This window comes from Zunongwangia sp. HRR-M8 (genome assembly GCF_027594405.1).
Classification (GTDB): Bacteria; Bacteroidota; Bacteroidia; order Flavobacteriales; family Flavobacteriaceae; genus Zunongwangia.
In genome coordinates this window covers 3097501-3154502 of the sequence record NZ_CP115161.1, presented here as the reverse complement: position 1 = coordinate 3154502, position 57002 = coordinate 3097501, and the positions used below count along the sequence as shown (strand labels likewise).

59 protein-coding genes, 2 tRNA genes and 2 rRNA genes (2 of these 63 only partly in view) are annotated in these 57002 nt (G+C 35.3%); 22 read left to right on the top strand and 41 right to left on the bottom strand.

Going from position 1 to position 57002, the window contains the following annotated elements:
- From PBT89_RS13645 to PBT89_RS13625, 5 genes are all read right to left on the bottom strand, one after another.
- Positions 1-309, bottom strand: partial view of a potassium/proton antiporter gene (locus tag PBT89_RS13645; RefSeq protein WP_270062371.1) — the 5' end (the start) only. The gene continues 1176 nt to the left of window position 1, outside the view; the window shows 309 of its 1485 coding nt (coding positions 1-309); its start codon is at positions 307-309; the stop codon falls past the left edge of the window.
- A 178-nt stretch (positions 310-487) separates the two neighbouring features.
- Positions 488-1150, bottom strand: a complete 663-nt coding sequence (gene msrA / locus PBT89_RS13640) for a peptide-methionine (S)-S-oxide reductase MsrA (RefSeq protein WP_270062370.1) — start codon at positions 1148-1150, stop codon at positions 488-490.
- A 7-nt stretch (positions 1151-1157) separates the two neighbouring features.
- A complete protein-coding gene (locus PBT89_RS13635) occupies positions 1158-1724 on the bottom strand; it encodes a hypothetical protein (protein WP_270062369.1) in 567 nt (188 codons plus the stop codon).
- 178 nt (positions 1725-1902) lie between these two features.
- The gene (locus tag PBT89_RS13630; RefSeq protein ID WP_270060353.1) at positions 1903-2682 is read right to left on the bottom strand and encodes a zinc ribbon domain-containing protein; all 780 of its coding nucleotides are present in this window, start codon (positions 2680-2682) and stop codon (positions 1903-1905) included.
- 2 nt (positions 2683-2684) lie between these two features.
- Positions 2685-3779 carry a Nif3-like dinuclear metal center hexameric protein gene (locus PBT89_RS13625; protein ID WP_270062368.1) on the bottom strand — a complete coding sequence of 365 codons (1095 nt, stop codon included), beginning with the start codon at positions 3777-3779 and terminating at the stop codon, positions 2685-2687.
- Between the two features lie 184 nt (positions 3780-3963).
- Between PBT89_RS13625 and lpxK the strand changes: the two genes are divergently transcribed.
- Positions 3964-4959, top strand: coding sequence for a tetraacyldisaccharide 4'-kinase (gene lpxK / locus PBT89_RS13620; RefSeq protein WP_270062367.1), 996 nt, complete (start codon positions 3964-3966; stop codon positions 4957-4959).
- A gap of 60 nt (positions 4960-5019) precedes the next feature.
- Here the strand turns inward: lpxK and PBT89_RS13615 are convergent, their stop codons facing one another.
- The 6 genes from PBT89_RS13615 to PBT89_RS13590 all read right to left on the bottom strand — a co-directional run bounded on the left by PBT89_RS13615 (position 5020) and on the right by PBT89_RS13590 (position 11124).
- Complete coding sequence (locus tag PBT89_RS13615; RefSeq protein WP_333474135.1) at positions 5020-7134, bottom strand: tetratricopeptide repeat-containing hybrid sensor histidine kinase/response regulator; 2115 nt, start codon at positions 7132-7134, stop codon at positions 5020-5022.
- A 156-nt stretch (positions 7135-7290) separates the two neighbouring features.
- Positions 7291-8292 (bottom strand): type I glyceraldehyde-3-phosphate dehydrogenase, encoded by a 1002-nt coding sequence (gap, locus tag PBT89_RS13610; RefSeq protein WP_270062365.1) that lies wholly within the window; start codon positions 8290-8292, stop codon positions 7291-7293.
- A gap of 4 nt (positions 8293-8296) precedes the next feature.
- Positions 8297-9175, bottom strand: a complete 879-nt coding sequence (gene lipA, locus PBT89_RS13605) for a lipoyl synthase (protein WP_270060358.1) — start codon at positions 9173-9175, stop codon at positions 8297-8299.
- A 75-nt stretch (positions 9176-9250) separates the two neighbouring features.
- Positions 9251-9820, bottom strand: a complete 570-nt coding sequence (locus tag PBT89_RS13600) for an RNA polymerase sigma factor (protein WP_270062364.1) — start codon at positions 9818-9820, stop codon at positions 9251-9253.
- Complete coding sequence (locus PBT89_RS13595) at positions 9811-10914, bottom strand: glycosyltransferase (RefSeq protein ID WP_270062363.1); 1104 nt, start codon at positions 10912-10914, stop codon at positions 9811-9813. The genes PBT89_RS13600 and PBT89_RS13595 overlap by 10 nt, the downstream gene beginning before the upstream one ends.
- Positions 10915-10920: 6 nt before the next feature.
- Positions 10921-11124 (bottom strand): membrane or secreted protein, encoded by a 204-nt coding sequence (locus tag PBT89_RS13590; protein WP_270060361.1) that lies wholly within the window; start codon positions 11122-11124, stop codon positions 10921-10923.
- Between the two features lie 132 nt (positions 11125-11256).
- On the opposite strand from PBT89_RS13590, the gene PBT89_RS13585 reads away from it, so the two are divergent.
- Positions 11257-11847 carry a fasciclin domain-containing protein gene (locus tag PBT89_RS13585; RefSeq protein ID WP_270062362.1) on the top strand — a complete coding sequence of 197 codons (591 nt, stop codon included), beginning with the start codon at positions 11257-11259 and terminating at the stop codon, positions 11845-11847.
- Here the strand turns inward: PBT89_RS13585 and murB are convergent.
- The 3 genes from murB to PBT89_RS13570 all read right to left on the bottom strand — a co-directional run bounded on the left by murB (position 11844) and on the right by PBT89_RS13570 (position 14600).
- Entirely contained in the window at positions 11844-12851 is a 1008-nt protein-coding gene (gene murB, locus PBT89_RS13580) for a UDP-N-acetylmuramate dehydrogenase (RefSeq protein ID WP_270062361.1), read from the bottom strand. The two genes, PBT89_RS13585 and murB, sit on opposite strands and share 4 nt — an antisense overlap.
- 5 nt (positions 12852-12856) lie before the next feature.
- Positions 12857-14050 (bottom strand): pyridoxal phosphate-dependent aminotransferase, encoded by a 1194-nt coding sequence (locus tag PBT89_RS13575; RefSeq protein WP_270062360.1) that lies wholly within the window; start codon positions 14048-14050, stop codon positions 12857-12859.
- A 148-nt stretch (positions 14051-14198) separates the two neighbouring features.
- Positions 14199-14600 carry a DUF1573 domain-containing protein gene (locus PBT89_RS13570; protein WP_270062359.1) on the bottom strand — a complete coding sequence of 134 codons (402 nt, stop codon included), beginning with the start codon at positions 14598-14600 and terminating at the stop codon, positions 14199-14201.
- 132 nt (positions 14601-14732) lie between these two features.
- On the opposite strand from PBT89_RS13570, the gene PBT89_RS13565 reads away from it, so the two are divergent.
- The gene (locus PBT89_RS13565) at positions 14733-17363 is read left to right on the top strand and encodes a valine--tRNA ligase (protein ID WP_270062358.1); all 2631 of its coding nucleotides are present in this window, start codon (positions 14733-14735) and stop codon (positions 17361-17363) included.
- Between the two features lie 184 nt (positions 17364-17547).
- Here PBT89_RS13565 and PBT89_RS13560 read toward each other — a convergent pair whose 3' ends face one another.
- From PBT89_RS13560 to rsfS, 6 genes are all read right to left on the bottom strand, one after another.
- Positions 17548-17823, bottom strand: coding sequence for an acyl-CoA-binding protein (locus PBT89_RS13560; protein ID WP_270060367.1), 276 nt, complete (start codon positions 17821-17823; stop codon positions 17548-17550).
- Positions 17824-17838: 15 nt separating this feature from the next.
- Complete coding sequence (locus tag PBT89_RS13555) at positions 17839-18489, bottom strand: phosphatidylserine decarboxylase family protein (RefSeq protein ID WP_270062357.1); 651 nt, start codon at positions 18487-18489, stop codon at positions 17839-17841.
- On the bottom strand, positions 18479-19282 hold the full coding sequence (locus tag PBT89_RS13550; RefSeq protein WP_270060369.1) for a phosphatidate cytidylyltransferase: 804 nt from the start codon (positions 19280-19282) through the stop codon (positions 18479-18481). The genes PBT89_RS13555 and PBT89_RS13550 overlap by 11 nt, the downstream gene beginning before the upstream one ends.
- 5 nt (positions 19283-19287) lie before the next feature.
- A complete protein-coding gene (locus PBT89_RS13545) occupies positions 19288-19902 on the bottom strand; it encodes an LUD domain-containing protein (protein ID WP_270060370.1) in 615 nt (204 codons plus the stop codon).
- A gap of 100 nt (positions 19903-20002) precedes the next feature.
- Positions 20003-22045 carry an ATP-dependent zinc metalloprotease FtsH gene (ftsH, locus tag PBT89_RS13540; protein ID WP_270062356.1) on the bottom strand — a complete coding sequence of 681 codons (2043 nt, stop codon included), beginning with the start codon at positions 22043-22045 and terminating at the stop codon, positions 20003-20005.
- A gap of 21 nt (positions 22046-22066) precedes the next feature.
- Entirely contained in the window at positions 22067-22438 is a 372-nt protein-coding gene (gene rsfS / locus PBT89_RS13535) for a ribosome silencing factor (RefSeq protein WP_270060372.1), read from the bottom strand.
- A gap of 93 nt (positions 22439-22531) precedes the next feature.
- On the opposite strand from rsfS, the gene PBT89_RS13530 reads away from it, so the two are divergent.
- Positions 22532-23263 (top strand): biotin--[acetyl-CoA-carboxylase] ligase, encoded by a 732-nt coding sequence (locus PBT89_RS13530; RefSeq protein WP_270062355.1) that lies wholly within the window; start codon positions 22532-22534, stop codon positions 23261-23263.
- Positions 23264-23323: 60 nt separating this feature from the next.
- Here PBT89_RS13530 and PBT89_RS13525 read toward each other — a convergent pair whose 3' ends face one another.
- Complete coding sequence (locus tag PBT89_RS13525) at positions 23324-23713, bottom strand: SRPBCC family protein (RefSeq protein WP_270062354.1); 390 nt, start codon at positions 23711-23713, stop codon at positions 23324-23326.
- A gap of 1 nt (position 23714) precedes the next feature.
- Positions 23715-24359 carry an orotate phosphoribosyltransferase gene (pyrE, locus tag PBT89_RS13520; protein WP_270062353.1) on the bottom strand — a complete coding sequence of 215 codons (645 nt, stop codon included), beginning with the start codon at positions 24357-24359 and terminating at the stop codon, positions 23715-23717.
- A 7-nt stretch (positions 24360-24366) separates the two neighbouring features.
- Between pyrE and PBT89_RS13515 the strand changes: the two genes are divergently transcribed.
- Entirely contained in the window at positions 24367-24990 is a 624-nt protein-coding gene (locus PBT89_RS13515) for an NUDIX hydrolase (RefSeq protein ID WP_270062352.1), read from the top strand.
- Here the strand turns inward: PBT89_RS13515 and PBT89_RS13510 are convergent.
- Positions 24974-26725 (bottom strand): M14 family metallopeptidase, encoded by a 1752-nt coding sequence (locus PBT89_RS13510; RefSeq protein ID WP_270062351.1) that lies wholly within the window; start codon positions 26723-26725, stop codon positions 24974-24976. The two genes, PBT89_RS13515 and PBT89_RS13510, sit on opposite strands and share 17 nt — an antisense overlap.
- A 241-nt stretch (positions 26726-26966) precedes the next feature.
- Between PBT89_RS13510 and PBT89_RS13505 the strand changes: the two genes are divergently transcribed.
- Genes PBT89_RS13505 through PBT89_RS13495 form a run of 3 tightly spaced genes read left to right on the top strand, consistent with a single transcriptional unit; the run spans position 26967 to position 31148 of the window.
- Positions 26967-28256 (top strand): PQQ-dependent sugar dehydrogenase, encoded by a 1290-nt coding sequence (locus tag PBT89_RS13505; RefSeq protein ID WP_270064268.1) that lies wholly within the window; start codon positions 26967-26969, stop codon positions 28254-28256.
- Between the two features lie 27 nt (positions 28257-28283).
- The gene (locus PBT89_RS13500; RefSeq protein ID WP_270062350.1) at positions 28284-30572 is read left to right on the top strand and encodes a TonB-dependent receptor; all 2289 of its coding nucleotides are present in this window, start codon (positions 28284-28286) and stop codon (positions 30570-30572) included.
- A gap of 21 nt (positions 30573-30593) precedes the next feature.
- Entirely contained in the window at positions 30594-31148 is a 555-nt protein-coding gene (locus PBT89_RS13495; protein ID WP_270062349.1) for an HNH endonuclease, read from the top strand.
- A 150-nt stretch (positions 31149-31298) separates the two neighbouring features.
- On the opposite strand, the gene coaD is transcribed toward PBT89_RS13495, so the two are convergent.
- A complete protein-coding gene (gene coaD / locus PBT89_RS13490) occupies positions 31299-31754 on the bottom strand; it encodes a pantetheine-phosphate adenylyltransferase (protein ID WP_270062348.1) in 456 nt (151 codons plus the stop codon).
- A 123-nt stretch (positions 31755-31877) separates the two neighbouring features.
- Here coaD and PBT89_RS13485 point away from each other — a divergent pair, with 123 nt between their 5' ends.
- Complete coding sequence (locus PBT89_RS13485; RefSeq protein ID WP_270062347.1) at positions 31878-32435, top strand: hypothetical protein; 558 nt, start codon at positions 31878-31880, stop codon at positions 32433-32435.
- A gap of 5 nt (positions 32436-32440) precedes the next feature.
- Here PBT89_RS13485 and PBT89_RS13480 read toward each other — a convergent pair whose 3' ends face one another.
- Positions 32441-33415, bottom strand: a complete 975-nt coding sequence (locus tag PBT89_RS13480) for a D-alanine--D-alanine ligase (protein WP_270062346.1) — start codon at positions 33413-33415, stop codon at positions 32441-32443.
- Positions 33416-33520: 105 nt separating this feature from the next.
- On the opposite strand from PBT89_RS13480, the gene PBT89_RS13475 reads away from it, so the two are divergent.
- The 6 genes from PBT89_RS13475 (at position 33521) to PBT89_RS13450 (ending at position 38276) form a co-directional block, all read left to right on the top strand.
- The gene (locus PBT89_RS13475) at positions 33521-34141 is read left to right on the top strand and encodes a PASTA domain-containing protein (protein WP_270060384.1); all 621 of its coding nucleotides are present in this window, start codon (positions 33521-33523) and stop codon (positions 34139-34141) included.
- A complete protein-coding gene (locus tag PBT89_RS13470; protein WP_270062345.1) occupies positions 34141-35196 on the top strand; it encodes an RluA family pseudouridine synthase in 1056 nt (351 codons plus the stop codon). Before PBT89_RS13475 ends, PBT89_RS13470 begins: the two co-directional genes overlap by 1 nt.
- A 263-nt stretch (positions 35197-35459) precedes the next feature.
- Positions 35460-36221: a peroxide stress protein YaaA gene (gene yaaA, locus PBT89_RS13465; RefSeq protein WP_270062344.1), complete on the top strand. Its 762-nt coding sequence runs from the start codon at positions 35460-35462 to the stop codon at positions 36219-36221.
- Between the two features lie 84 nt (positions 36222-36305).
- Positions 36306-36971: an HAD family hydrolase gene (locus tag PBT89_RS13460; protein WP_270062343.1), complete on the top strand. Its 666-nt coding sequence runs from the start codon at positions 36306-36308 to the stop codon at positions 36969-36971.
- A 22-nt stretch (positions 36972-36993) separates the two neighbouring features.
- Complete coding sequence (locus tag PBT89_RS13455; RefSeq protein WP_270062342.1) at positions 36994-37602, top strand: hypothetical protein; 609 nt, start codon at positions 36994-36996, stop codon at positions 37600-37602.
- A gap of 11 nt (positions 37603-37613) precedes the next feature.
- Positions 37614-38276 (top strand): uracil-DNA glycosylase family protein, encoded by a 663-nt coding sequence (locus tag PBT89_RS13450; protein WP_270064267.1) that lies wholly within the window; start codon positions 37614-37616, stop codon positions 38274-38276.
- Positions 38277-38435: 159 nt separating this feature from the next.
- On the opposite strand, the gene PBT89_RS13445 is transcribed toward PBT89_RS13450, so the two are convergent.
- The 12 genes from PBT89_RS13445 to PBT89_RS13390 all read right to left on the bottom strand — a co-directional run bounded on the left by PBT89_RS13445 (position 38436) and on the right by PBT89_RS13390 (position 47971).
- The gene (locus PBT89_RS13445) at positions 38436-38570 is read right to left on the bottom strand and encodes a 30S ribosomal protein THX (protein ID WP_270062341.1); all 135 of its coding nucleotides are present in this window, start codon (positions 38568-38570) and stop codon (positions 38436-38438) included.
- 5 nt (positions 38571-38575) lie between these two features.
- A complete protein-coding gene (locus PBT89_RS13440; protein WP_270060389.1) occupies positions 38576-38719 on the bottom strand; it encodes a hypothetical protein in 144 nt (47 codons plus the stop codon).
- Positions 38720-38796: 77 nt separating this feature from the next.
- Positions 38797-39564 (bottom strand): tryptophan synthase subunit alpha, encoded by a 768-nt coding sequence (gene trpA / locus PBT89_RS13435; RefSeq protein WP_270062340.1) that lies wholly within the window; start codon positions 39562-39564, stop codon positions 38797-38799.
- A 161-nt stretch (positions 39565-39725) separates the two neighbouring features.
- Positions 39726-40907 carry a tryptophan synthase subunit beta gene (trpB, locus tag PBT89_RS13430; RefSeq protein ID WP_270062339.1) on the bottom strand — a complete coding sequence of 394 codons (1182 nt, stop codon included), beginning with the start codon at positions 40905-40907 and terminating at the stop codon, positions 39726-39728.
- A 314-nt stretch (positions 40908-41221) separates the two neighbouring features.
- Positions 41222-41869, bottom strand: coding sequence for a phosphoribosylanthranilate isomerase (locus PBT89_RS13425; protein ID WP_270062338.1), 648 nt, complete (start codon positions 41867-41869; stop codon positions 41222-41224).
- Positions 41870-42079: 210 nt separating this feature from the next.
- The gene (gene trpC, locus PBT89_RS13420; RefSeq protein WP_270062337.1) at positions 42080-42871 is read right to left on the bottom strand and encodes an indole-3-glycerol phosphate synthase TrpC; all 792 of its coding nucleotides are present in this window, start codon (positions 42869-42871) and stop codon (positions 42080-42082) included.
- A gap of 9 nt (positions 42872-42880) precedes the next feature.
- A complete protein-coding gene (gene trpD / locus PBT89_RS13415) occupies positions 42881-43870 on the bottom strand; it encodes an anthranilate phosphoribosyltransferase (protein WP_270062336.1) in 990 nt (329 codons plus the stop codon).
- A 77-nt stretch (positions 43871-43947) separates the two neighbouring features.
- Positions 43948-44520: an anthranilate synthase component II gene (locus PBT89_RS13410; RefSeq protein WP_270062335.1), complete on the bottom strand. Its 573-nt coding sequence runs from the start codon at positions 44518-44520 to the stop codon at positions 43948-43950.
- Positions 44521-44637: 117 nt separating this feature from the next.
- Positions 44638-46035: an anthranilate synthase component I family protein gene (locus tag PBT89_RS13405; protein WP_270062334.1), complete on the bottom strand. Its 1398-nt coding sequence runs from the start codon at positions 46033-46035 to the stop codon at positions 44638-44640.
- 250 nt (positions 46036-46285) lie between these two features.
- Positions 46286-46855, bottom strand: a complete 570-nt coding sequence (locus PBT89_RS13400; protein WP_270062333.1) for a YceI family protein — start codon at positions 46853-46855, stop codon at positions 46286-46288.
- A gap of 23 nt (positions 46856-46878) precedes the next feature.
- Positions 46879-47511 (bottom strand): NAD(P)H-dependent oxidoreductase, encoded by a 633-nt coding sequence (locus tag PBT89_RS13395; RefSeq protein ID WP_270062332.1) that lies wholly within the window; start codon positions 47509-47511, stop codon positions 46879-46881.
- 10 nt (positions 47512-47521) lie between these two features.
- Positions 47522-47971 (bottom strand): MarR family winged helix-turn-helix transcriptional regulator, encoded by a 450-nt coding sequence (locus PBT89_RS13390; RefSeq protein ID WP_270062331.1) that lies wholly within the window; start codon positions 47969-47971, stop codon positions 47522-47524.
- 151 nt (positions 47972-48122) lie between these two features.
- Here PBT89_RS13390 and PBT89_RS13385 point away from each other — a divergent pair, with 151 nt between their 5' ends.
- From PBT89_RS13385 to PBT89_RS13375, 3 genes are all read left to right on the top strand, one after another.
- The gene (locus tag PBT89_RS13385; protein ID WP_270062330.1) at positions 48123-48437 is read left to right on the top strand and encodes a rhodanese-like domain-containing protein; all 315 of its coding nucleotides are present in this window, start codon (positions 48123-48125) and stop codon (positions 48435-48437) included.
- Positions 48437-48826 carry a rhodanese-like domain-containing protein gene (locus tag PBT89_RS13380; protein WP_270062329.1) on the top strand — a complete coding sequence of 130 codons (390 nt, stop codon included), beginning with the start codon at positions 48437-48439 and terminating at the stop codon, positions 48824-48826. The genes PBT89_RS13385 and PBT89_RS13380 overlap by 1 nt, the downstream gene beginning before the upstream one ends.
- Positions 48827-48940: 114 nt before the next feature.
- Positions 48941-49642 carry a hypothetical protein gene (locus PBT89_RS13375; RefSeq protein ID WP_270062328.1) on the top strand — a complete coding sequence of 234 codons (702 nt, stop codon included), beginning with the start codon at positions 48941-48943 and terminating at the stop codon, positions 49640-49642.
- 385 nt (positions 49643-50027) lie between these two features.
- Here PBT89_RS13375 and rplT read toward each other — a convergent pair whose 3' ends face one another.
- The 4 genes from rplT to thrS form a co-directional block, all read right to left on the bottom strand.
- Positions 50028-50372, bottom strand: coding sequence for a 50S ribosomal protein L20 (gene rplT / locus PBT89_RS13370; RefSeq protein ID WP_270060403.1), 345 nt, complete (start codon positions 50370-50372; stop codon positions 50028-50030).
- Between the two features lie 113 nt (positions 50373-50485).
- The gene (rpmI, locus tag PBT89_RS13365) at positions 50486-50683 is read right to left on the bottom strand and encodes a 50S ribosomal protein L35 (RefSeq protein ID WP_270060404.1); all 198 of its coding nucleotides are present in this window, start codon (positions 50681-50683) and stop codon (positions 50486-50488) included.
- Positions 50684-50717: 34 nt separating this feature from the next.
- Complete coding sequence (infC, locus tag PBT89_RS13360; RefSeq protein ID WP_270061421.1) at positions 50718-51218, bottom strand: translation initiation factor IF-3; 501 nt, start codon at positions 51216-51218, stop codon at positions 50718-50720.
- A gap of 79 nt (positions 51219-51297) precedes the next feature.
- Positions 51298-53244, bottom strand: a complete 1947-nt coding sequence (gene thrS / locus PBT89_RS13355; protein ID WP_270062327.1) for a threonine--tRNA ligase — start codon at positions 53242-53244, stop codon at positions 51298-51300.
- 878 nt (positions 53245-54122) lie between these two features.
- Between thrS and PBT89_RS13350 the strand changes: the two genes are divergently transcribed.
- The 4 genes from PBT89_RS13350 to PBT89_RS13335 all read left to right on the top strand — a co-directional run.
- A 16S ribosomal RNA gene (locus PBT89_RS13350) occupies positions 54123-55650 on the top strand.
- A gap of 110 nt (positions 55651-55760) precedes the next feature.
- Positions 55761-55834, top strand: a tRNA-Ile gene (locus PBT89_RS13345).
- Between the two features lie 134 nt (positions 55835-55968).
- Positions 55969-56042 (top strand) — tRNA-Ala (locus PBT89_RS13340).
- A gap of 244 nt (positions 56043-56286) precedes the next feature.
- Positions 56287-57002 (top strand): 23S ribosomal RNA (locus PBT89_RS13335); it runs 2117 nt beyond the window's last position.
- The 16S and 23S rRNA genes sit together here with 2 tRNA genes alongside, the layout of an rRNA operon.

The window sequence follows — 57002 nt, the reverse complement described above, 5'->3', positions numbered from 1 at the left end:
TGCTGTAAATAATACGCCAAAAGTAGATAATGATATTCCCTGCCAGACAACAGGTTTGATACTTTTCCAATTAGTGTCTAATCCTCCCGAAAATAAGATGAAATTTAAAGAAGCAATACCAATAAATTGAGCAATTTCTGGATCGTTAAAATAAATACCTCCCAAACCTTCACTTCCCGCTAAAATACCTACAGAAAGGAATAGAACCAATGTGGGAACACCAAATCGATAAGAAGTTTTACCAGCAAGTATACTAATAAAAAGTAGGAGGGAACCTACTAAAAGAATGTTCTCGATGGTAATGCTCATGGAATAATATAATTTTTCAGCAAAAATACACTTTTACGTGATAGTCGGGATCAAATATTGGTATGCTTGTAATGAAGATTTAATTTAAATAGTTAGTCATAGAACTATTATTAGAAAAAGAAAAAGCTACCTAAAATAAATAATTTCGGGTAGCTTGAATTTTAAATCTCTCTAAATTCTAATGCGCATCTTCTTTTAAAAGCTCGGGAAATTTTTGTTTGAATTTATTGATTCTTGGTATAGAAACGTTGCGTATGTAAGGATTTTCTGGATGATTTTTTTCGTAATCCTGATGGTAATCCTCTGCCACCCAAAATTTCTGAAAAGGTAAAATTTCAGCTGCAATCGGTTTGTCATAATTCTTGGCAACTTCAGCTTTTACTTTTTCTATTGTTTTCCTTTGCTCTTCATTTTGATAAAATATAATAGAGCGATATTGCGAACCGTGATCTGGTCCCTGTCCATTAACCTGTGTAGGATTTTGCGATCCAAAATATACACGAACTAATGTCTCGAAACTCACAACTTCTGGGTTATAAATAATCTCTACACTTTCCGCATGGCCCGTCCTACCGGTATTACTTTGCTCGTAGGTTGGATTTTTAGTATGTCCTCCTGAATAGCCAGAAATCGATTCTTTTACACCTTTTACGCTTTCGTAAACTGCCTCCACACACCAAAAACAACCACTGGCAAAATAGGCTTTCTCTAGTCCATTTTCTGAAGGAACCTCAACGGGATCTGCATTCGCTATTTCAGGTTTGGTAACTGTTTTGTTTTGCGCATTATTTCCGCAGGCAAAAAGAACCAAACTTATAGTTGTTAAAAAAAATCGTTTCATGTTTTACTTAGTTTTTTGTAAAATTACCTTCTAATGTTTTCTTTCCAAAGATGGCATAATCTGTAGCGATTTTTCCATCAATTTTAAAGCCTATCCAATCAAGTTCCAATCCATCTTTTTTAGGATTTAGTGTTGCTATAGGATCGTCTTTAGAAAAATCTTCCCAAGGTAAATTTTTGTCTTTATTTTTAGAAGAGGGGCTTACATAATAAGCGTAGTAAACATTATCCTCTTTTTCAAATCTTACATTAATATAAATTTGATTTGGCTGAAGGCAGAATTCAGAATTTCCGGTAAGGCTTACTTCAATGCAATAACAGTTGCACGCTTCATCTAACTTATCTTCTTTAGTATATCTCCCTGAAATTTCTCCGGCAGCGCTATTAGTTTTAGAAGTGTCTATTGAATCTGAAAGATTATCAATATTATCATAGCGATTAATATCATTTTCTTTATCTACTTCTCGCTCGTTACTTTCAACCTTAACGTCAGGATTTGTAGAATTTTCTTTATTTTCATTTTTACAGGCAAAAGCCAGTAAAGCGAAAAAGATTATAAAAGATTTCTTTATCATAAATTTTTGCGTTAGTTACCAAGTAAAGTTAAGTTTTTAAGCTTGCTTTATTGTGAAATACTTGTTAATCAATATTGTTGCTGTTTTCAATATTGAAATTTGGTCATAAAAAAACTGCTTAGAAATATCGAATATCTCTAAGCAGTTTTTGATAAGAATGAATCAAATTTCTAAGCGATTAGATGCTTTGGAAAAGTTTGTCCATTTTTTCTTTTTCTTCTTTCGCAAGATCTTCATCTACAAGAATACGACCACTGTGCTCGTCTGTAATGATTTTCTTTCTTCCGGCAATTTCCATAATAACCTGTGGCGGAATAGTAAAATAAGATCCTCCAGATGCACCACGTTCTACCGGTACAATGGCTAATCCATTTTTAACATTCGTACGAATGCGCTTGTAAGCTTTTACTAAACGGGTGTCAATTTCTGTTTCGTATTGCTCAGATCTATCGATTAGTGCTTGTTCTTCTTTCTCAGTTTCGGCCAAGATAGCATCAAGTTCTCCTTTTTTATGCTCTAAGTGAGCCTCACGATCTTTAAGTCTTTCTTGAGTTTGCTCAATAATCTGCTTTTTTTGCTCGATTTGAACTTTGTACTCTTTGATGTGTTTCTCTGCAAGTTCGATTTCTAACTCCTGAAATTCAACTTCTTTACTTAATGCGTTGAATTCTCTGTTGTTACGAACATTTTTTTGCTGCTCAGAATATTTTTTGATGGTCGTTTTAGACTCGTCAATAAGATTCTTCTTGCTTTTAATATCGGTGTTTATCACATCGATATCATCATCTAATTTTTGTAAACGTTTATTCAGTCCGGCTACTTCATCTTCTAAATCCTCTACCTCTAAAGGAAGTTCGCCTCGCACGTTTCGAATTTCATCAATTCTGGAATCTACCAACTGAAGATCGTATAAAGCTCTTAACTTCTCTTCTACAGTAAGATCATTTTTCTTTGCCATACTTAAATATACTTGATAGGATTGCTATTTGTCTCTGCTAAAATAAGTGCAAAATTACTAAATTTTTTCGTTAAAAAAGAATATACTAAATTTTTTGTAAATTGTTCACTTTCATAGTGTCCAATATCGGCTAAGATGATGTTTTTCTCGGCTTTATAAAAGTCGTGGTATTTTAAATCTGCCGTGATGTAGATATCTGCACCGGCTCTTTTTGCATTTTCGATCGCAAAAGCGCCACTTCCACCTAAAACAGCAACTTTTTTAATAGGTCTTCCTAAGAATGCCGAATGTCTTACGCAACCCGTATTAAATGTTGATTTTATAGAATTTAGAAAGGATTCTTCATCTTGTGGTTCTTCCAATTCTCCAATCATTCCCATACCTAAGTGCTGATTTGTGTTTTCCAGCGTATAGATTTCGTAAGCAACTTCTTCATAGGGATGAGATTTGAACAACGCGTTTAGAACTTTGCTTTCTAAATGCGCTGCGAATGTAATTCCTATTTGTGTTTCTTCTTCGTAATGAATAGTGCCTCGTTCGCCAATTACGGGATCAGCGTCTTTATTTCCTTTAAAACTTCCCTGCCCATTTACATTAAAACTGCAATTATCATAATTTCCTATGCTACCGGCGCCAACTTCAAATAGTGCTTTTCTAACATTTTCGGCATCATTTTTAGGAACAAAAGTGAGTAGTTTTTTGATGCTGTTTTTCTTCGGAATTAAAATTTGTCGATTTACGAGCCCGATTTTCTCACAAATCATGTCGTTTACACCTTTATATTGATTGTCTAAAGCTGTATGGATTGCATAGATTGCGATATCATTTTTTATGGCTTTTAATACCACTCGTTCAACATAGTTCTTTCCAGTAATTTTTTTAAGTCCAGAAAATATAATTGGATGAAAACTCACAATAAGGTTGCAATTCTTAGCAATAGCTTCATCTACGGTTGCCTCAAGAGTATCTAAGGTTACTAAAGCTCCGGTGGCTTCAGCATTCTTATCACCTACTAAGAGCCCAACATTATCAAAATCCTCAGCATAATTTAATGGAGCAAATTCCTCAATTTCTTTTATGATATCCTGAATAATCATATTTTTAAATTTTGAAAACCTTATTTAGGTGTTTTTATCAATTTTTAAAGATTGGTAAGCTTAAAATATAATGTATTAATTTTTAAGATTTATATCTTCTGAAGTTAACAATAACATCTATTTTTTTTCAAAAGCTAAATCGATAAAATTAGATTTCAAAGATAAATATTATAGCCTGCATAATATGAATTTACTACGAAAATTACTTTTCCCATTTGCTCTTATCTACGGCATAATTGTTTGGTTTAGGAATAAATTTTTTGATGCTCGAATTTTAAAAAGCACCTCATACGATTTTCCGGTGATTTGTGTCGGGAATCTAAGTGCAGGAGGAACCGGTAAATCCCCGATGATTGAGTTTTTACTTCGGAAGTTGAATTATAAAAATATATCGGTTTTAAGTCGAGGTTACAAAAGATCTACTGAAGGTTTTTTACTATTAAATGGAAATGAAAAAGCCATTGAAACAGGCGACGAACCTTTGCAATTCAAAGTTAAATTTCCAGAAGCCATGGTGGCTGTAGATGCCGATCGTAGAAATGGAATTGAGGAATTACGAAAACGAAATGCTGAAATTGTGCTTCTAGATGACGCATACCAGCATCGAAAAGTAAAAGCCGGTTTTAATATTTTACTTACAGCTTACGGCGATTTATATGCAAACGACTTTTTGTTGCCTACAGGTAATCTTAGAGAAACTTACTCGGGTGCAGATCGTGCGCAGGTAATTGTCGTCACTAAATGCCCAAAATCGATTACACTGAAGGAGCGAGAACATATAAGATTTAAACTTCAGATCAAGCAATATCAGGAATTATATTTTTCAACTATAAAATATGCTGAAAAAATATCTGACGGTAGGAACCAGTTTTTATTCGATAAATTAATCGCCAATTATACTGTAGTGACCGGTATAGCCAAGCCAGAACCTTTTATTTCTTTTCTGAAAACCAAAAATGCGAATTTTGAACATCTTAAATTTGCAGATCATCATAATTTCACAAACGCTGAAATAGCTACCCTAAACACCAAAGAATTTATTCTGACGACCGAAAAAGATTTTATGCGCTTAAAAGGAAAAATTAACGCGCCTTTATTTTATGTCGCTATTGAAACCGATTTTGTTGAAAATGAAGAACACTTTTTGAAGCGCATAAATAAATTCATCGCAGAATTTTAGTTTGAAAACTATAGCGTATAAATGTGTAGATTTCTGAAAGGATAATAAGAAAATTAGATTCTAAGCATTTTTGATGCTAAGATGTTTGTTTATTTTGCGATAAAACTCGTCTGTTTTATAAGGTTTTGGGATGATGTCATTAAAACCATTTAGATAAAACTCATCCAGATTGTCATCTAGAGTTACCGCGGTTAATGCGATAATCGGTATTTTAGAATTAAATTTTCTAATTTGTTTTGTGGCCTCAATCCCGCTAATACCAGGCATGTGAATATCCATCAGCACTAAGTTGAAATTAGCATTTTTCACCATTTCTATTGCTTTAGTACCGTTATCTGCCACTTCACATACCGCATTTCTTTTCTCTAAGATTTTTTTGGTAATCATTTGATTGATTTTATTATCCTCTACTACAAGGATTTCTTTACCAACTAAAGAATCACCACCATTTTCTACAAGATTAGGGTCGTTCCCTTCAGCAGGAGCTGCAGATTCGGTTACCAAAAATTTTAGATCAAACCAAAATTTGGATCCAAGTCCAAGCTCACTTTCTAAATTTATTTTACTTCCCATCAAACTAAGGAGGTTCTTTACAATAGATAAGCCTAAACCGGTACCGCCAAATTTTCGATTAATTTGAGTAGATCCCTGAATAAAGTTTTCAAAAATAGTTTCTTGCTTTTCTTTCGAAATCCCTTCACCATTATCCTTAATTTCGAAGCGTAGATGCACATCATTTATACTTTCTCTAATTTGAGTAACCGTTATCCAAATATCTCCGTTTTCAGTAAATTTAATAGAATTACCAATTAGATTAATTAAAATTTGTGAGAGCTTAAGCGGGTCACTCTTTAATTTCTGCGGAATGGATTTATCAAAATCAAAATGAATATTAATATTCTTATCATCAGCAGAATTTTTAAGGGCTACTAATACATCTGAAATTCTTTTCTCAAGATCAAAATCAGAATATAAAACTTCAACTTTATTTGCTTCTAATTTATTAAGATCAAGTATGTTATTAATAAGACTTAGCAAATATTCTCCTGAAAATTTTAGGGAGTTTAAATGTTCCTTTTGATTAGCTGTAGGGTTTTCTTCTAACAAAAGATGTGTGAGCCCCGTAACTGCATAAAGTGGAGTTCTAAGCTCGTGGGTAATTGTGCTTAAAAACTGAGCTTTGGCTTTAGTGGCACGCTCTGCATTTTCCTTAGCGATGGTAAGCTCTCTATTTTTCTTTTGAAGTAAGCCATTTGCTCTTGCTCTTAGATTGTTATTTTTATAAAGAGATAAGGTAAGTAGAGATAATATAGTAATTAAGGCTACACTTAAAATGGTGGTTAGTTTGTTTACTTTAAGAGATCTTTCGTTTTCTTTTCTTTTTTCAGATAATTCTTTGATTTCGCTTCTAAGCGCATCATTGCCGTAAGCTTTATAAGATTCATTGCCTAGGGATCTTTTATTAACTTCAAAAAGTCGATATCTTTCCTTATTGGCTAATTTTAGATAGCTAAGTGCTTTAGCATCGTTTTGTTGCGCTTCATAAATATTGCTAAGAATATTAAAGTTGCTCATAACCATGCCGTGAAACTCATTCTTTTTCGCAGCATTTAAGCTTGATTTGGCATATTTTTCAGCTTCGCTCGTGTTGTTACGAGCTAATTCTGTTTTTGCTAGATAGTAATATAGTCGGCTATATTCATAAGGAGAACCAATAACATCTATACTTTTGCCAGCTTTTTTAAAGTATGTAAAAGCTTTGTTAGCAGCATTTTCTAAGTTTAATGCAATTATCCCTCGCTGAAGGTTTAGTAAGGAGAGATATTTCTCTAAATTTTGATCGTTTGATTTATTATAATGTTTTTCAGAAAGATTTAAATAATCTAAGGCAGCCTTTTTGTTGTTCTGAAGTGTGAAAATTTTAGAAAGGCTAAGATAGCTGTAAGCAAGACCAGTTTCGTCTATAATTTCTCTTTGTATAGCGATAGCTCTATTAATTGAAACTATGGCATCATCATAATCATGAAGTATATATTCAAGCTTAGAGGTAATGCTGCTAGCTAAAGCAGTATACCTTTTGTGATTGATATCCTGAGCTAATTTTAATGATCGGTTAAGTTCATCAGTGGCTTTATCAAATTGGTATTTGTTAACAGAAACTTCTGCTTGTTTCAATAAACTATCAATTTGATGGGTGATTTCTTCTCTATCTTGTTTCTTTTGGGCATTGGAAGAAAAAACTAAAAAGCACGAAAATAGCAGGAAATACCTAAGATTAAAATTATTCATTTTACAGCTAACTGCTAAAGATTGCTGCTAAATATACAGAAATTAATATAAAGACGAAATTAAATCTATTAACCTGCTAGAATATCCAATTTCATTATCATACCAGCCAATGAGTTTGATTAGTTTCCCATCGATTACAGAAGTCATCTCGGCATCAAAAATACATGAATGTGTATTGCCTGAAATATCTTTAGAAACGATAGGATCTTCGGTATAACTTAAAATTCCGCGCAAAGAATTTTCTGAAGCATTCTTGAAAATATGATTCACTTCTTTAATAGAAGTTGCTTTGGTGACATTGATTGTCATATCGGTTAACGAGCCATTGGGTACAGGAACTCTTATTCCGCAGCCACCAATTACGTTACTTAGATCTGGAAAAATAGAGGTTAGCGCTTTTGCAGCTCCCGTGGTTGTTGGGATAATCGATTGTGTTGCAGCTCTACTTCGTCGTAAATCTCGATGGGGTTGATCGTGTAAGCTTTGATCTGACGTAAACGAATGTACGGTGGTTATATAGGCCTGTTCTACTTTGAAATTCTCGTGAATCAACTTTAGCATAGGTGCAGCATTATTTGTAGTACAGGAAGCATTAGAGATAATGTCTTCGCTTCCGTCTAAAATATGCTCATTAACACCTAGAACTACCATTTTAATGGTTTCGTCTTGTGGAGGTACCGATAAAATTACTTTTTTTACACTCCCGTTAAGATGATTTTTAAGTTCTGGCCGGGTTTTAAATTTTCCGCTCGCTTCAACGACCACATCTACTTCCGTGGTACTCCAATCGATTTTTGAAGGATGATCTTGATTAAAAACCGCAGTTTTTTTTCCGTTTACTATTAAAATATTTTCTTCCGTAGAAATTTCGGCATTAAAAATACCATGTACACTATCGTATTTTAGAAGATGAGCTAGTGTTTTTGCATCGGCTAAATCATTTATCGCAACCACATTTATTTGAGGATGGTCAATAAGTAGCCTAAACAAATTTCGACCTATTCGGCCAAAACCGTTAATTCCCAGATTAATGTTTTTAGGCATTGTCTTAGTTGATGTGCTTTTGGGCTTTGTAAGAAGATCTTACCAGTGCGCTACTTTCTACATGTCTAAATCCAAGATCTAAACCAATAGCTTCATATTTTTTAAATTGATCTGGAGTGATAAATTGCTTTACTGGCAAGTGACGTTTACTTGGCTGTAAATATTGGCCGATGGTAACTACATCTACGTTTGCATCTTTAAGATCGTGTAGTGTTTGGATAACTTCTTCTTCAGTTTCGCCAAGACCAAGCATAATACCCGATTTTGTACGATTAATGCCCTGATCTTTTAAATAACGCAACACTTCTAAAGAGCGATCGTATTTAGCCTGGATTCTAACTTCGCGAGTTAAACGGCGTACGGTTTCCATATTATGAGAAACAACCTCTGGAGCTACTTCTACAATACGATCTATATTTCTGGTATTTCCCTGGAAATCTGGGATAAGTGTTTCTAGCGTGGTTTCAGGATTCATTCGGCGAATTGCTTTTACGGTTTCCGCCCAAATGATCGATCCCATATCTTTTAAATCATCACGGTCTACACTTGTAACCACCGCGTGCTTAATCTTCATTAGTTTAATAGAACGTGCTACTTTTTCTGGCTCATCCCAATCTACCGTTTCTGGTCTACCGGTTTTTACACCACAAAATCCACAAGATCGAGTACAAATATTACCCAAAATCATAAAAGTGGCTGTTCCTTCACTCCAACATTCTCCCATGTTAGGGCAACTTCCCGATGTGCAAATAGTATGTAGATCGTATTTATCTACAAGACTACGTAATTCGGTATATTTTTTACCTGTAGGAAGTTTAACACGAAGCCATTTCGGTTTTCCTTTAGGAGCTGTTTTAGAAGGTGTAAGTGTTTCTGTACTCATAGCAAAAATCTCTTATTCAAAGATACAATATTCTATCTAACTGCATAATTAGACGTTAATAGTTTAAAACCTTAATTAGCCTTTACGATCTTCGATTATTTCTGAGAGCAATTTCTTGGCTCTTAATAGTTTAACTTTTACATTATTCATGGGTTCGCCCAGCGATTCTGAAATCTCTTTATATGATTTTTCCTGAAAAAACCGAAGATTTAAAACTTCCTGATAATGCGGCTTTAATTTTTTTATATCCCGAAGCAATTGCGCTAAATTCTGTTCAGTAATTAGCTTATCTTCAATAGAAGGTGTTTCGTCTACGATGGTGTTCACTTTTTCGGTATCTTCAGAAATAGTGTTGATGCGTAACTGACTATTTTTCTTCCGAAGAATATCTACATGAATATTTTTCGAAATCGCAATAAGCCAAGTGCTGAAAGAATAATTTTCATCGAAAGTTTCTAATCTTTTAAAAGCTTTTGAAAATGTTTGAATAGTGATATCCTCAGCTTCATACTCATTTTGAGTTTTTTTAAGCTGAAATCCATAAACATTATTCCAAAATTGATCCAGCAAATAGTTGAAAGCCGATTGACTTCCTTTTTTTGCTTCTTGGATTTTTTGTAATAAAATCGACTGGTTTACTTCCAATGTGAAGGTTTTGAAATAGTATTTACAATAAATATACCTAATTGTGAGAGTATAAGAAAAGGTTCTAAAATAGGAAATAGCCAAACGATATCTCTCTCATCTAACTTTTTAGCTGATTGAAAATATACAATACCTTCTATAATTAGTGTAAGACCTAGGGCGCCGATTACATATGGCCAGTAATATTTTAGACTTAACAGCATTACTAGAAAAATCCAAAATAGCAATCTTGCAGAATAAAATATGCCCAACAAAAGTTTATCCTTGTTTTTGTAGAATTTTGCTACAGAGGCATGTCGTCTTTTTTGTCGAAACCAATCGGTAATGCTCGTTTTAGGGACGCTCCTGGTTATACTTTCAGTATGATCACAAATAGAGACATTTCTATTGGTTGCTGCTTCATTTACAAAAAGATCATCATCGCCAGATCGAACGTGTAAATGGGATGCAAAGCCTTTTTGTTTATAGAACTGTTTAGAAGTATACGCCAAATTTCTTCCTACGCCCATGTAAGGATTACCCATTTTAGCGTAAGAAAAATATTGGATAGCTGTTAAGAGTGTTTCAAACCGAATCAATTTATTAATAAACGATTTTTTATACTTAAAATAACCGCCGTAACCCAAAACAATAGATTTTTCTTCGGTAAATCCAGATGTCATATGTCGCAACCAGTGTATAGATTGTGGTGCGCAATCGGCATCTGTAAAGATTAGATGCTCATTTTGTGCCTTTTTGATTCCCAAAGTAAGGGCGTATTTCTTATTGGCCCAAAAAGCTTCATTATTTATAACGTTTACAATTTTTATACGAGGATCTATTTTCTGAAATTCTTCGATTACATCTAATGTGTTATCTGAAGATGCATCGTTAATAACGATTACCTCAAAATCTGGATAGTCTTGCTCTAAAATAGCAGGAAGAAAGTTTTGTAGATTTTCAGCTTCATTTTTAGCGCAAACGATCACTGAAACCGGAAATGAAGTCGCATAGGCTTCAGAAGATTCGGATGCCGAAAACTTGAAAAAAGCTAAAAAATATCCAATATTAATTGCCGCAAATAGAAGAAAAAGGGCAAATAGAAATGTTGCCATTAAGCATTAATTGGTCTGTTGTTGTGGATTTTTACACTTTTCATCAGGCATTTTTCCACAGTAACTGCAAGCTTCGCCCTCTTTATTTAAAAACGGACTTTGGCTAGCACAAGTTCCTGCAAACTTTCCATCTTTTTTCGCCCATATTTTAATTGCAATGCCTGCAAAGGCTAATCCTAATAAAACCGCTGTTATGACAAATAGTTCCATAATAATATCTTCTGGTGCAAAAATACGAATTATTCGCTCTTTTTTAAAATAAGTCGGACGTTTAGTAAATGCTTTACAATATTTAACGAACTTTTACCGCAGCTAAAACTCAAGTCGCTGTAATTTAATGTTATGAAAAAAAATATATTCTTTTTTGTAGTTTTTTTCTCCTTGTTTAGTTGTAAGAAAATGAAGCAACATCAACGAGAAATTATAGTTGAAGAAGTTGAAAAGGAAGAAATCGTGGCAGATGAGCGACAGGAGCAGCAAAATGAAGAGTTGCAAGAATCCAGAAGCATAGCTGTGCTAATTGCCGAAAATGTAGAGTTTACTGATTTTCATTTTTTATTGCAGAAAGCAGATTTAGCCACAAATTTATTGGAGAATCATGGACCTTATACCGTTTTTATTCCAACGAACAGCAGTTTAGAAAGTTTAGAAAGCTTAGAAAGTTTTGAAATTGACGATCTTGACGAAAAAGAGACTGTCAAATTTTCTAAGTTTTTTATACTGAATAGAGGTGTTTCTTATGAAGATTTAAAAAGAAAGGTTGAGAATAACGAAGGTGAATTTTTTATAGAGAATATTCTTGGTTCTAAACTTCAATTTATAATAAAGGACAACGTAATTTTTCTAAAAAGTTCGAATGGATATTTACTTAAAGTTGATAATTATGCTGAATGTTCTAATGGATACCTGTATAAGATTGAAGCTAATAATTAAATAATATTAACTTCAGGTTCTAAATCGACGCCAAATTTCTCTTTAACAATTTCTCTAACTTTAAGCGATAATTCTAAAATATCGCTACCGCTAGCATTACCATAATTTACGAGTACTAACGCCTGTTTTTTATGCACGCCGGCATCGCCATTGCGATAACCTTTTAATCCGGCTTGGTCGATAAGCCAGCCAGCAGGAATTTTAACTTCTGTCTCGCTCATTTTATAACTAGGAACTTCAGGGAAATTCTTTTGTAGCGTTACAAATGATTCCGTAGAAATTATCGGATTTTTAAAAAAGCTGCCTGAATTACCAATTTCAGCTGGATTGGGTAATTTGCTTTCTCGAATTCGAATAACGGCATCAGAGATATCTCTTATGCTAGGATTTTCGATACCTTTCAATTCAGATTCAATAGCGCCGTAATCTATCTTAAGTTGATGATTTTTCGTGCTAAGCTTAAAGTTTACGCTGGTAATAATATATTGTCCTTTCAGCTTATTTTTAAAAACTGAATTTCTATAATCAAATTCGCAATCTTCTAACGTAAAAGTTTTGCTCTCTAAGGTTTGGATATTGATGGCTTCACAGGATACAAAAGTATCTTTAAGTTCTACTCCATAAGCACCGATATTTTGAATAGGAGAGGTGCCTACATTTCCCGGAATTAAGGAGAGATTTTCTAGTCCACCAAAATCTTGTTGGAGGGTCCATAAAACAAACTCATGCCAGTTTTCGCCAGCATGAGCTTTTATAATTACAGAGTCTTCTTTTTCTTCTAGAACTTGTTTTCCCTTTAAGCCAATTTGGAGTACGGTTTTAGAAATATCGCCAGTTAAGAGCATATTGCTACCACCACCAAGAATAAAAAGTTCTTCGGCGTAGGTTTTCCTCAAAATCTTTTTTAAACCATCAATTGTTTGGATTTTGATGAATTTATTTGCTCTAACATCAATCCCAAAAGTATTGTAGGGTTTTAAAGATACATTGTGGATAACCTTCATATCTTTTATTTACTCGTGTATTCTTTAATAGCCACTTCTAAAATTTCAAGCGCACGCTCCAAATTTTCTCTTTTTAAAACATAAGCGATACGAACCTGATTTAATCCTGTATTTGGTGTAGAATAAAAACCGGCAGCAGGAGCAACCATTACAGTCTCGCCTTGGTATTCAAAATCTTCTAATAGCCATTGTGCAAAATCGTCGGCATTTTTTATAGGAAGTTCTGCAATACAATAAAAAGCACCTTTTGGTTTAGCAACTTTTACACCTTCCATTTTTTCAAGACCTTCTACAAGAATATTTCTTCGTAATGTATATTCTTCGTTTACTTCTTCAAAATATTCCTGTGGCGTATCCAAAGCCGCTTCACTTGCAATTTGTGCTAAAGTTGGCGGGCTTAATCTCGCTTGCGCAAACTTCATTGCAGTAGTGATCACCTCTTTGTTTTTAGAAACCAAACATCCAATACGAGCACCGCACATACTAAAACGTTTAGAAACCGAATCGACCATAATAGCGTTATTGGCCAATTTTGGAATACTCATAATGCTATTATGTTTTACTCCGTCATAAGTGAACTCACGATAAACTTCATCGGCCACTACAAAAAGATCATGTTTTAACGCGAGATCGGCGATTTGCTGTACTTCTTCTTTGGTGTAAAGATATCCCGTTGGATTTCCTGGATTACAAAGAAGTATCGCTTTGGTTTTTTCTGTAATTAGTTTTTCGAATTCTGAAATTGGAGGTAATGCAAAGTTATTTTCAATCGAAGATTCGATAGGTACAATTGTTACGCCGCTAGACGTTGCAAAACCATTGTAATTTGCATAAAACGGTTCAGGAATAATTACTTCGTCTCCCGGGTCGGTAATGGTGCCCATAGCAAATAATAGCGCTTCAGAACCACCAGTAGTCACGATAATATCTTCCGCAGTAACATGAATATCGTTTCTCTCGTAATATTTAGCCAGTTTTTCGCGATAGCTTGCAAATCCTGCAGAGTGGCTATAGGATAAAACTTCGATACTATTATTCTTAACGGCCTGCATGGCAACATCTGGAGTTTTAATATCTGGCTGGCCAATATTTAACTGGTATATCTTTTTACCTTTTTTCGCTGCAGCTTCCGCAAACGGAACTAATTTCCTTATCGGAGATTCGGGCATGCTAAGCCCTTTTTTTGAAATAGAAGGCATTCTCTTGCGTTTTATGTTTGTTGCAAAAATGCAAAATTAAAGTAAGAATCTTGGGAGGATTTATCGAAATTTAAGAGATGTTGTGCACCTACAGAAAAAGCATAAAAAAACTCCCTATAAAAGGGAGTTTTTAGATTTTTAACGTTTATTATTTTGTGTCACTATCCTCAGTTTCATCATCCAAAACTCTACCTTTAATTTTAAGAGCTTTGGTAGGTTCTTCAGCATTAGAATAGACTGTGACCGTTTTTCTTATAGGACCTACGATTTTTGTGTTATATTTTACCTCGATTTTCCCAGTTTCTCCCGGTTTCACAGGACTTTCTGGTTTTGTAGGTATTGTGCAACCACAACTAGAAGTCACATCTTTTATAACCAAATCGATATCGCCGGTATTTGTAAATTCAAATACGCGAACACCGTCACTTCCTTTTTTTATTTCACCAAAGTCTATTGTTTCAGACTTAAATTTCATCTTGGCAGCTTTTTGTGCCACAGCAGAATTGAAACCTATAAAGGCCAATACGGTGATTAAAACTAGTTTTTTCATAATTCAAAATTTTTCGGAATAGTAAATATACACTGAATTGCAATAGGTTCAAAAATTATATTCAATTCAACTCCTTTTAAATTCCTTCACTTATAATTACTTTTGCTCTTATTTTCAAAAACTAGACCAATTATGGCAATCGCTTCACAATACAGCGCAAATAAAGTAGAAGATAAATGGTATAAATACTGGATGGATCATAAATACTTCCACTCAGAGGTAGATGAAAGAGAACCTTATACCATTGTTATCCCGCCACCAAACGTAACAGGAGTCTTACATATGGGGCATATGCTGAATAATACTATTCAGGATGTTTTGGTGAGAAGAGCTCGTTTAAAAGGATTTAATGCGTGCTGGGTACCGGGTACAGATCACGCTTCTATCGCTACTGAAGCGAAAGTCGTAGCAAAATTAAAAAGCGAGGGCATTAGTAAAAATGATCTTTCGCGTGAGGAATTTTTGGAACACGCCTGGGAATGGACGCATAAACATGGCGGGATTATCCTGGATCAGCTTAAGAAATTGGGAGCTTCCTGCGATTGGGATCGTACAAAGTTTACAATGGACGACAATATGTCTGCCTCTGTAATTAAAGTTTTTGTAGATCTATATGAGAAAGGTCTGGTTTATCGTGGATTTAGAATGGTGAACTGGGATCCTGAAGCAAAGACAACGCTGTCTGACGAAGAGGTGATCTATCAGGAAAAACAAGGGCATTTATATTACCTGAATTATAAGATCGAAGGAAGTGATGAGGTCGTAACTATTGCTACCACGCGTCCTGAAACTATTCTTGGAGATACTGCGATTTGCATTAACCCCAAGGACGAGCGTTTTACGCATCTAAAAGGGAAAAAAGCAATCGTACCTATCTGTGGTCGTGTGATTCCTATAATTGAAGATGAATATGTTGATCTCGAATTTGGTACAGGTTGCTTAAAAGTTACCCCTGCACACGACGAGAATGATAAAGTGTTGGGAGATAAGCACAATCTTGAAATTATCGATATTTTTAATGATGATGCTACGCTGAATGACTTCGGAATGCATTATGCTGGGAAAGATCGCTTTGAGGTTAGAACTGAAATTGTTGCTGAATTAAAAGAATCTGGAGTTTTAGTTAAAACAGAAGAGCATACTAATAAAGTTGGAACAAGCGAGCGTACCGGTGCGGTTATCGAACCAAAACTTAGCGACCAGTGGTTCCTAAAAATGAAAGATCTGGCCCAACCGGCGATCGATGCTGTTGTTGGTGATGATATTAATTTAGTGCCAGAGAAATTTTTAAGCACGTACCGTCACTGGATGGAAAATGTGCGTGACTGGAATATTTCACGGCAGCTTTGGTGGGGACACCAAATTCCGGCTTATTATTATGGCGATGGTACTAATGATTTTGTAGTTGCAGAATCACTTGAAGATGCAGTAAAGAAAGCACAAGATAAAACAGGAAATTCAGCTTTAACTAGTGAAGATCTAACACAGGATAAGGATGCTTTAGATACCTGGTTCTCTTCATGGTTATGGCCAATGAGTGTTTTTAACGGAGTTTTAGAGCCAGAAAATGAAGAAATAAACTATTATTATCCAACCAATGATTTAGTAACTGCACCAGAGATTTTATTTTTCTGGGTAGCAAGAATGATCATTGCAGGTTACGAATATCGCGGGGAACGACCATTCAAAAATGTTTACTTAACAGGAATTGTTAGAGATAAACAGCGTCGCAAAATGTCTAAATCTTTAGGGAACTCGCCAGATCCGCTAGGGTTGATCGATCAATACGGTGCCGATGGTGTTCGCGTGGGGATGTTATTGAGTTCTCCTGCCGGAAATGATTTAATGTTCGATGAGGATCTTTGTAAGCAGGGAAGTGCTTTTGCTAACAAAATCTGGAATGCATTCCGTTTGGTGATGGGATGGGAAGTTTCAGCCGAAATCGAGCAGCCAGAAACGTCTAAAATTGCAATCGACTGGTATAAAGCAAAATTCCAGAAAAGTTTAGCTGAAATCGAAGATCATTATTCTAAGTACAGAATTAGCGATGCTTTGATGGGAACTTATAAATTGATTTGGGATGACTATTGTAGCTGGTTTTTAGAAATGGTAAAACCAGGTTACGAGCAGCCAATCGATAAGAAAACTTTTGATGCGGTAATTACTATTTTAGAAGATAATCTACGCATTCTTCATCCTTTTATGCCTTTTGTTACTGAAGAGATTTGGCAAACCATAAGTGAACGAACTCCGCAAGAAGCTTTGATCGTGGCGAAATGGCCAGAACAAGTTTCTTATGATGAGAAGATTATTAGCGAATTTGCTTTTGCCTCTGAAGTTATTTCAGGTATTAGAAAAATTAGAACCGATAAAAACATTGCGTTTAAAAATACCATTGATCTTAAAATTCAGAATAACGATAAAGTTTCAGACTCGTTTGACAAAGTGATCGCTAAAATGGGTAATATCGAAAACCTGGAATATGTAAACGAACAGGTTGAAGGTGCGTTATCCTTTAGAGTGAAATCGAACGATTATTTTATTCCGGTTGGTGGAGCAATTGATATAGAAGCTGAAATTGTAAAATTAGAGGAAGAATTAAAATACACTGAAGGTTTCTTAAATTCAGTAAATAAAAAGCTTTCTAATGAGCGTTTTGTAAACAATGCGCCAGATAAGGTGGTGGCAGTAGAAAAAGCTAAAAAAGCTGATGCAGAAGCTAAAATTGAAGCTTTAAAAGCAAGTTTGTCAAGCTTAAAGTAAAAAATATAGATCAAATATAAATTAAGCCTCACATCTAGTGGGGCTTTTTTATTTGCCTCTATTTTGAAAGAAAAGTAAGATCGGAAAATAGAATTTCTCGAATCGAGAATGCTGAAAAAAATAATCGCTTAATACTCCTCGTGATTTTGAGCTTTAAAGTTTCTTAATATCTAATATCTAATATCTATTCAGGAACTTTGCCAATATGTTTTTCAACAAGTTCAATATATTTTTCTTCAGCTTCTTTTTTGCTTAGATCTTTAACCTGGAAAAGAGCGTTAATTTTAAATGCACTTCTAAGATCTCCGCCTTCAGAAGGTGGGATGTAAAAACCATTATTTTCTGTAGCTCTTTTATAATAAGCATAAAAATGCAGCATAATATCTGGAGGTAATTTTTTGCTGGTATTGCTGGCTATTTCGTAAGCTTTCAAAAAACGATTCCTGTTACTTTCAGGCATAACTAAAACATAAATTTAAACTTCAGCAATAACGGTAATTCCGCCTTTTACTTTTTCATTTAATGCAACATTGATAGGAGTGCCAAGAGGTAAAAAAACATCTACACGTGATCCAAATTTTATGAATCCACTATCGCTACCCTGTACTACCTCTTTACCTTCTTCAGCATAATTAACTATACGCTTCGCTAAAGCTCCTGCTATCTGGCGATATAATATTGGTCCTGTTACGGGGTTTTCTACTACTACAGTAGTTCGCTCGTTTTCTTCACTCGATTTTGGATGCCAGGCAACCAAAAACTTACCTGGATGATATTTACTGTATTTTACTTTTCCGCCAATTGGGTGCCGGGTAACATGCACATTAAGAGGAGACATAAAAATACTTACCTGTAGTCTTTTTTCTTGAAAGAATTCTTTCTCAAAAACCTCTTCAATAACTACAACCTTACCATCTACGGGAGCAACAACATTATTGTCATTTATAGCGGTTTGCCTTTTCGGGTTTCTGAAAAACTGGACAATTAAAGCAAAGAATAGTATTGATGCCGCTAAAATGGCAAATTTTATCCAATATTGATTAATTAACGAATAAGAACCAATATTTATTACCAACAGTGAAACTGCAGTAATAGCCATGATTTTGTAGCCTTCTTTATGAAACATAATTTAAAAGGTATAAGTAAGCATAAACAAATGGGGCCGCAAAAATAATACTATCTAGTCTATCAAACAAACCACCGTGTCCTGGCATTAGATTCCCACTATCTTTTACGCCGGCCTGACGTTTAAATTTAGATTGGATTAGATCTCCTAAAGTACCAAAAACACTAATGAAAATCGCTAAACCTACCCAATCTAACGGATTTAGAAAGGAGGTGTAATCTGCTATGAAATAACTTACAATTGCAGTAAATATAATACCTCCAATAAAGCCTTCTACAGTTTTATTAGGAGAAATTCTTTCGAATAATTTACGTTTTCCAAAATTCTTACCTACAATATAAGCAAAAGTATCATTAGTCCAAATTAAACCAAAGATTCCTACAACGAGCTTCGGTTTAAATTCACCTTCGATAGTTGGGATAAGCGTTAAAAAAATAACCGACGATATTAGATAAAATATAATAATAATGTATTTCTTTTTTTCAAATACCGGTATTTTACGAATTACCAACAGATCTTTTACTAAAAATAAATTTACAAATATGGTAACCGCTAAAAGAATTAGCGTGGCGTTTTGATCAAATTTTAAAAAGCTGAAAAGATAAAATAATAAGGCTTGTACTGCGTATAGCGCGTAACTTTTTAAATGCAATAACTTTTGCATTTCGATAAGACAGATAAGCCCAAGTATGTAAAAAAGACCAATAAAAATTAATTCAGAAGAAAGGATAGAGGCTACTAATATTGATATATATAGTAATCCTGATACTGTTCTAATTATCGCTTCCCTCATAAATATTAAAGATCTTCCAGAAGAAGCAAATACAAATTTTTGCTACTACTACCGTAGCTCATAAAATCACTTTCTTTCTGTGGTTCAAAATTCTTAATGGTGGTAATATTTGAAGGAATTCGTTGTTTATTTTTAAACTTGATACCTCGCAAACCTTCACCGATACTGTCTATTAATTGGCTTGTAGAAGATAAGATAATAAAATCTGCCGGTAATTCTCTAAGCTTCCTTTCTTTAATCTGGTTGCTAGAGATTAGTATAGATCCATCATTGGCAACTAGATATTCGCATGTAGAAAGAAAAAAAGGAGCGTTTGCTGAAGAATTAAAATCTAAATTAAAACTATCGAATTTATTTTTTAAATTTTCATCAAAGCAACAACACTGCTTTTCGTACCAATCATTTTCTAGAAGAATATTATCAAAGGCTTCCTGAATTTCAGCCTCATCTTCACAATATAAAAATTTCCCCCCGTTATTTTTAAAATTCAGCATAAAACGTTCATCGGTGGGAAGTTTCACCTCTGGCATATATTTCCCACGATCAGTTTTATCAGGTGTTTCCTGATCTTTGTCTGATTTTGATTTATTAGGGTTTAAGAATCTTCTAAATAGATTCATATAGTTCTGAGTGTGGTTGTAAACATCATTTTAATCAAAGGTAAAAAATCTTAATTTAACCCTTAGGTAAATTAAGATTTTTTAGCAGTTGATATAAATTTTATTTATCTATCGAAGAATTATTTTTAATTCCTTCGTCGCTTGAATTTTCAGGTAAATTTAAATTAGATGTAGTAGGAGCAGATTCCTCACTTTCTCTAACCTCATTTAAATGTGCCGTGTTTTTATTGAATGGTCGTTCTCCAAAAATATTTTGTAAATCGTCTTTAAAGATTACCTCTTTATCCAATAAAATTTCAGCTAACTGGGTAAGCTTATCTCTGTTTTCGGTTAAAAGATCTAAAGCTCTCTGATATTGACTTTCAATTAGATTAGAAATTTCTTTGTCAATAAGCTCCGATGTTTTCTCACTATATGGCTTCGTGAAATTGTATTCACTTTGTCCAGATGAATCATAATAAGTAAGATTACCTACTTTATCATTTAGACCGTAAATAGTAACCATAGCTTTTGCTTGTTTAGTTACTTTTTCTAGATCACTTAAAGCACCTGTTGAAATTTTATCGAAAATAACCTTTTCTGCGGCACGACCACCAAGAGCGGCGCACATCTCATCCAACATTTGCTCTGGCCTAACGATTAATCGCTCTTCAGGCAAATACCAGGCAGCTCCTAAGGATTGTCCACGTGGTACAATGGTAACTTTTACTAGTGGCGCTGCATGCTCTAACATCCAACTTACCGTGGCGTGACCAGCTTCGTGAAAAGCAATCGCTTTTTTCTCGTCTGGAGTAATAATTTTATTTTTCTTTTCAAGACCTCCTACAATACGATCTACGGCATCTAAGAAATCTTGTTTGCCCACCGCTTTGTTTCCTTTTCTGGCCGCAATAAGCGCTGCTTCGTTACAAACATTTGCAATGTCTGCACCAGAGAATCCCGGAGTCTGTTTTGCAAGGAATTCAGTATCAAGTTCTTCGGCTACCTTTTTAAGTGGCTTTAAATGAACTTCAAAAATCTCACGTCTTTCATTTAAATCTGGAAGATCTACATAGATCTGTCTATCAAAACGACCAGCACGCATTAATGCTTTATCCAGAACATCTGCCCGGTTGGTTGCCGCAATAACAATTACATTGGTATTTGTGCCAAAACCATCCATTTCAGTCAATAGTTGGTTTAGTGTGTTTTCACGCTCATCGTTAGATCCAGAAAAATTACTTTTTCCACGAGCGCGACCAATAGCATCAATCTCATCAATAAAAATAATTGATGGAGATTTTTCTTTAGCTTGTTTAAATAAATCTCTAACTCTAGAGGCACCAACTCCAACGAACATTTCTACGAAATCTGATCCTGAAAGAGAGAAGAAAGGTACTTTAGCTTCACCGGCAACGGCCTTAGCTAATAATGTTTTACCAGTTCCAGGAGGTCCTACTAAAAGAGCTCCTTTTGGAATTTTACCACCTAAGCTGGTGTATTTTTCTGGTTGTTTTAGGAAGTCTACAATTTCCTGAACTTCTTCTTTAGCACCTTCTAATCCGGCAACGTTTTTAAAAGAGGTTTTTACATCTGTATTTTGATCAAATAACTTAGCCTTTGATTTTCCAATATTGAAAATTTGTCCACCGGCACCACCTGCGCCACCTGAACTCATTTTTCGCATAATGAAAATCCAAATACCAATGATCAGTACAAATGGTAATAGCGTAATTAGTATATCTCCCAAAACATTATTATCGCTATCGAAACTAAGTTTAGCGCTAACATTATCTTCTTTCTCAATAGTTTCTATATCTTCCTGAAATTTGTCTAAACTTCCTATCTGAAAACTATAATCTGGAGCACTACCGGTACTTAAAAAATCTGATTCTCCACTTTTTTTGTGGATCGCTTTTTCTTTCGCCTCGTCGGTAAGATAAACTTTAGCGATCGATCTGTTTATGACAACTGTTTTCTGAATATCTCCTTCAGAAAGATAGTCCATATACTGCTGAGGGGTGATTTTTGATGGTTCACCAAATCCACTTCCTCCAAAAAAGTTAATTCCTAAAAACACCAATATGATTACTGCATAAATCCAATATGCACTAAACTTAGGTTTTTTAGGGTCTAATTTTTTATTTGATTGCTTTTTAGCCATTCTTGGTCTTCTTCTAAATAATTAATACTTTGTTTCGATCGATGTGATCTTTGCATCTCCCCACAAACTTTCGATGTCGTAAAACTCTCTAATGTGTTTCTGGAACACATGAACAACAACATTTACATAATCCATTAAAACCCACTCGGCATTTTCGCTACCTTCGATATGCCAGGGCTTATCTTTTAAAGCTTTACTTACGGATTTTTGAACTGAATTAACTATGGCGTTTACCTGTGTGTTGGAAGTACCGTTGCAGATAACAAAATAATCACAAACTGTATTTTCAATCTCTCTTAAGTCGAGGATATCGATATCATTTCCCTTTACATCTTCAATTCCCTTAATGATATGTGCTATAAGTTGATCGTTGTTTGTTACTTTTTTCGTCATTAAATTTATTTATTTACGCAAAGTTATGTTTTTTTGGCTTTTTATAGACCTACTTAACACAACATTTAGCGACAATCTTTTCATTAGTCTATTATGCGTATAATCAAAGTTAATGCCATCCCGTCTACAAACGACTTTGCAAAGCAGTATTACAATGATAATTCTAGCTTCGAATCTGTTTGTATTGCTGCCCGTTTTCAAACTAAAGGTAAGGGGCAAAGAGGAGCTGTTTGGAATGTTACACCTGGCAAAAATCTAACTTTCAGCTTGCTTTATCCTAAAGTTAAGGTAACGGTTAATCATCATTTTTTATTAAATGCTGTTGTATCGTTGGCGGTAATTAAGGTTCTTGATAGGTTTAATGTTCCTAAATTATCTGTAAAATGGCCCAACGACATAATGTCAGTGAATTTTAAGATGTGTGGCATTCTTATCGAAAATATCCTAAAACAAACTGACATCGCGGCTAGTGTAATAGGTATTGGATTGAATGTAAACCAAGATGATTTTGGTAATCTTAAGCAGGCTTCTTCAATGAAATTACAAACCGGTAACGAATTTGATCTTGATGAAGTTTTAAATAATATTTTAAAAGAGTTAGTAGGGAGACTCGAATTGCTTTCAGAAGAAAAAGAAACACTTATTTTAGAAGAATATGCTTCTTTGATGTTTAAGAAAGATGTCGTTTCCACATTTCAATGGCCCAACGGAGAATATTTTAGCGGAATTATACGTGGAGTAACTACTAGCGGACTTTTGAATGTTGAAGTTGAAGATTCTGTTTATAAAACTTTCGATTTGAAAGAAGTAAAGCTGATGTATTAAAAAAGCTGTTTCAAAACATCGAATTTTAAAACAGCTTTTAGATTTGTCGAATATCGTAAACTATAATTTAGAAATATTTTCGCTCAGGCTATTTATAAATTTCTGTAATGGACTTTTAACCATCATCGCCATCATGGCATTAAATTCACCGTTAAATAAAAGCTGAACTTCGCTACCTGTACCATTCTGATCAATATGAATACTTAGGGTGAAAGGAAATTTATCAGATCCAGAACCTAAAACCACTAAATTTGGCTCGTCGGTATTCACTATTTTAAGTGCAATCTCTGGCATTCCTTTTAATTGAAAAAGAAATTTCTCTGAAGACAATACCTCAAATTTCTCTTTGCTGCTAGGCATTATTTGATCGTAATTCTCTACGTTCGTCAGGAAATTGTACATTTCTTGCTGACTCTTACTTGCAGTTACTTTTGGACTTTCTAAATTCATACTATAGTGGGCTCCATTTTGCCGGATCTTCTCTCCAGCTTTTTAAAATTTCAACTTCAGATTCTTTAATATAACTGGTACGTTGCGCAGTATCAATTAGATATTCGTAATTGCTTAATGTATGAACCTGTAGATTGGCGTTCTTAATGTTTTCTTCAGCAATATCGAAACCATAAGAAAATATAGCTAGCATGCCCTTTACATTGGCTCCGCTATCCCTAAGTGCTTTTACTGCATTTAAACTACTCCCGCCTGTACTAATAAGATCTTCGATAACAACGACGGTTTGCCCTGCTTCAAGATTTCCTTCGATCTGGTTTTTTCTTCCATGGGATTTAGCTTCAGGTCGAACATATACAAAAGGAAGACTTAAATACTCAGCAACTAGCATTCCTATACCTATGGCTCCGGTAGCTACAGCTGCGATTACATCGGGTTTTCCGTAAATTTCTTCTATCTGCTTAGCAAAGTTTTCTCGTATAAAATTTCTTATTAAAGGATAAGAGAGTACTATACGATTATCGCAGTATATAGGAGACTTCCATCCACTGGCCCATGTAAATGGCTCTTGTGGTTCTAATTTAATTGCTTTAATTTGCAATAATACTTCAGCAGTTTTTATTGCTGTTTCTTTGTTTAAAATCATACTACAAATGTATAAAGTTTTTGTGAATGATACCCCGATAATTCTTTCTACAAATAAAGATTTAGGAGGTGAGTATAAAACTTATTCGATTAAAACCGTACGATTAAAGCGTTTAATCAGAAAAATAAATAAGGGGAAAATTACTCATGTAAATTTATACCACAAAAAAGAAGAAAAACTGCTTAAATTTCTACGTAAAAAGATAAAACCTGTTATCGCAGGTGGTGGTAAGGTATATAATCCAAAAGGGGAAATACTTTTTATTTTTAGAAATGATAAGTGGGATCTTCCAAAAGGTAAGATTGAAAAAGGAGAGAGTATTGAAGAATGTGCTATTAGAGAAGTAGAAGAAGAAACTGCAATTTCGGGTTTAGAAATTACAAGCTTTCTTAGAACTACATTTCATATTTTTAAACGTAAAGGCAAATATCGCTTAAAAGAAACATACTGGTATAATATGACCAGTGATTTTGATGGTGAATTAATTCCGCAAGAAAAAGAAGGTATAGAAAAGGTGAAATGGAAAAGTCCTGCCAAAGCTGAAAAAGCCCTTGATAACTCTTACGCAAACATCAAATTGTTATTTGAGGACGAGGAAATTCCTGCTCCAAAAATTAACGTGGAATCCTGAAAATCGGATATTGCAAGTGTGCCGATTCGTAATATTTAGAATGTTTATGTAGCCATTCTAATTGCGCATACCAATTTTTGGCGAAATCGGCATTGTTGTTTTTTTCTTCCTCAAAGGAACTTTTTAATTCTGGGTTTTTATCCAGTAGTTCTTTCGCAATATCTTCGAAAACATAAGGCGAGAAATGTTCTTTTTGCTGAAGTACGGTATCAAAATAATTCCAATTGAAGAAGGAATCTTCTGCAGCCGGTTCTAGCATTTCCAGCAAATATCTAACCCCATCCTGAAAGGTACTAACATAATAATCTCCTTTTCTGAAAGAAATCGAATCCATGCTTGCCGAGACTTCGGTATTTTTATGCATGTAATGCCCTTCGTAGGCTGATTCTACAGTTTCGTAATTTTCAATTTTGTATTGCTGAACATATAAAGTGGTGTCTTTATCAAAAGCTTTCATTTTAATATTATTCATCTTCAAAAGATCGATGACGTTCCACCATCCTTGCGGAATAATATATCCTCTGGGAATATCAACACGGTCTTCAGCCACAAAATTGTTGAAATATTCGATGTCTTTTGTAAAAGGTTTATTACGATCGTATTTTAATCGTTCTCCACCGGTAACCTCACTCGGTATCATTTCGCCTTCAAATCCTTTAAACTCACGTATACTTGGATTTTCCATATCTGGTTTGTAGTGTATAGGATACCAGCGTTTGGTAAGATATTTCTTATTTTCTGAAGCTCTTAGTTCTTTTATTTTTTCAGATTGATTATCTGTAATGGCGATCATCGACCGCATCAACTCGTATGTTCCCCAAACACGTTTGTCATAAGGTTTAAGCATGTGGGTTTCTACCATCATCCCTAAAGTATTCCACATAGTAGTATATCCTGTAGAATAGCGAGGATAATCTACAAATTGAGAAAATCCTTTTTCAGGAACTTCATTAAAAACATTTACGTAAGGCGTAATATCAAGATTCTTCTTTTTTAGAGAATCTTCTAAAGCCGGCATCATGGTTTCATCCAAGTATTTGCCAATATCGCCACCTAATCTATCGTGCTGAGTAAAAAGATGTGTTAATGTATATTGATAATCTGCGCCATTGCTTACATGATTATCAATAAAAACCTCAGGCTCTAAATAATGATATATTTTATAAAAAGCGCGAGCATTTTTAGTATCTGCTTTAGCAAAATCACGGTTTAGGTCGTAGTTGCGAGCATTTCCTCTAAAGCCGTATGCTTTTGGGCCATTTTGGTTTGTTCTGGAAAATGAGTTTCTATTTAGTGCACCACCAATATTATAAACGGGAATGGTAGCTAAAACTACGTTCTCTGGAATTTTTATAGAATCTTGCGCCAAATCTCTAAAGAGCATCATTGTCGCATCGATACCATCACTTTCCCCGGGATGGATCCCATTTAGTACTAATAAAATGCTTTTATCTTCTTTAATCTTATCAATATCAAACTGGGCATCTGGATTATAAATAGCCAAATGCAAAGGCTTACCACTGTCTGTAGTATCAAAAGCTTTTAATTGTACTGAAGAATAAACTTTAGAAAGATCTTCGTAAAACTGAATTACATTAGGATAAATATCGGTTTCCTTCCCTTTCGATTTTTCAAAACGTGTGGTAAAATCATATTCGTCCTGTAGTTGATATTTAGAAAAATCGCAGGAACTAAAAACAATCAATATAAAGCCAAAGAAAAGAAGTCTTTCCATAGATACGTAATAACACAAAAAATAGGCTGTAAACTTACTTAAAATATGTTGAAGCTACTAGTTTAGAAACTTAATAATGGGCTTAGCCATAGAAATAGGTGGTGATTTTGCTGCTTTCCTGTCTTTACTTTTCACAAAATATTTTAACTATAAGCTTTTTGCTGTTAAACTATACTTAATCACTGCTTTTGATTTTCATGTAGGCGTATTTCAGATTATTTTCGGGAAAAATGCTAAGAACATGAAAAAGAAAATTATAAGTGTAGGTTTACTAACATTTATCGGTTTTGCTGGATTTGCACAAATGCAGGAAAATTTAAGTAAAAAGAAGAAAAAGGAACTGGCAGATCAACCATCTGTAACTGTAGAAACAACTGTAGGTTTTCTGCAATTGCCTTCTCCATATTCTTCGGAGTCTGTAGAAAAAAACAGCAAATTAGTGCCCTGGCCAGAAGGAAAAATGCCAGTAGCACCAAAAGGCTTTACTGTTTCTAAGTTTGCTGAAGGTCTAAAGCATCCAAGAAGATCTTATGTAGCTCCAAACGAAAAAGATATTTTTGTAGTCGAAAGTGACGATGCTAAAAAAAGTGCGAATAGAATTACGCTTTTAAGGGATGCCAACCAAGATGGTAAACCAGAAGAGCGCTTTATTTTTGCAGAAGACTTAAATCAACCCTACGGAATGCTAATCCTAGACGGTTATTTTTATGTGGCAAATGTAGATGCTATAAAAAGATGGCCCTATAAAGATGGAATGACTGCTCTTGAAGGTGAAGGAGAACTAGTGAAAGATCTTCCTGCAGGTGGATATAATCACCATTGGACGCGAAATTTGATTGCCAGCAAAGATGGTAAAAAACTGGTAGTTACTGTTGGCTCTTCAAGCAACGCAGGAGAACACGGGATGGAAAAAGAAAAGCGCAGAGCTAATGTGCTTATGATGGATCCAGATGGATCTAACGAAGTTGTATACGCTGCAGGACTTAGAAATCCAGTGGGTGTAGATTACAATCCAATTACCGGTGAGCTTTGGGCTGCCGTTAACGAACGTGATAAACTTGGTGATAATCTGGTGCCAGATTATGTAACTAGTGTAAAACAAAATGGTTGGTACGGGTGGCCATATTCTTATTATGGTGATATCAAAGATCCCAGATGGCATAAAGAACCTCATAACGATATGGTAGAAAAAGCCAAAATTCCAGATGTTCCGGTAGGTTCTCATACAGCTTCTTTAGGTCTAGCATTTTACGATAAAGATCAATTCCCTGCCCGCTATAAAAACGGAGCATTTGTAGGACAACATGGTTCTTGGAATCGTTCTAATTTTGCAGGATACAAGGTGATATTTATTCCGTTTGATGCCAATGGTAAACCACAGCAACCAGAAGATTTTCTAACTGGATTTATAGCCAGTGAAGATGGCAGCAAAGTGTATGGTCGCCCGGTTGGAGTTACCACTTTGCCTAATGGAGATCTTTTAGTAAATGATGATAATGGAGGAGTGATTTGGAGAGTTTCTGCTGAATAATTTTTAGTTCATTTAAAAAAACGAAATTTGAAGAATATAATTATCGCATTAATTTTAATAATTAGTGCACAGCAATCCTTTGGCCAAAGAATAGAAGGACAAATTATAAATAAAACAACTTCTGAAGCTATTGCAAATGTGAATATCATTGCAGCTTCAGAAGTTGTTGCTGTTTCTGGTGATAATGGATTTTTTACTATTGAAAATATTGAATTTCCCGTTATTGTAAAATTCAGCGCTATTGGATTTGAAACGAAAAAACTAAGATTTGAAGAAAATCGAACTAATTTAAAGGTATATCTACTGTCTTCAAACGAATCTCTTTCCGAAGTAACTTTAAGAAGTACACTAATTCCAACCGAATTACAAAAAACTCCTGCCGCGGTAAGTTTACTTTCAAAAAGTGATCTTAAACGAACCGATGCGGTAAATTTTGTAGATAATCTTAATTATGTACCCGGCGTCTATGTAAATCAAGGCGCTTTAAATACAAATAAGATCAATATCCGAGGAATTGGCGGTAGAGCGCAGTATTCTACAAATCGAATTCAGGCATATTTCGACGGAATTCCACTTGCCACGGCAGAAGGTTCACTCACTTTAGATGATATCGACCAGGAATCTTTAGAACGTGTTGAGGTTATTAAAGGACCAACAAGTAGTATTTACGGCGCCGGGCTTGGAGGTTCTATAAATCTGTATTCCGCAGATCCCGGATTAAATGAAAGTCGGGTTGGCGTAAAAGTGCAGGGTGGAAGCTATAATACCTGGAAAAAATCTGATATCGTTTCTATAAACTCAGAAAAAACTTCAGTCTTTGCAACTTATAATCATGTACAAAGTGATGGTTGGCGAGAGAATGGCGCTTACGATAGAAAGTCTGGATTGGTAAATGCAAAAGTGCTGACTTCAGGAAAAAATAGTCTGTCGTTTTTGGCCAATTTCGTCAAATTAAAAGCCTATATACCAAGTTCGATAAATGAGGATGATTTTTTAAATGATCCAGAAAGTGCCGCTTTTACCTGGGGAGCTTCCAAAGGTTACGAAAGTTATGATCGCGGTTTGTTAGGCGTAAGTTATAAGCATCATTTTTCTGATAATTTCACCAATCAAACCAGTGTATTTGTAAGTTTTAGAAATGGCTACGAGCCAAGACCTTTTGATATTCTAAAAGAGGAACGATTATCTGCCGGAGCAAGAACTAATTTTAGTCTTTCTACGAAACTGTTTGAATTGCCTTCAGAAATTAGTTTTGGAGCGCAATATTATAATGAGTGGTACGAAACCGGAACTTTTGAAAATTTATATGAAGATTTTGATAATATCGGTAGCATAAGAGGAGAACATTTAAGTAATAATGAACAGGATCGCCATTATGCAAATTTTTTCGCGCAACTTAATATGGATTTGAGCGAGCGTTTATTATTAGAAGCCGGCTTAAATTTTAATACTACTGGTTATAGTTTGGATGATTTTTATGCTGAAGATGGTATCGATCAAACCGGGAATTATACTTTTGATGCCGTTTTTTCACCAAGAATAGGTTTGTCGTATGAAGTTGCTGAAAATAAAAATGTTTATGTTTCGGTAAGTCACGGTTTTTCTACACCAACAGTCGCTGAAACCTTAACTCCGGAAGGACAAATAAATACCGATTTAAAAGCAGAAACTGGTTTTAATTACGAAATAGGTTTTAAGGGGAATTGGTTAAATAATCGATTATACACTGAAGTTTCTTTGTATAGCATTCAGGTTAAAAATTTACTCGTTGCGCAACGGGTTGCTGAAGATCAATATGTGGGAATTAACGCTGGTAAAACCGATCATAACGGAGTTGAATTCTTCGGAAAATACAGCTTAGATTTTGCTGAAAACTGGCAGTTGAATCCGTTTATAAATGCCGCTTACAATTTTTTTGAATTTGATAGTTTTGTTAATGAAGAAATAGATTATTCCGGCAACGAGTTACCTGGAGTTCCAAAACATACCATTAATGCAGGCTTAGATCTTAGTACAGATTTTGGTTTCAGTTTTAATGCGTTGTATAGAAATGTAGGTGAAATTCCGCTTAACGATGCGAATGCTTTGTACACCGATGCTTATGATCTCGTTAATCTAAAAGCTGCTTATGCTTTTGATATTATAAAGGATCTTCAGCTAAATATTTACGGAGGAATCAATAACCTTTTTGATGAGCATTACGCTGCTAGCGTTTTACCAAATGCGGTTGGTTTTGGTGGTGCAGCACCACGTTATTATTATCCAGGTTACCCGCGTAATTATTTTACAGGCGTAGCAGTTAATTATTTTTTCTAAATTACACGATATTTTTCCCCTATGGTTAGAAGTTATTTTGATGAAGAATGGAAAGAAGTTATATTCGACGATAAAGTTTCGGAAAAGGAGCACTACAAAATTTCCAATTTTGGTAGAGTGATCAGAATTACGGAAACGGGGGAAGAGGAGCTTCAAGAAAAAAAATACGGAAATGGCTACGAAATGGTCAGAATTAAACTTAAAAATTCTGTGTGGTCCAGTCGTTATGTTCATAAATTAATGGCGCAGTTATTTTTAGAGCGAAAAGAAGGGCAGCGTTTTGTAATTCATCTTAATTACGATAAAAAAGATAATCGCCTGGAGAATCTAAAATGGGCTACAAAGCGTGAAAAGGAAATTCATCAATTTAGCAATCCTGAGAACAAAAATATTGTACGCAAACTGCCAAGCCATGCAAAATTGACCGAAACAAAGGTAAAATTCATCAAACGTAAGATTTTTGATCCCAACCGAAGAACACGCTTAAAGATGATCGCGAAGCAATTCGGAATTTCAGAAATGCAGTTACACCGTATTAAAACCGGTGAAAACTGGGGGCATGTTACGGAATATTAGATCGCTATCGCTGTTAGATAATAGATTCTAGATTATAGAACATAGATAGTAGAAAATAGATTTTATTAGTAATGTGAGATTGTAGGGTTTTAGAAGAAATTTTTAAAAGTTTTCTGTAGGAAATGCAATAGGAATACTTAAATGTAAAATTTACTCACTATTCACCGAATCCGGCACCATAAATTGATACTGGCCGCCATGTTGCATCACATCTCTAACAATGGTAGAAGAAATATGTTCGAGGCCAGAAGAAGCAATTAGAAAAACCGTTTCGATATTCTCCATTTTGTAGTTAGTTTGGCCAATAGCTTTTTCAAATTCAAGATCGATCCCGTTTCTTAGACCACGAAGTAAAAATTTTGCTTCAATTTTCTTACAAAAATCAACTGTTAGTCCGCTGTAAGTTGTGACTTTGATCTTAGGCTCATTTTGGAAGGTTTTTTCCAGAAACTCAAGACGTTTTTCTAAAGAAAACATATATTTTTTACTGCTATTGGTGCCGATAGCCAGAATAATTTCATCAAAGAGCGGAAGTCCTCTTTCAATAATATCTACATGTCCTAAAGTTATAGGATCAAAAGATCCCGGAAATACAGCTCTTCTCATGAAAAATGAATTGAAATACTAAGGTCTTATAAAAAAAGAAGGAAACAAAATTCTATTTTATATTGTAGGTGTAAACGTTATTTTTTTATATTCGCTGCTCTTTATAAAAGCATCAATCAAAAAATGAACAGAATCATCACAATTTTAGTGTTTTTAGTATTTGCTAGCTCAAGTTTAAAAGCGCAAAACAATTCAGTAGAAAAATCCTTATACGGAATCCAAACCGGTGTTTTGGGGATTTGGGGATACAACGAGTCGAGATTAGCCGATGAATTTGCACTAAGAACAGAAATTGGTTTAGATGCCGGATTATGGGGGCCTTCGACAGAAGGTAGTTTTAACTATTTTTTGACTCCTGTAATTACATTAGAGCCACGCTGGTATTACAACATCAAAAAGCGTTCAGAAAAAGGTAAAAGAACCTGGAATAACGGGGCTAATTTCCTTAGTTTAGAAACTAGTTTTTATCCAGATCTTTTTGTTATCTCGAATAAGAGTAATGTAAGTGTTACAAATCAAATATATTTTATACCAAAATGGGGTATAAAAAGAAATATCGGGAAACATTTTGGTTTCGAAACCGGGATTGGTGTTGGTTATGGAACTACTATTAGCAATGGTGATTATAATAGTAATGAAACTATTATTAAAGCGCATTTAAAAATCGGTTACAACTTCTAGTATTACTAGCTTAATGCAGCTTCGATAGCACTTCCATATAACTCTTTTAAAAAAATTCCTGCCTTTGCTGCTTGCTGCGGCAAAATACTGGCCTGGCTTAATCCTGGTGTAGTGTTCATTTCTATAAAATGAGGTTCGCCATTATGGAAAATGAATTCAGATCTCGAAAAACCTTTCATTTTTAATTTCTGATAAATGAGTTTAGCGATTTCCTGAACCTTTTTTGTGTCTTCTTCTGAAATTCTGGCCGGCGTAATTTCTTGGGATTTTCCTAAATATTTAGCTTCGTAATCAAAGAATTCATTTTCTGAAACAATTTCGGTTACCGGAAGCGCAAGTATTTCACCATTAAAAGTTATTACTCCTACAGAAACTTCAGTACCATCAAGAAAAGATTCGATAATTGCTTCATCGTCTTCCTGAAATGCATTTTGTGCAGCTCGATACAATTCATCTTTCTGTTTTACTTTTGTGATCCCAAAGCTGCTTCCGGCGCGATTCGCCTTTACAAAACAAGGAAGTCCTACTTTTTCAATAATTGCTTCAGCATCTACAATATCTTCTTTATTCAAAAAATAGTTTTTAGCGCTTTTAATTCCGTAGGGTTTTAAAACACTTATCAGATCACGCTTGTTAAAAGTAAGTGCAGATTGATAATGATCTGCAGCCGTTTGCGGAATATTCAGTAATTCTAGATAAGCCTGTAGGAGACCATTTTCCCCAGGTGTACCGTGAATGGTGTTAAAAACACAGTCAAATTTTATAATTTCAGCATTAATTTTTACGGTGAAGTTACTTTTATTTATAGGGTAAGGAGTATCATCCTCTGTAACCACAAACCATTCATTCTGTAAAATATGCACGCGGTAAGGTTCGTATTTATTACGATCCAGGTTTTCGTACACCATATTACCACTATTAATAGAAATGCGGTATTCACTTGAGAAGCCGCCCATTGCGATGGCAATTTTTTTCTTCATATTCAATATATCAGATTATGTTGCGTTAAAACAAAAATATCACGAAAAAAGGTTGTCACCAAAACCAAGGTGTTTTTATATCTTTGCTTTTTATTTTGTAAATATATGGGATTGTTCAAATTCATTTTCAGTAAAACATTTTTAATTCAGCTTGTGCTGGCCATTATTTTAGTTGTTGTTCTTGTTTATGGCGCGATGCAATGGTTAGAGTATACTACCAATCAGGGAGAGCGTATAGAGGTACCAAATTTAGCTGAACTTTCCTTAAGCGAAGTAGAAACCCTTTTGGATGAAAACGATCTGCGATACGAGATTTTAGATTCGGCTAATTTTAATCCAGATTATCCGAGATTTTCGGTGATAGAACAAGTACCAAGAGCCGGTAAATTTGTAAAAGAAAATCGTAAAATTTATTTGACGCTAAATCCTTCTGGTTATCGAAAAATTGTGATTCCAGATCTTATTCGTAGAACTAAAAGACAAGCTGTCCCTACTTTAAAATCTTTAGGGTTTGAGATAGGTGAAATTACTTATAAACCAGATATTGCTGAAGATGCTGTTTTAGAACTTCGACATAATGGAGAATTGATTGAATCGGGAGATGAACTGATGAAAACTTCAAAAATCGACTTGGTTTTAGGAGATGGTTCGGGAAGTTATAGACGCCCAACAGAAGATAGTACAGAAATTGAAGAAACTACAGACGAAGACCAATTTGATTTTTAATGAAGGAACATCCCGAAGAAAATAACGAGCTGGAAGAGCAGAGCGATGAAACGCTATACGAGCATCATAAATTTGTGGCTGAAAAAGGTCAAAATCCACTTCGCGTTGATAAATATTTGATGAATTATATCGAGAAAGCCACTCGAAATAAAATTCAGAAAGCGGCGAAAGATGGCAATATTTATGTAAACGATGTTGCGGTAAAACAAAATTACAAAGTAAAAGCCGGCGATGTGGTGCAGGTAATGTTCGAGCATCCGCCGTATGAATTTTTGCTTACGCCAGAGGATATTCCCTTAGATATTGTTTACGAAGATGATACACTTCTTGTGGTGAATAAACCAGCAGGAATGGTGGTGCATCCCGGGCACGGCAATTATAGCGGCACTTTAATAAATGCTTTGATCTATCATTTCGAAAATTTGCCGAATAACAGCAGTGATCGGCCAGGCTTAGTGCATCGAATAGATAAGGACACCAGCGGACTTTTAGTTGTTGCGAAAACTGAACATGCTATGGCGCATTTGTCGAAACAGTTTTTCGATAAGACCAGTGAGCGCGAATATGTTGCAATGGTTTGGGGAAATGTTGAAGAAGATGAGGGTACGGTTGAAGGCAATATTGGTAGACATCCTAAAAACAGACTGCAGAATACTGTTTATGAAGGTGATGATGCCGAGAAAGGAAAACCGGCAGTAACTCATTTTAAAGTATTGGAACGTTTTGGTTATGTTACTTTGGTGGCTTGTAAATTAGAAACCGGTAGAACGCACCAAATACGTGTGCATATGAAGCATATTGGCCATACCCTTTTTAATGATGAGCGCTACGGCGGGGAGAAGATTTTAAAAGGAACAACATTTACCAAATACAAACAATTTGTAGAAAATTGCTTTAAAATTTTACCAAGACAGGCTTTACACGCAAAGACTTTAGGCTTTACACATCCGAAGACAGGGGAGTGGATGAGTTTTAATTCCGACTTGCCGGAAGATATAGTTGGCGCGATAGAAAAATGGCGCAACTACGCAAAAAATCAAAAAGAAATGCTGTAAATTTTATAGCTAAATTCTATAGAATAAGACCTTTCTATTGCTTTATAAATAAGTAATTTAAGGTCTTTTTTATTTTCGGGAAGTGAAGTCTTATCTTTACTTTATAAACGGAAAATATTCGAAGTTAGATGTTGTTACCCTGAACTTGATTCAGGGTCTCATCTTCATGATTTTTTAATTTACTATGAAATTCCAAATCAAGTCCGGAAAGACGAAAATATCAATTAGCAAAAACTGCGGATAATTAAAAAAAGAAAAGAAAAATGAAAATAGTTGTATCACCAGCAAAAAGTCTAGATTACGAATCAAAATTACCTACTACTCGAGGAACACAACCTTCATTTTTGGAAACTACGGCAAAACTGAATCGAAAATTGGCTAGAATGACCAAGAAAGAGATTTCAGATTTAATGAGTATTAGCGATAAATTAGCAGATATTAATTATACACGTTACCAGGATTTCGAAGAAGATCATACCAAAAAGAATTCTCGCCCGGCGATGTACGCGTTTAATGGGGATGTTTATAATGGGCTAGATGCTTACACAATTCCAGAAGATAAATTAGATGATATTCAAAATACACTTAGAATACTCTCTGGTTTATACGGAATTTTAAAACCACTTGATCTTATTCAGCCGTATCGTTTAGAAATGGGAACTAAAATAGGAATCGAAAATACCGATACGCTTTACGAAGTTTGGAAAGAAAAAGTGACCGATTATTTAAATTCAGAATTAAAAAATGATGAGGTTTTAGTGAATCTTGCCAGTAACGAATATTTTAAAGCAATAGATACTAAAGCTTTAAAAGTTCCGGTAATTTCTCCGGTTTTTAAAGATTATAAAAACGGAAAATTAAAAATCATCAGTTTTTATGCAAAGAAAGCTCGGGGATCTATGGTGCGATATATTATCGATACTTCGGCTAAAACTTTAGATGATATTAAAGGTTTTGACTATGAAGATTATAAATTCAGTGCTGAGCATACCGACAAGGAAAACGAACCGGTTTTTATACGCTAACATCTAACGAAAGTTTAATATTCAAAATTGCTTTTTTTATCGCTACCGAATTATATTCGTGAAACCCCAAAAAACTAAAAAACAATGGCTGAAATTAAAGCAGCAATATTCGATTTCGACGGTACTTTAGTAGATTCTGAACATTATCATTACAACTCGTGGGTTGAGGTTTTAAAGGATTATGGCGCCGAGTTAGATTACGATTATTACATTAAAACCTATGCCGGTACGCCTTCTCCTATTAATGCGCAAGCAATGATCGACCAATTCGATTTACCAATTTCTAGAAAAGATCTTACTTACAAGCGCGAGCGAATGGCCGAAAAATTAGTAAAGGAATCTGAAGTTGAATTTATGCCTTTTGCTATCGAAACCTTAGATTTTTTCAAAGAAAAAAATATTCCCATTTATCTGGTTACCGGAAGCCCAAGAAACAATGTTGAATATTTGCTAGAGAAAACAGATATCGCAAAGTATTTTGAGTTCGAGATCACCAGAACTGATGTGAAAAACAGTAAGCCGCATCCGGAAAGTTATTTAACGGCTATCGAAAAAATCAACTTACCTAAAGAAAATATGATTGTTTTTGAAGATACTCGAACTGGAGTAGCTTCAGCAAAAGGAGCCGATTTAGAGTGTTTTGCAATTCAGGCAGATTCCAATTTAAAAGAAAACGTACAAGCAGCCGATAAAATTTTTGATACTCTCCAAGAAGCTACGCAGTATTTAGAAAAAGAAGGTCGAATTTAAAGAATATCAATATTTACAAAGAATGAAAAAAATTGCTGTAGTTTTATTTTTATTCATCAGCTTAGTTGCCAAATCTCAGTCTTGGCAAGAAGGCACTATAGTTTTAAAAAACGAAAAACAGCTAGAAGGATTAGTTATGCTTCCTGTAATTTCTAAGGATTATCTTACAGTAAATCTGAATAATAAAGTAAAATTTAAAGCTTCAAAAAAATCAAAAAAGAAGAAATTTACTGAGGACGATATTAAAAGAATAGAAATTATTAAAGAAGGTAGCAAGTCAACTTACGTATACTTACCTGTTTCAGAAAAGAAATCTGAGGTTTTTGAAATAGTCATTGCAGGAGGTAAAGTTAATTTATATGCCAGAGGCGTTTCTATGACAACATCTAATGGTACGGGAACGGGAGTTGCTAGCGGATTTTCTGTAGGTAATTACGATGAATTTTATGTTAAGCGACCCCAAGAGGAAATTGCTTCGCCATTAGTAACTATTCGGATTTCTAAATCGTTTAAAAACCGAGCGGCAGACTATTTTTCAGACTGTCCTAGTTTAGTGAGAAAATTAAATGATAAGGACTTAAAAGAAAAAGATATTCAAAAAGTAATCGAATTTTATAACACTTGTAATTAAACAATATCGCTATTTTCTACCATAAACATCCATACCCACCATTTATTCCAGAGAATGCGAACAAATTAATTGTAGGAACATTGCCTCCACCGCGTTTTACACAGCGCAGGCTAAAGGAACGTGATGTCGATTTTTGCTACGGAAGTCAGGATGGGTTGCTTTGGCCAATTTTAGACCGAATTTTTGAACTGAATTTGATTTATGATAATTCAGTCGAAGCTATTCGACAGCGGAAGGATTTTCTCCAACAGCGAGGCATTGGGATTTGTGATGTAGTGGAAAGCAGCTATCGAGAAAAGATCGATGCTTCTGATTTGGGAATGAAAAATGTTGAACTTCGGAATATGCTTCAGATTTTACGAAATCATCCAAAAATTGACATGCTTTTATTCACCGGAGGAAATAGTAAGAATGGCCCGGAATATTTTTTCCGAAGACATTTAAAAAATTCCGAAGAAGAAAATATCAAACTGAAAGTTATCGATAACGAACCACCAAGAATTCATCAATTTGTGTTGGACGGTAGATTGATAAAAACAGTTTCTTTAACAGCGCCATCCGGTTCAGCAAACAGAGCGATTGGAAGTATGCAACTTTATAAAGAGTTGAAGTCGAAAGATTCTAATTTCAATACCGTAGATTTTAGAGTGCTGCAGTATAAAGATTTTTTCTAGAGGCTTTAAGACATATAAAAATCCCTGAAACTCAATTTGAATTTCAGGGATTTTCTTTTTGTAAATTATCTACTCGATAACCGAGATTAAATGCCACGAGAATTGCATCGAAATAATAAATTTTCTGATAAATACCTTAAAGCTTTAATCTTGGATAATTTACTGCAATGCTTTTTTATCCTGTTCTGCGAGGGTAGTTGGCTTTACTTTAAACTTTTTACGTTTAGGTCGTAGCTTTCCAGTGGTACCGATCGCTATTTTCCCTCGTTTTGTTTTTTTATCGCCTCTTCCCATAAAGTTTATTTTTTATTTTGTTGATCTTTAACTGTTTTTTCATCGATATCTACTTTGTTGGTAGATTCATTTCTGTTTCCCGAAGGTTGAGTCGGATTTTTTTGATCTGTTTTTCTAGTTCGGTGATTATCTTCAATTGGCCCTCCCATAATTCATGTTTTTTAGGTTCAACTTAAAGATACGAACTCATACTCTTAAAAGCTCCTAACACAGTGTTAGACTTTGGTTAAACCGGTCTTACCGATTTTACAAAATCTTGAATATTGTTCTTACCATGTTGGTTAAGATGTTTAATAAAAGCACTACCAATAATGGCGCCTTTGGCATATTTTGTGGCTTCGTTAAACGTATCTTCATCACTAATTCCGAAACCTACAATCTGTGGATTTTTCAGTTTCATTTCTGAAATTCGCTTAAAGTAGGCTTTGGTTTCTTCTCCAAAACCTTTTGTACCTCCGGTAACACTAGCGGTACTTACCATATAAATAAATCCGTCGGAAACTTCGTCGATAAAACGTATACGTTCTTCAGAGGTTTGTGGTGTAATTAGGAATATATTTTTTAATCCGTGTTTATCAAATATCGCTTTATATTCATCATTATAAACATCCACAGGAAGATCCGGGATTATGAGTCCGTCGATGCCAACTTCTTCACATTTCGCACAAAATTTTTCTACTCCAAATTGAAGCATTGGGTTAAAATATCCCATAATGACCAACGGAATAGAAACTTCAGAACGAATATCTTTTAACTGTTCAAAAAGTTTGTTGGTGGTCATTCCGTTTTTCAATGCGATAGTAGAACTTTCCTGAATGGTGGGACCATCTGCCAAAGGATCACTAAATGGTAATCCAATTTCTATAAAATCGACTCCACTTTTTTCAAGATCCTTAATTATCGATACGGTATCTTTATTTTCAGGATAACCTGAGGTAAAATATATAGAAAGAAGTTTTTTATCTTCTTTCATTTTTTGATTAATTCTATTCATTTTTTCTAGCTATTTATGATTTTAATTTTATCTCGTCACCCTGAACTTGATTCAGGGTCTCATGTAGTAATTTCGGTAATAGATTACTTAACGTTATGAGATTCCGTGTCGAGCACGGAATGACGAAAACACTAAAACTTTCAGCACTTTAAATTTAATTTTTAAAGGTCAAAATAATCGATATACGTATTTAAATCTTTATCGCCACGTCCAGATAGATTTACAACAACCACATCATCTTCTTTAAATTTTCGATCTTCAAAAATAGCCAGGGCATGAGAAGATTCTATAGCCGGAATAATTCCTTCTAATTTTGCCAATTCTAAACCAGCTTTCATGGCTGCTTTATCGGTGATTGAAATAAACTCACCACGACCACTTCTAAATAAATTGGCATGCATTGGGCCAACTCCCGGATAATCTAAACCAGCGGAAATCGAATACGGTTCGGTTATTTGTCCATCTTCAGTTTGCATTAAAAGCGTTTTACTTCCGTGGATAATTCCTTCTTTTCCTAAGGCTGAAGTTGCTGCACTTTCGCCGGTATAAATTCCTTTTCCGGCAGCTTCAACAGCAATAATCCCAACTTCAGGATTATCTAAATAATGGAAATACGCCCCTGCAGCATTGCTTCCGCCACCTACACAAGCCACAACATAATCGGGATTTTCCCGGTTTTCTTTTTCTTTTAGTTGGGTTTTAATTTCTTCGGAAATTACCGCTTGAAATCTCGCCACCATATCAGGATAGGGATGTGGACCAACTACCGAACCAATAATATAATGCGTATCTACCGGATTGTTAATCCAATCACGAATTGCTTCGTTAGTGGCATCCTTTAGAGTTTTACTACCCGATTTTGCCGGAACTACTGTAGCGCCCAACATTTTCATTCGGGCTACGTTTGGTGCCTGGCGCTCAATATCAACTTCGCCCATGTACACAATACACTCAATTCCCATTAGTGCACAAACTGTAGCAGTGGCTACACCGTGTTGACCGGCTCCGGTTTCAGCAATTATTCTATTTTTACCAAGACGTTTTGCCATCAAAATTTGCCCTACAGTGTTATTAACTTTGTGCGCACCGGTATGACAAAGATCTTCTCGTTTTAAATATACTTTGGTGTTGTATTTTTTACTGAAACGTTCTGCAAAGTAAAGTGGAGTAGGGCGACCTACATAATCTTTAAGAAGTGCTTTAAATTCTTTCTGAAAAGAATCTTCCTTCATAATGTCTAAATACTGCTTACGCAATTCTTCAACATTAGGATATAACATTTCAGGAATAAAGGCGCCACCAAATTCGCCGTAATATCCTTTTTCGTCTGCTTGGTATGTCATTTTATTTAGCTTTTTAGCCTACAGCTTTCAGCTTTCAGCCTAATTTTTTTTCTTCTTAGTTTCCAGTGAACAGTTTATAATTTTATAGTTCTTAGCATTCAGCTTAAGATTTCCTGTTTTATTATCCCGACCTGATTCAGGATTTAATAATTTGCATGAGATGCTGAATCAAGTTCAGCATGACGTTTTACTTGTATTACTTCCAAATCATCCTTTCTTCACGAGCAATTTTCGATAGGCCATTTTCAAGCTTATTCAACATTAAAAATAATTATTCCTCTTTTTCATTTTCAAATCACCACATTGCCACATTATCAAATCATCTCATCACCAAATTCCTTTAGTTTTTCTATGTTTTTAAGTCCGGGTTCGGTTTCAAAAGCACTGTTTACATCTACCGCGTAAAGCAAATGATCTTTACCGATTTTACTGAAATAAGAGTAAAATTCTTGTAGATCTTCTAATTGATCTAAACCGATTCCGCCACTTAGAAAAAATGGTTTCTTAGATGGGTAATCCTTGAGTAAAGTCCAATCGAAAGTTTCGCCATTTCCGCCTTTGTGTTTGCCTTTCGTATCGAATAGAAAGTAATCAACATGATCTTCGAAAGCCGTTAATTGATTAAAATCGAATTCAGATTTAACAGAAAACACTTTTATGATTTCAATATTCGTAGCTTTTAAAACCGATTTTAATTCCGCACAAAATTCGGCTGATTCGCCACCGTGAAGCTGAATAGCATTGAGATCGTATCCATTAATTTTATCAAGAATATCTGCAATTTTAGCTTTTACAAAAACTCCGGTCTTTTTTATCGAATCTGAAATTTTTGGAATTTCAGCATTAAAAAAACGTGGTGTTTTTTCATAGAAAATAAAACCCATATAATCTGGGTTAATTGCTGCAACCTCCTGAATATTTTCAGGATGTTTCATTCCGCATATTTTGAGTTTTAAATTCATATGTTACAATTTACGTTTAGCAATTAACAATAATCAAAAAAGTTTAAAGCTGAAAACGCCCAATATTAATCTTTTTGATCATCAGTCTTCAAGGTTTTCGTCATCCCAGACTTGATCTGGGATCTCATGCTGTTAGATTTTACTTTTATTACTAAGCTTTGAACTTTTTTATTCTCACTTCTCGTATTTCATATCTAACAGCGAAGCGATCTATATTCTATATTCTAATTCCTCAATAAACTCCTTCGCACTTTTACCGGGATTATCAGTTTTCATAAAGTTTTCTCCGATTAAAAAACCTTCGTATCCATACTGTTTTAAATCTTTTATGGCTTCTACTGAACTAATTCCGCTTTCGCTAACTTTTACAAAATCGTCCGGAATTTTTGCTGAAAGATCTTTGCTGGTTTGGGTGCTAACTTCAAAAGTCTTTAGGTTCCGATTATTTACGCCCAACATATCTAAACTCGGCATAATCGATTTTTCTAACTCTTCTTGATTGTGCACTTCTAAAAGCACATCTAAACCAAGTTTTTTGGCAAATTCAGATAATTGTTTGATCTGCTCGCGTTCCAAAACCGCAGCAATCAATAAGATTACATCGGCACCATGCGCTTTAGCTTCTAATAATTGGTATTCATCAATTACAAACTCTTTTCTTAAAATTGGCATTTTTACCGAAGCGCGAGCATACAATAAATCGTCTAAAGAACCGCCAAAGTATTTGCCATCGGTTAAAACAGACATGCCGCTTACTCCGGCATTTTCGTAACCTTTGGCTACATCTTCAACATTTAAACTGTGGTTGATTACCGATTTAGAAGGAGAACGGCGTTTATGTTCCGCGATAATTCCGCTTTTGCTTTTTCGGAGTGCATTGGCTAAAGAAACCGTTTCTCTTTCAAACAAAGCTGAATTTTCTAATTGAGATACCGGAACAACCAATTTTTTTAAAACCAGTTCTTTATGTTTATCGGCAATTATTTTATCTAGAATATTCATAAGTTCTTATTAGCTTAATTCTTGTAATTTTTTTAATGCTTGCAAGGCTTTTCCTGATTTGATAGATTCTTTTGCAGCATGAAAACCTTCTTGTGGTGTACAGTTTTTTGCGGTTGCAATAGCCATTCCTGCATTGGCACAAACTACATTTTCTTGAGCTTCGGTGCCTTTGCCGCGGAGAATATTTACCAAAATCATAGCAGAATTTTCAATTGTTCCGCCACCGTAAATTTCTTCTTGTTTTAATTTCTTAACTCCAAAATCACTAGGTTTTAATATACTTTCAGTGTTATTAGAAATTACTTTAGTGTCGCTAGTTAACGAAATTTCGTCGTAACCATCTAATGCATATAAGATACTGAAATTTTTATCGGTGTTTTGATATAGATACCCATACATTCTAGCCAATTCTAAATTGAATACACCTACTAATTGATTCTTCGGAAAAGCCGGATTTACCATTGGGCCGAGCATATTAAAAAAGGTTTTTACGGCTAAACTTTTACGAATAGGCGCTACATTTTTCATAGCCGGGTGAAATAGGGGAGCGTGCAATACGCAGATTCCTGCTTTATCGATACATTTTTCTAAAAAATCGGCATTGTTACTGAAACGAATCCCTAAATGTTCCATAGCGTTTGAGCTACCGCTAACCGACGATACACCATAATTACCATGTTTTGTGACATGAACTCCCGCACCTGCAGTTACAAAAGATGCGGTGGTTGAAATATTGAAGGTGTTTTTACCATCGCCACCCGTACCACAAAGATCGATAGGATTGTAAGCGCTTAAATCGATCGCAACACATAATTCTAAAAGCGCATCTCTAAAACCTTCTAACTCGGCTATAGTTACGCTTCGCATCATGTAAACGGTTAGAAAAGCAGCAATTTGACTTTCGTTATATTCACCATCTGAAATATTGAATAAAGCTTGTTTTGCTTCTTCTTTGCTTATGGTTTCGTGGTTAATTAACCTATTGAGTAATTCTTTCATGGTATATGGAATGCTCCGTTATAAAACGGAAGGTAAATGTATATGTTTTGAAAATTTGATGTTTGCTTTGTTTTAACCTAAGAACCGGTTTTTACCCAATTTTCAATCATTTTTTTACCTTCTGGGGTTAAAACGGATTCCGGATGAAATTGAACACCACGTACATCAAATTCTCGATGGCGTAGTGACATGATTTGTCCTTTATCATCAAAAGAGGTTGCTTCTAGCGCATCGGGTAATTCTTTTAAAACGACCCACGAGTGGTAACGCCCCACTTTTATTTTTTTATCTAAACCGGCAAATAGCGGTTCGTCTTCAACCACAATATCAATATCGGTAGCAATACCGTGGTAAACCGATTCTAGATTTCCTAATGTTCCGCCGTACACTTCACCAATGGCTTGTTGGCCAAGACATACGCCTAATATACTTTTTGTGGCACCGTATTTTTCTATGATTGGTTTTAAGAGGCCTGCTTCTGAAGGGATTCCCGGGCCCGGCGATAATAAAATTTTATCGAAATTTTCTACAAATTCGATAGCTAGTTGATCGTTTCTTCTTACTGTTACTTCGCAATCTAGATCTTCTAGATAATGTACCAGGTTGTACACAAACGAATCGTAATTATCTATAACTAATACTTTTTTCATTTTAAAAGTTTCTTTTTGCGTTAGGGATAGAGGTATTGTTGGAGCTCTTTTTAAACGAGTTAGCGTTTAAAAAAGCGACTACCGAAAGCCCGACCGCCCCTTAGGGTGGTAACGCCATTATTCTATATTTTCAGCGATTTCTAATGCTTTAGTTAATGCGCCTAGTTTGTTATATACTTCCTGTAATTCGTTTTCGTCTTTAGATTCGGAAACTACACCGGCACCGGCCTGATAGTGTAATTGGTGATTTTTACTAACGAATGAACGGATGATAATGGCATGATTGAAATTGCCGTGAAAATCCATAAAACCGATGGCACCACCGTAAGCATCGCGGTTTACATTTTCGCATTCTTCGATAAGCTTCATCGCGCTATGTTTGGGCGCACCGCTTAATGTTCCTGCCGGGAAGGTATCGGCAACTACCTGCATGGTTGGCGTATCTGGATTTTTGGTTCCGGTTACTTTGCTTACCAAATGAATTACATGAGAGAAAAACTGAATTTCGCGATAGGTTTCTACTTTTACATTGCTTCCGTTTCGGCTAAGGTCGTTACGAGCAAGATCGACTAGCATTACGTGCTCGGCATTTTCTTTTTCGTCGGCACTGAGTTGTTTGGCAATTTCGGCATCTTTTTCATCGTTTCCGGTACGTTTAAAAGTTCCGGCGATCGGATGAATTTCGGCTTGGCCTTCGTCGACAACTAATTGTGCTTCCGGTGAACTTCCGAAGATTTTAAAGTTTCCGTAGTCGAAGTAGAAAAGGTAAGGAGAAGGATTGATGCTTCTTAGTGCTCGGTATACGTTAAATTCGTCTCCTTTAAATTTTTGAGAGAAGCGTCTGGACAATACGATTTGGAAAACATCCCCACGAAAGCAGTGTTTTTTACCAAACTGTACTTGTTTTATAAATTCGTCGTCAGTCAGGTTACTTTCGGTTTCTCCGTCGCGATAAAAATTATAGGTAGAAAAATTCTTGACACTTATTAATTGTTCTATTTCCGGAATTTTATTGTCGCCATCGTAAGAATGGTTAAAAATAAAAGCTTGATTGTTGAAGTGATTAATTGCGATGATGTTTTGGTACACCGCGTAATACATATCGGGTAATTGTAAATCGCCTTTTTTCTTGGTAATTTCTATATCTTCAAAATAGCGAACACCGTCGTAAGAAATATAGCCGAACAGTCCGTTATTGATAAATTTAAAGTCAGATTCTTCAGTATCGAACACTTTTCCAAAATCTTGTATTTTTTCAGGAATATTAATTGCTGAAGTGATTTTTGTAGTCGTTGAAGTACCATCAGGAAATTCTTCAATAATTTCTTCGTTTTGTACTCGTATGGAGGCAAGAGGATTACAGCAGATGTAAGAAAAACTGTTTTTATTGGCGTGGTAATCACTACTTTCTAGCAATAAACTATTAGGATATTTATCGCGAACTTTTAAATATACACTTACCGGCGTAATCGTATCGGCAAGTAGTTTTTTATGATTGGTTTTTAACGTGTACATACTGTAAAGATTGTTGAAACAAAAAAAAGGCTTGTCGTGAGACAAGCCTTTAGGTTATATATTTTTATATAATGGCAATTTAGCTCACGAAGTTTGAACGTAAGTTAGACCACCACCAAGTATTTGCAATTCTGTTTTTCATCTTTCCAAAGATAGTTATGATATTTGAAAGGACAAATAAAAAGCTCAAAAAAATAAATCCCGTAATCTGTAGGGGAGATTACGGGATTTCACTAACGTGTTGGGGAGATTAAAATTTTAAATCTACAGCGATATCAAAATCATCATAAATTGTTTTATCGCCTAAATTATCGAAGAAACTACCAGAACCATAACGTATTTCGTACTTGGTACGATCGATAGTAAGATCGGCGTGTGCAGCTTTTCCGTCGTAATCCATGTCAAAAGCCACAGGATTAGTAATTCCTTTAATAGTTAAATCGGCTACTACGCCATAGGTGTTTCCCGCTTTTTTAGAAGCTGTTTTAATTACCAGTTTCGCTTCAGGGTGATTAGCAACACCAAAAAAGTCGTCAGATTTTAAGTGACCTTCTAATTTACCTTTATATTCACCTTCAAGATCGGTTACATTGATAGAAGTCATATCCATTACAAATTCACCTCCGGTAATTTTGTCTCCTTCAACATTCAGAAAGCCCGATTTAAGATCGATAGTGCCTTCGTGACTTCCGGTAACTTTTTCACCATTCCATGTTATGGTGCTATTTTTCACGTTTACTTTTTGGATAGCAGCAGTAAACGACATCATGGCAATTACAATAGCAGAAGCTAAAGCTCCTTTTAAAATATTCTTTTTCATAGCAATTTTTGATTATTTAATTTTTATATAAACTTGAATAAATCTTCTTTTGATTTGCGGACTTTGGCAGCATGTTGCATTTTATCTTCCTCGCTTCTATAACCTATACATGCAATTACAGCCGTATGCAGTCCTTTTTCTTCTAATCCCAAAATATTATCGAATTCTTCAGCTGAAAAACCTTCCATTGGGCAAACATCAATTTTTAAATGCGCCGCAGTATTCAATAGAAATCCTAGGGCTAAATACGCTTGTTTTTGTGCCCATTCATTTTGTTTAGCATCAGAAAATTGAAGCGTCGAATTTTTAATCATATCTGCCATTCCCTGAAGGTCTTCAACTTTTAGATCTCTAGTTTCGGCTACATTTTTGATGTAGTTATCTACATAAGCTTCATCTAATTTTTTATGATTGGCAAAAACAATTACTTGTGAAGCTTCTGTAAGTTGTGTTTGGTTCCAAGCAGCGGTTTTTAATTTTTCTCGAATCTCAGGGTTTTCAACAACAAAAATTTGATAAGGTTGTAATCCGTAAGAAGAAGCAGAAAGTTGCACTCCTTCAAGTAGTTCATCTAAATTTTCTTTTGATATTTTTTTTGATGCATCAAACTTCTTTGTTGCATATCTCCATTTTAAATTTTCAATTGTATTATTCATAATTTTAGGTTTAGTTTCTAATTTTTTCTAGGCTGTTATTTAATTCAGCTACGTCCTTTTGGGATAAGGCGTTCACAAAATTATTTTCTACCTTTTGTACTAAAGGATCTAGAATCTCTAAAAGAGCAAGCCCATCTTTAGTAATTATAATTTCTACTTTTCGTCTGTTTTCTTCGCAAACACAGCGTTTCACCAAATTTTTTTTAATCAATTTATCTACCAGACGAGTAGTGTTACTCATTTTGTTCACCATTCGATCTTGAATGGTACTAAGGTTTGCCGGTTTTCCTTTTTGTCCTCTTAAAATCCGAAGAACATTAAATTGTTGCATTGAAATTTCGTGAGGTTTAAGAGCTTCGTTCATCATACTAGTAGCTTTATCTGCACATAGCATAATATTAATAACCAGTTTTTTACTGTCGGCTAAATGATTTGTTTTTAAAAGCTCTTCCGTTTTCATTGTCTATACAATATTTGTATGTACAAATATAATAGCTGTTTTGGTTGAATTTTATTAAAATAATGTTAAAATTATATGTTTAAATTTGAGAGTTTACTTATGATTTTTTATAGAACAGTATATTTACTGCGATAATTAGAAAAATTAAAATATGAAAGAGCTTTCACAAGAAGAATGGAGTAAACAATTATCCACAGATAACGATGCTATTATTTTGGATGTTCGTACTGAAGAAGAAGTTGAAGAAGGATATATTCCTGAATCTAAGAATATTGATATCTACAAAGGACAGGAATTTATAGATGAAGTTGAAAAATTAGATAAAAGCAAGAATTTTTATGTTTACTGTCGATCAGGAAAACGTAGTGCCCAAGCTTGTGCTATTCTCGACCAATTAGGCTACGCAAATACTTATAATTTGCAGGGTGGTTTTATGGAATGGGATGGAGAAACCGCTCAAGACTAATGAAAAGGCTCTTTTTTGCTGTAATCTTGTTGTTCCTTTCTTTGCAATCTTGCAAGGAAGTGGAAGCTAGCGAGATTGATATGATATCAGCTGAAGAAATGTTAGAGCGTCTTGATGAAGAAGAATTTCAAGTATTGGATGTGCGACCGGAAGAAGAATTCGCTGATGCCCATATATTAAGGGCAAAGAATATCATTCTTAATGAAAATAATGATAATTATTTATTTTTTGATACGCTATCCAAGGATAAACCAGTAGTTATTTACGGTGAGAATAAAGAGCATACTAAAAAGGCTATTGAAATTCTGAAAAAAGATGGTTTTAGAGAAGTATACGAACTCGAAGGCGGTATTCAGGATTGGATACTTTTAGGTGGGGAAGTACATTAAAAATATTCATGCATCAAAATGGAAACTAATAAGAGTTTCCATTTTTTATGTGTAATATTCTGAGAATGTTAAATATATTTTATATTTAGCTCGAATTTTATAACAAGCTCTTCTATGAGAAAAACTTTTACATTTCTTTCTTTTCTATTATTTTCTATAACAACATCCTTTGCGCAGCAAGATCTTATAATAGGAGTGAAGGCTGGCGTTAATTATGTTTTTGGAGCTGAGATAGAGACCCAGGGTGTACCTGCTAGTGGATTTAATGGAGGTACTCTTGATTCTGAATTTAAAGAAGGATTCCATGGTGGCATTTATGGTCAAAAAAGTTTCGGTAAATTTTTTCTTCGTCTAGAAGGATTATACAATACCGCGAAGGTTGACTTTGCTTTTGATAAGCGTTTTGCATCTTATTCTTACGATAAGATAAGTGTCCCAGTACTTATAGGTTATCATATTTATGAGCCGTTTGATGTCTACGTGGGACCAGGTTTAAGTATGATGGTTGGAGATGCGGTTTTAGAATATGAAGAATCTTTTGAGGGGGGAGTAATACCTACTGATAAATCTTATTTATCTGCTAATATAGGAGCAAAAGCTCATTTTGGCCGATTTGAGATTGATTTAAGGTATGAACATAATTTTAAAAGTTCAGAAGAAACTCCTGTTTTATTGGACTATACTTCATTTGGCGGAATTAATTCTGTATTTAAAAACAAACGTTTTAATCAATTAATGTTAAGTGTTTCGTTCATTATATTTGATTCTAATTATCGCCCTAAAAAAACAAAAAGTCGCGGTTGCTATTTCAATTAAAAAATAAAAGAATAAATAAAAAAAAAGCCTCGATATGTCGAGGCTTTTTTAATTCTAAAATGAGCAGTAGTAGCTTATATAAGAAACAAATTGTTTAAGAACCACCAATAAAACAATCAAACTACTGCTCGTTAACCTAACCATTAACCATCAATACTTGATACTTCAAATATAGATTGATTGTTAGTATTTACTAGTTGTAATTAGATGAATGAGTGGGGTTGTTTAGATGAATTGTATAATCTAGAAGACAAACGGAATAATATCCAATTAAGATCATTTAAGTCTTAGATTATCGAATATCTAATATTGGTCAAAAACGATAATAAAAAAAGACCGGCTTCATAGAAACCGGTCTTTTATAAGAGAGTATAATTGTTTTTATTTATTTTACTTTATCAACAATTGCTTTAAACGCATCTGGATGGTTCATCGCTAAATCTGCTAAAACCTTACGGTTCAATCCGATTTCATTAGCTTTTACTTTTCCCATAAATTGCGAATAAGACATTCCTTGTTGACGAGCTGCAGCGTTAATACGCATAATCCATAATGAACGGAAATTACGTTTTTTAGCTTTACGATCTCTATAAGAGTAAAGCATTGCTTTTTCAACTGCATTTTTTGCTACTGTCCAAACGTTTTTACGACGTCCAAAGTAGCCTTTTGCTTGCTTAAGAACTTTTTTTCTTCTAGCTCTTTTCGCAACAGAATTTACTGATCTTGGCATAATTTTTAAATTTTGTAGCAGGCGATCGAAAATCGATACTTTTAAATAAGAATTTTAATTCTTATTTGCCCAACTCCAGGGTTTATAATGAATTTAAACCGTTAAACTTCAGTTTACTTTAAACGTAATTGAAGTTTAACATTATCTTTATCGGCATCAGATACTAACGTACTGTGCGTCAATTTAAGCTTACGTTTTTTAGACTTCTTCGTTAAGATATGGCTTTTAAACGCGTGCTTTCTTTTAATCTTTCCAGAACCTGTTAGCTTAAAACGCTTCTTTGCGCTGGATTTCGTTTTCATCTTAGGCATGCTATCCTTCTTTTATAATTATAACTCTCTTATGTTATTGTTTTTTCTTGGTGGATGGAGACATGAACATTGTCATACGCTTACCTTCAAGTTTTGGCATTTGTTCTACTTTACCATATTCTTCAAGATCTGTCGCAAGACGCAGTAATAGAATTTCTCCTTTATCCTTAAATACAATAGAACGACCTTTAAAAAATACAAATGCTTTTAGTTTAGCCCCGTCTTTGAGGAATTTTTCAGCATTTTTCTTTTTGAATTCGTAGTCGTGATCGTCTGTATTAGGGCCAAAACGAATTTCCTTAACGACAACTTTACTTGCTTTAGCCTTCATGGCCTTTTCACGCTTCTTTTGTTCGTAAAGGAATTTTTTGTAATCCATCGCCTTAACTACGGGCGGTTTGGCATCTGGAGAAATTTCCACTAAATCAAGTCCAAGTTCTTCAGCAATAGCTAAAGCTTTTTCTATTGGGTAAACATCCATTTCCACATTATCACCTACCAATCGAACTTCACTAGCTCTAATTTTCTGGTTGATTTTGTGTTGATCTTCTTTACGAGTTACTCTTTGTTGTCTCGATTTTTTTCTTCGTATTGCTATGGCTTCAAGTTTTTAGTTATACTTCAAACGCTTTGAGCGTTTTTTCAATTTCGTTTTTTACAATTTTAGCGAAGTCTTCTACTGGCATCGTCCCAATATCGCCTTCCCCGTGTTTACGTACAGAAACTGTACCATCTTTAGCTTCTTGCTCTCCAACAATCAACATATAAGGGAATTTTTGCACTTCGGCCTCCCTTATTTTCTTTCCAATGGTTTCATTTCTGTTATCTACTACGCCGCGAATTTCGTGATTTTCTAATAAACTTAAAACTTTTTGGCTATAATTTTCATATTTCTCGCTGAGAGAGAGTATGGTAGCCTGTTCTGGCATTAACCAAAGCGGAAAATTACCTCCTGTATGTTCTAAGAGAATAGCAATAAACCTTTCCATACTACCAAAAGGAGCTCTGTGAATCATCACAGGTCTATGTGTATTGTTGTCACTCCCTTTATATGTCAGGTCAAAACGTTCGGGTAGATTATAATCTACTTGAATGGTGCCAAGTTGCCAGCTTCTGCCAAGTGCATCTTTAACCATAAAGTCTAGTTTTGGTCCATAAAATGCAGCCTCACCGGTTTCTATCACATAATTTAGGCCTTTCTCTTTAGCTGCATTTATAATGGCAGTTTCAGCTTTTTCCCAAACATCATCACTACCTATATATTTTTCCTTATTTTCTGGATCCCTTAAAGATACCTGTGCAGTAAAGTTTTTAAAACCTAAACTGTCAAATACATATAATGTAAGATCGATAACTTTTTTAAATTCTTCATCTAACTGTTCTGGCGTACAGAAAATATGAGCATCATCCTGAGTAAAGCCTCTAACTCGTGTTAAACCATGTAGCTCTCCACTTTGTTCGTAACGATAAACAGTTCCAAATTCAGCAAATCGTTTTGGTAGATCCCTATAGCTCCAGGATTGTGAATTATAAATTTCGCAATGATGGGGGCAATTCATGGGTTTTAATAAAAACTCTTCTCCTTCGTGGGGAGTTTTAATTGGTTGAAAACTGTCTTCGCCATATTTCGCATAGTGGCCAGAAGTTACGTATAAATCTTTGTTACCAATATGAGGGCTAACAACCATCTCGTAACCTGCTTTTCTTTGCGCTTTTTTCAGAAAGTTCTCTAAACGTTCTCTTAGTGCAGCTCCTTTAGGTAACCATAATGGTAACCCTTGTCCTACTTTCTGTGAAAAGGTGAAAAGTTCTAATTCTTTACCAAGCTTGCGATGATCTCTTTTTTTCGCTTCCTCAAGAAGTTCAAGATATTCCTTCAGCTCTTTTTGTTTTGGGAAACTTGTTCCATAAACACGAGTTAATTGTGGTTTATTTTCATCACCCCTCCAATAAGCTCCTGCAACACTCATTAATTTTACCGCTTTTATAATACCGGTATTAGGAATATGTCCTCCACGGCATAAATCTGTAAACGTGTCATGATCGCAAAAGGTAATTGTGCCATCTTCAAGATTTTCAATAAGTTCTACCTTAAAAGGATTTCCTACCTCTTTGTAGTAGGTTAAAGCTTCATCTTTCGAAACCGCTCTCATGTTAAAATCATGCTTACCTCTTGCGATTTCCAGCATACGATTTTCGATCTTAGTGAAATCATTTTCAGAAATTTTATGATCACCAAAATCCACATCATAATAAAACCCGTTTTCTATAGACGGGCCAATAGTTAATTTGGCATCAGGATAAAGATCTTGTATCGCTTGTGCCATAACATGCGAGGTAGAATGCCAAAAAGCCTGTTTTCCTTCTTTGTCTTTCCAGGTATATAAGGTAAGTGTGCCATCAGATACTAAAGGAGTAGACGTTTCTACTATACTATCATTATATTTTGCTGAAATTACATTTCTAGCAAGCCCACTACTTATACTTTGGGCTACATCCATAGGAGTAGAGCCTTTTTCAAATTCCTTAATACTGCCATCCGGCAATGTTACCTTTATCATGTCTATATATTATAGTCGTTATTATAGATGGCAAAGATAATAGTTGTTATTGTTTGGGCAATACTAGTATTTAGTATTTTATGGGTGTTTCCCTATAATTTCGATTATAGGTAGCGGGCTATCCACTATATCTTGGCGCAATTACGATTAAATACAATTATCAGATATAAAATATTAATCATAGTATATAGTAAACACGAAATTAAAGCGCCAAGGATGCCGTTGTTATCCCTAACACAATTTTAAGTTTTTTAAATAGTTGTAAATAAGTTCTTTGGATTTAAACTTTAATTTATTTTTAAAATATCTTTATTTTATCATTGCCAAAAAGAAATTAGAGATTATATTTGCATCCGCTTAGCGCCGGAGTGGTTGGCTGCGAGGGCGGATGTTCATTGAGAGGATACTGAAAAAGGAGCTTAAAAAAAACTTAAAAAAAGTTTTGGTGTTTAAAGAAAAAGGGTTGTATATTTGCAGCCGCTTTAACGGCGAGGTTCTTTGGAAGTGGCGTTTAAAAATACAGAAAAATAATTTTTATTTTTTTTTGTGAGTTTAAAAATTAGTTGTAGATTTGCAACCGCTTTCAGAGAAAGCGATACAGTTCTTAACACGCTGAATAACTAGGAAATACCGATTGGGGTTTGGGTAAGGTTCGATTCCTTAATTTCTATCGAAGGGAAGTAATTCCCGGACTTTTAAATGAGTTCATTGACATATTGAATTGACAAACGACATTTTTTAATAATGCTTTATGGTGTTATTAAAAATGGAAGTGTAGAATTAAGAATTAAGACTAGAAAGTCGTCTTTTGAGCTTTAAACTTCTTATTTATATAAGAACGCAAACTTAAGATTTGATTGTTACAAATTAATGAAACAACGATGAAGAGTTTGATCCTGGCTCAGGATGAACGCTAGCGGCAGGCTTAACACATGCAAGTCGAGGGGTAACAGGGGAAAGCTTGCTTTTCTGCTGACGACCGGCGCACGGGTGCGTAACGCGTATGCAATCTACCTCTTACTGAGGGATAGCCCATGGAAACGTGGATTAATACCTCATAGTATTATGAATTAGCATTAATTTATAATTAAAGGTTACGGTAAGAGATGAGCATGCGTCCTATTAGCTAGATGGTAAGGTAACGGCTTACCATGGCAACGATAGGTAGGGGTCCTGAGAGGGAGATCCCCCACACTGGTACTGAGACACGGACCAGACTCCTACGGGAGGCAGCAGTGAGGAATATTGGACAATGGGCGAGAGCCTGATCCAGCCATGCCGCGTGCAGGAAGACTGCCCTATGGGTTGTAAACTGCTTTTACAGAGGAAGAAACCCCTTTACGTGTAAAGGGCTGACGGTACTCTGCGAATAAGGATCGGCTAACTCCGTGCCAGCAGCCGCGGTAATACGGAGGATCCAAGCGTTATCCGGAATCATTGGGTTTAAAGGGTCCGTAGGCGGATTTATAAGTCAGTGGTGAAAGTCTTCCGCTTAACGGGAGAACTGCCATTGATACTGTAGATCTTGAATTATTATGAAGTGGTTAGAATGTGTAGTGTAGCGGTGAAATGCATAGATATTACACAGAATACCGATTGCGAAGGCAGATCACTAATAATATATTGACGCTGATGGACGAAAGCGTAGGTAGCGAACAGGATTAGATACCCTGGTAGTCTACGCCGTAAACGATGGTTACTAGCTGTCCGGCCCAATTGAGGGCTGGGTGGTTAAGCGAAAGTGATAAGTAACCCACCTGGGGAGTACGTTCGCAAGAATGAAACTCAAAGGAATTGACGGGGGCCCGCACAAGCGGTGGAGCATGTGGTTTAATTCGATGATACGCGAGGAACCTTACCAGGGCTTAAATGCAGTCTGACGTATTTGGAAACAGATATTTCTTCGGACAGATTGCAAGGTGCTGCATGGTTGTCGTCAGCTCGTGCCGTGAGGTGTCAGGTTAAGTCCTATAACGAGCGCAACCCCTGTGGTTAGTTGCCAGCACGTAATGGTGGGAACTCTAGCCAGACTGCCGGTGCAAACCGTGAGGAAGGTGGGGATGACGTCAAATCATCACGGCCCTTACGTCCTGGGCCACACACGTGCTACAATGGTAGGGACAGAGAGCAGCCACTTCGCGAGAAGGAGCGAATCTATAAACCCTATCACAGTTCGGATCGTAGTCTGCAACTCGACTACGTGAAGCTGGAATCGCTAGTAATCGCATATCAGCCATGATGCGGTGAATACGTTCCCGGGCCTTGTACACACCGCCCGTCAAGCCATGGAAGCTGGGGGTACCTGAAGTCCGTTACCGCAAGGAGCGGCCTAGGGTAAAACTAGTAACTGGGGCTAAGTCGTAACAAGGTAGCCGTACCGGAAGGTGCGGCTGGAACACCTCCTTTCTAGAGCAGAACCTTATTTTAGAATAAGGAACTGGCAATTAGATTTAGGGAAGTTCAAAAGCAAGTCCTTTTGGTCTTGATTCTTAATTTGTCAATTTGATTATATGGACAGTCTCATAGCTCAGCTGGTTAGAGCGCTACACTGATAATGTAGAGGTCGGCAGTTCGAGTCTGCCTGAGACTACTTTAAAGAAGTACTTAAGGGCGCGAGTTTAAAAGTATATGTTCTTAAAAAGAATTATTGAAAGGAAATTTTAGAGGTTGAGTAGCCGTTATAAGTACTGTTAACTGATAACTGGTTAACTGATCACTAAAAACGGGGGATTAGCTCAGCTGGCTAGAGCGCCTGCCTTGCACGCAGGAGGTCATCGGTTCGACTCCGATATTCTCCACAATTCCTTAGGGTTATAAGGAGTAGGATGTTTGAAGTCACCAGGAAATGAACTTGGCATTCACTAGCTTATAATTTGTTTTAACAGGAAAAACGTTCATTGACATATTGAGAAATAAAGAATACGAGAAACTAACGCTTATTATGCGATAGAGTTTTTAAAAATTCTAAAGTAATAATAGCACAATAAAATAGTTGACAATCATTTAGCAAAGATGATTGTCGCGAGCATATTAGGTAAAAAGCATACAAGCTTATTAAGGGCGTATGGGGAATGCCTAGGCTCTCAGAGGCGAAGAAGGACGTGATAAGCTGCGAAAAGCTATGGGGAGTGGCACATACACATTGATCCGTAGATATCCGAATGGGGCAACCCACTTAATTGAAGATTAAGTATCCGCAAGGAGGCGAACCCGGAGAACTGAAACATCTAAGTACCCGGAGGAAGAGAAAACAAAAGTGATTACGCTAGTAGCGGCGAGCGAACGCGTATTAGCCCAAACCATATAGTTTACGGACTATGTGGGGTTGTAGGACTACAATATTTGATGCATGCAGAATTAGAATCCTTTGGAAAGAGGAACCATAGAGGGTGATAGTCCCGTATAGGTAATAAATGTTATTGATAGTAGTATCCTGAGTAGTGCGGGGCACGTGAAACCCTGTATGAATCCGGCGGGACCATCCGCCAAGGCTAAATACTCCTGAGAGACCGATAGTGAACCAGTACCGTGAGGGAAAGGTGAAAAGAACCCTGAACAAGGGAGTGAAATAGATCCTGAAACCATACGCTTACAAGCGGTCGGAGCCCTTTGGGGTGACGGCGTGCCTTTTGCATAATGAGCCTACGAGTTACCGTTGCCAGCAAGGTTAAGCACTTCAGGTGTGGAGCCGTAGCGAAAGCGAGTCTGAATAGGGCGCATTAGTTGGTCATGGTAGACGCGAAACCGTGTGATCTACC

What these genes read in the sequence shown, in the direction of transcription:
- msrA (WP_270062370.1), bottom strand. Translation starts at nt 1,150, where the DNA reads ATGAAACGATTTTTTTTAACAACTATAAGTTTGGTTCTTTTTGCCTGC.
- PBT89_RS13635 (WP_270062369.1), bottom strand. Translation starts at nt 1,724, where the DNA reads ATGATAAAGAAATCTTTTATAATCTTTTTCGCTTTACTGGCTTTTGCC.
- PBT89_RS13630 (WP_270060353.1), bottom strand. Translation starts at nt 2,682, where the DNA reads ATGGCAAAGAAAAATGATCTTACTGTAGAAGAGAAGTTAAGAGCTTTA.
- PBT89_RS13625 (WP_270062368.1), bottom strand. Translation starts at nt 3,779, where the DNA reads ATGATTATTCAGGATATCATAAAAGAAATTGAGGAATTTGCTCCATTA.
- lpxK (WP_270062367.1), top strand. Translation starts at nt 3,964, where the DNA reads ATGAATTTACTACGAAAATTACTTTTCCCATTTGCTCTTATCTACGGC.
- gap (WP_270062365.1), bottom strand. Translation starts at nt 8,292, where the DNA reads ATGCCTAAAAACATTAATCTGGGAATTAACGGTTTTGGCCGAATAGGT.
- lipA (WP_270060358.1), bottom strand. Translation starts at nt 9,175, where the DNA reads ATGAGTACAGAAACACTTACACCTTCTAAAACAGCTCCTAAAGGAAAA.
- PBT89_RS13595 (WP_270062363.1), bottom strand. Translation starts at nt 10,914, where the DNA reads ATGGCAACATTTCTATTTGCCCTTTTTCTTCTATTTGCGGCAATTAAT.
- PBT89_RS13590 (WP_270060361.1), bottom strand. Translation starts at nt 11,124, where the DNA reads ATGGAACTATTTGTCATAACAGCGGTTTTATTAGGATTAGCCTTTGCA.
- PBT89_RS13585 (WP_270062362.1), top strand. Translation starts at nt 11,257, where the DNA reads ATGAAAAAAAATATATTCTTTTTTGTAGTTTTTTTCTCCTTGTTTAGT.
- murB (WP_270062361.1), bottom strand. Translation starts at nt 12,851, where the DNA reads ATGAAGGTTATCCACAATGTATCTTTAAAACCCTACAATACTTTTGGG.
- PBT89_RS13575 (WP_270062360.1), bottom strand. Translation starts at nt 14,050, where the DNA reads ATGCCTTCTATTTCAAAAAAAGGGCTTAGCATGCCCGAATCTCCGATA.
- PBT89_RS13570 (WP_270062359.1), bottom strand. Translation starts at nt 14,600, where the DNA reads ATGAAAAAACTAGTTTTAATCACCGTATTGGCCTTTATAGGTTTCAAT.
- PBT89_RS13565 (WP_270062358.1), top strand. Translation starts at nt 14,733, where the DNA reads ATGGCAATCGCTTCACAATACAGCGCAAATAAAGTAGAAGATAAATGG.
- PBT89_RS13560 (WP_270060367.1), bottom strand. Translation starts at nt 17,823, where the DNA reads ATGCCTGAAAGTAACAGGAATCGTTTTTTGAAAGCTTACGAAATAGCC.
- PBT89_RS13555 (WP_270062357.1), bottom strand. Translation starts at nt 18,489, where the DNA reads ATGTTTCATAAAGAAGGCTACAAAATCATGGCTATTACTGCAGTTTCA.
- PBT89_RS13550 (WP_270060369.1), bottom strand. Translation starts at nt 19,282, where the DNA reads ATGAGGGAAGCGATAATTAGAACAGTATCAGGATTACTATATATATCA.
- PBT89_RS13545 (WP_270060370.1), bottom strand. Translation starts at nt 19,902, where the DNA reads ATGAATCTATTTAGAAGATTCTTAAACCCTAATAAATCAAAATCAGAC.
- ftsH (WP_270062356.1), bottom strand. Translation starts at nt 22,045, where the DNA reads ATGGCTAAAAAGCAATCAAATAAAAAATTAGACCCTAAAAAACCTAAG.
- rsfS (WP_270060372.1), bottom strand. Translation starts at nt 22,438, where the DNA reads ATGACGAAAAAAGTAACAAACAACGATCAACTTATAGCACATATCATT.
- PBT89_RS13530 (WP_270062355.1), top strand. Translation starts at nt 22,532, where the DNA reads ATGCGTATAATCAAAGTTAATGCCATCCCGTCTACAAACGACTTTGCA.
- PBT89_RS13525 (WP_270062354.1), bottom strand. Translation starts at nt 23,713, where the DNA reads ATGAATTTAGAAAGTCCAAAAGTAACTGCAAGTAAGAGTCAGCAAGAA.
- pyrE (WP_270062353.1), bottom strand. Translation starts at nt 24,359, where the DNA reads ATGATTTTAAACAAAGAAACAGCAATAAAAACTGCTGAAGTATTATTG.
- PBT89_RS13515 (WP_270062352.1), top strand. Translation starts at nt 24,367, where the DNA reads ATGTATAAAGTTTTTGTGAATGATACCCCGATAATTCTTTCTACAAAT.
- PBT89_RS13510 (WP_270062351.1), bottom strand. Translation starts at nt 26,725, where the DNA reads ATGGAAAGACTTCTTTTCTTTGGCTTTATATTGATTGTTTTTAGTTCC.
- PBT89_RS13505 (WP_270064268.1), top strand. Translation starts at nt 26,967, where the DNA reads ATGAAAAAGAAAATTATAAGTGTAGGTTTACTAACATTTATCGGTTTT.
- PBT89_RS13495 (WP_270062349.1), top strand. Translation starts at nt 30,594, where the DNA reads ATGGTTAGAAGTTATTTTGATGAAGAATGGAAAGAAGTTATATTCGAC.
- coaD (WP_270062348.1), bottom strand. Translation starts at nt 31,754, where the DNA reads ATGAGAAGAGCTGTATTTCCGGGATCTTTTGATCCTATAACTTTAGGA.
- PBT89_RS13485 (WP_270062347.1), top strand. Translation starts at nt 31,878, where the DNA reads ATGAACAGAATCATCACAATTTTAGTGTTTTTAGTATTTGCTAGCTCA.
- PBT89_RS13480 (WP_270062346.1), bottom strand. Translation starts at nt 33,415, where the DNA reads ATGAAGAAAAAAATTGCCATCGCAATGGGCGGCTTCTCAAGTGAATAC.
- PBT89_RS13475 (WP_270060384.1), top strand. Translation starts at nt 33,521, where the DNA reads ATGGGATTGTTCAAATTCATTTTCAGTAAAACATTTTTAATTCAGCTT.
- PBT89_RS13470 (WP_270062345.1), top strand. Translation starts at nt 34,141, where the DNA reads ATGAAGGAACATCCCGAAGAAAATAACGAGCTGGAAGAGCAGAGCGAT.
- yaaA (WP_270062344.1), top strand. Translation starts at nt 35,460, where the DNA reads ATGAAAATAGTTGTATCACCAGCAAAAAGTCTAGATTACGAATCAAAA.
- PBT89_RS13460 (WP_270062343.1), top strand. Translation starts at nt 36,306, where the DNA reads ATGGCTGAAATTAAAGCAGCAATATTCGATTTCGACGGTACTTTAGTA.
- PBT89_RS13455 (WP_270062342.1), top strand. Translation starts at nt 36,994, where the DNA reads ATGAAAAAAATTGCTGTAGTTTTATTTTTATTCATCAGCTTAGTTGCC.
- PBT89_RS13445 (WP_270062341.1), bottom strand. Translation starts at nt 38,570, where the DNA reads ATGGGAAGAGGCGATAAAAAAACAAAACGAGGGAAAATAGCGATCGGT.
- PBT89_RS13440 (WP_270060389.1), bottom strand. Translation starts at nt 38,719, where the DNA reads ATGGGAGGGCCAATTGAAGATAATCACCGAACTAGAAAAACAGATCAA.
- trpA (WP_270062340.1), bottom strand. Translation starts at nt 39,564, where the DNA reads ATGAATAGAATTAATCAAAAAATGAAAGAAGATAAAAAACTTCTTTCT.
- trpB (WP_270062339.1), bottom strand. Translation starts at nt 40,907, where the DNA reads ATGACATACCAAGCAGACGAAAAAGGATATTACGGCGAATTTGGTGGC.
- PBT89_RS13425 (WP_270062338.1), bottom strand. Translation starts at nt 41,869, where the DNA reads ATGAATTTAAAACTCAAAATATGCGGAATGAAACATCCTGAAAATATT.
- trpC (WP_270062337.1), bottom strand. Translation starts at nt 42,871, where the DNA reads ATGAATATTCTAGATAAAATAATTGCCGATAAACATAAAGAACTGGTT.
- trpD (WP_270062336.1), bottom strand. Translation starts at nt 43,870, where the DNA reads ATGAAAGAATTACTCAATAGGTTAATTAACCACGAAACCATAAGCAAA.
- PBT89_RS13410 (WP_270062335.1), bottom strand. Translation starts at nt 44,520, where the DNA reads ATGAAAAAAGTATTAGTTATAGATAATTACGATTCGTTTGTGTACAAC.
- PBT89_RS13405 (WP_270062334.1), bottom strand. Translation starts at nt 46,035, where the DNA reads ATGTACACGTTAAAAACCAATCATAAAAAACTACTTGCCGATACGATT.
- PBT89_RS13400 (WP_270062333.1), bottom strand. Translation starts at nt 46,855, where the DNA reads ATGAAAAAGAATATTTTAAAAGGAGCTTTAGCTTCTGCTATTGTAATT.
- PBT89_RS13395 (WP_270062332.1), bottom strand. Translation starts at nt 47,511, where the DNA reads ATGAATAATACAATTGAAAATTTAAAATGGAGATATGCAACAAAGAAG.
- PBT89_RS13390 (WP_270062331.1), bottom strand. Translation starts at nt 47,971, where the DNA reads ATGAAAACGGAAGAGCTTTTAAAAACAAATCATTTAGCCGACAGTAAA.
- PBT89_RS13385 (WP_270062330.1), top strand. Translation starts at nt 48,123, where the DNA reads ATGAAAGAGCTTTCACAAGAAGAATGGAGTAAACAATTATCCACAGAT.
- PBT89_RS13380 (WP_270062329.1), top strand. Translation starts at nt 48,437, where the DNA reads ATGAAAAGGCTCTTTTTTGCTGTAATCTTGTTGTTCCTTTCTTTGCAA.
- PBT89_RS13375 (WP_270062328.1), top strand. Translation starts at nt 48,941, where the DNA reads ATGAGAAAAACTTTTACATTTCTTTCTTTTCTATTATTTTCTATAACA.
- rplT (WP_270060403.1), bottom strand. Translation starts at nt 50,372, where the DNA reads ATGCCAAGATCAGTAAATTCTGTTGCGAAAAGAGCTAGAAGAAAAAAA.
- rpmI (WP_270060404.1), bottom strand. Translation starts at nt 50,683, where the DNA reads ATGCCTAAGATGAAAACGAAATCCAGCGCAAAGAAGCGTTTTAAGCTA.
- thrS (WP_270062327.1), bottom strand. Translation starts at nt 53,244, where the DNA reads ATGATAAAGGTAACATTGCCGGATGGCAGTATTAAGGAATTTGAAAAA.